49 protein-coding genes, 3 pseudogenes and 1 other annotated feature (2 of these 53 cut by a window edge) are annotated in these 57671 nt (G+C 38.7%); of the genes and pseudogenes, 37 read left to right on the top strand and 15 right to left on the bottom strand.

Annotated elements, in window-relative coordinates; genetic code table 11:
• From M3226_RS07100 to M3226_RS07080, 5 genes are all read left to right on the top strand, one after another.
• Positions 1–1206, top strand: the 3' portion of a protein-coding gene (locus M3226_RS07100; protein WP_251563885.1) for a putative polysaccharide biosynthesis protein. It extends 426 nt beyond the left edge of the window; the window shows 1206 of its 1632 coding nt (coding positions 427–1632); the start codon falls outside the window, past its left edge; the stop codon is at positions 1204–1206.
• On the top strand, positions 1196–1915 hold the full coding sequence (locus M3226_RS07095; protein WP_251563883.1) for a pseudouridine synthase: 720 nt from the start codon (positions 1196–1198) through the stop codon (positions 1913–1915). Before M3226_RS07100 ends, M3226_RS07095 begins: the two co-directional genes overlap by 11 nt.
• A 152-nt stretch (positions 1916–2067) precedes the next feature.
• Positions 2068–2877, top strand: coding sequence for an adenosylmethionine decarboxylase (speD, locus tag M3226_RS07090; protein ID WP_251563881.1), 810 nt, complete (start codon positions 2068–2070; stop codon positions 2875–2877).
• Positions 2878–2991: 114 nt separating this feature from the next.
• On the top strand, positions 2992–3417 hold the full coding sequence (locus tag M3226_RS07085; protein ID WP_251563879.1) for an SRPBCC family protein: 426 nt from the start codon (positions 2992–2994) through the stop codon (positions 3415–3417).
• On the top strand, positions 3418–3765 hold the full coding sequence (locus tag M3226_RS07080) for an ArsR/SmtB family transcription factor (protein WP_251563877.1): 348 nt from the start codon (positions 3418–3420) through the stop codon (positions 3763–3765).
• Between the two features lie 56 nt (positions 3766–3821).
• Here M3226_RS07080 and M3226_RS07075 read toward each other — a convergent pair whose 3' ends face one another.
• The gene (locus M3226_RS07075) at positions 3822–5816 is read right to left on the bottom strand and encodes a YhgE/Pip domain-containing protein (protein WP_251563875.1); all 1995 of its coding nucleotides are present in this window, start codon (positions 5814–5816) and stop codon (positions 3822–3824) included.
• Positions 5817–5945: 129 nt separating this feature from the next.
• Here M3226_RS07075 and M3226_RS07070 point away from each other — a divergent pair, with 129 nt between their 5' ends.
• The gene (locus tag M3226_RS07070) at positions 5946–6830 is read left to right on the top strand and encodes a LysR family transcriptional regulator (protein ID WP_251563874.1); all 885 of its coding nucleotides are present in this window, start codon (positions 5946–5948) and stop codon (positions 6828–6830) included.
• Between the two features lie 52 nt (positions 6831–6882).
• Here the strand turns inward: M3226_RS07070 and M3226_RS07065 are convergent, their stop codons facing one another.
• The 4 genes from M3226_RS07065 to M3226_RS07050 all read right to left on the bottom strand — a co-directional run bounded on the left by M3226_RS07065 (position 6883) and on the right by M3226_RS07050 (position 11821).
• Positions 6883–8220 carry an amino acid permease gene (locus M3226_RS07065; protein WP_251563872.1) on the bottom strand — a complete coding sequence of 446 codons (1338 nt, stop codon included), beginning with the start codon at positions 8218–8220 and terminating at the stop codon, positions 6883–6885.
• A gap of 398 nt (positions 8221–8618) precedes the next feature.
• A complete protein-coding gene (locus M3226_RS07060; protein ID WP_007086548.1) occupies positions 8619–8840 on the bottom strand; it encodes a DeoR family transcriptional regulator in 222 nt (73 codons plus the stop codon).
• Positions 8841–9561: 721 nt separating this feature from the next.
• Complete coding sequence (locus tag M3226_RS07055) at positions 9562–10497, bottom strand: response regulator (RefSeq protein ID WP_251563870.1); 936 nt, start codon at positions 10495–10497, stop codon at positions 9562–9564.
• 4 nt (positions 10498–10501) lie between these two features.
• On the bottom strand, positions 10502–11821 hold the full coding sequence (locus M3226_RS07050; protein WP_308211933.1) for a sensor histidine kinase: 1320 nt from the start codon (positions 11819–11821) through the stop codon (positions 10502–10504).
• Positions 11822–12080: 259 nt separating this feature from the next.
• Between M3226_RS07050 and M3226_RS07045 the strand changes: the two genes are divergently transcribed.
• From M3226_RS07045 to M3226_RS07035, 3 genes and pseudogenes are all read left to right on the top strand, one after another.
• Positions 12081–13061: a glutaminase gene (locus tag M3226_RS07045; RefSeq protein ID WP_308211934.1), complete on the top strand. Its 981-nt coding sequence runs from the start codon at positions 12081–12083 to the stop codon at positions 13059–13061.
• 119 nt (positions 13062–13180) lie between these two features.
• Positions 13181–14473 (top strand): annotated as a pseudogene (locus tag M3226_RS07040) (Glu/Leu/Phe/Val family dehydrogenase).
• Between the two features lie 451 nt (positions 14474–14924).
• Entirely contained in the window at positions 14925–16358 is a 1434-nt protein-coding gene (locus M3226_RS07035) for an alanine/glycine:cation symporter family protein (RefSeq protein WP_251563868.1), read from the top strand.
• Between the two features lie 264 nt (positions 16359–16622).
• Here the strand turns inward: M3226_RS07035 and cysK are convergent, their stop codons facing one another.
• The gene (gene cysK / locus M3226_RS07030; RefSeq protein WP_251563866.1) at positions 16623–17552 is read right to left on the bottom strand and encodes a cysteine synthase A; all 930 of its coding nucleotides are present in this window, start codon (positions 17550–17552) and stop codon (positions 16623–16625) included.
• A gap of 148 nt (positions 17553–17700) precedes the next feature.
• On the opposite strand from cysK, the gene thpR reads away from it, so the two are divergent.
• From thpR to M3226_RS07010, 4 genes are all read left to right on the top strand, one after another.
• A complete protein-coding gene (thpR, locus tag M3226_RS07025) occupies positions 17701–18270 on the top strand; it encodes an RNA 2',3'-cyclic phosphodiesterase (RefSeq protein WP_251563864.1) in 570 nt (189 codons plus the stop codon).
• Positions 18271–18292: 22 nt separating this feature from the next.
• Positions 18293–19276, top strand: coding sequence for a diacylglycerol/lipid kinase family protein (locus M3226_RS07020; RefSeq protein WP_251563862.1), 984 nt, complete (start codon positions 18293–18295; stop codon positions 19274–19276).
• A complete protein-coding gene (gene pulA, locus M3226_RS07015; protein WP_251563860.1) occupies positions 19263–21398 on the top strand; it encodes a type I pullulanase in 2136 nt (711 codons plus the stop codon). Before M3226_RS07020 ends, pulA begins: the two co-directional genes overlap by 14 nt.
• A gap of 215 nt (positions 21399–21613) precedes the next feature.
• Positions 21614–22387, top strand: a complete 774-nt coding sequence (locus M3226_RS07010) for a phosphotransferase family protein (protein ID WP_251563858.1) — start codon at positions 21614–21616, stop codon at positions 22385–22387.
• Here M3226_RS07010 and M3226_RS07005 read toward each other — a convergent pair whose 3' ends face one another.
• Positions 22388–22666: a YtzH-like family protein gene (locus M3226_RS07005; RefSeq protein WP_251563856.1), complete on the bottom strand. Its 279-nt coding sequence runs from the start codon at positions 22664–22666 to the stop codon at positions 22388–22390.
• A gap of 160 nt (positions 22667–22826) precedes the next feature.
• Between M3226_RS07005 and trmB the strand changes: the two genes are divergently transcribed.
• Entirely contained in the window at positions 22827–23474 is a 648-nt protein-coding gene (gene trmB / locus M3226_RS07000) for a tRNA (guanosine(46)-N7)-methyltransferase TrmB (protein ID WP_251563854.1), read from the top strand.
• Between the two features lie 299 nt (positions 23475–23773).
• Positions 23774–24616 (top strand): YtnP family quorum-quenching lactonase, encoded by an 843-nt coding sequence (locus tag M3226_RS06995; RefSeq protein ID WP_251563852.1) that lies wholly within the window; start codon positions 23774–23776, stop codon positions 24614–24616.
• A 43-nt stretch (positions 24617–24659) separates the two neighbouring features.
• Here the strand turns inward: M3226_RS06995 and M3226_RS06990 are convergent, their stop codons facing one another.
• On the bottom strand, positions 24660–24977 hold the full coding sequence (locus tag M3226_RS06990; RefSeq protein ID WP_251563850.1) for a hypothetical protein: 318 nt from the start codon (positions 24975–24977) through the stop codon (positions 24660–24662).
• Between the two features lie 210 nt (positions 24978–25187).
• Between M3226_RS06990 and M3226_RS06985 the strand changes: the two genes are divergently transcribed.
• The 8 genes and pseudogenes from M3226_RS06985 (at position 25188) to murC (ending at position 35043) form a co-directional block, all read left to right on the top strand.
• Positions 25188–26261 carry a M42 family metallopeptidase gene (locus M3226_RS06985; protein ID WP_251563849.1) on the top strand — a complete coding sequence of 358 codons (1074 nt, stop codon included), beginning with the start codon at positions 25188–25190 and terminating at the stop codon, positions 26259–26261.
• 108 nt (positions 26262–26369) lie between these two features.
• Positions 26370–26905, top strand: a pseudogene (locus M3226_RS06980) (IS607 family transposase).
• Positions 26902–28042: pseudogene (locus tag M3226_RS06975) on the top strand (RNA-guided endonuclease InsQ/TnpB family protein). The pseudogenes M3226_RS06980 and M3226_RS06975 overlap by 4 nt, the downstream one beginning before the upstream one ends.
• Before the next feature lie 165 nt (positions 28043–28207).
• Complete coding sequence (locus tag M3226_RS06970; RefSeq protein WP_251563847.1) at positions 28208–28735, top strand: DUF84 family protein; 528 nt, start codon at positions 28208–28210, stop codon at positions 28733–28735.
• 104 nt (positions 28736–28839) lie between these two features.
• Positions 28840–29154, top strand: coding sequence for a thioredoxin family protein (locus tag M3226_RS06965; RefSeq protein WP_251563845.1), 315 nt, complete (start codon positions 28840–28842; stop codon positions 29152–29154).
• A gap of 869 nt (positions 29155–30023) precedes the next feature.
• Positions 30024–30812: a DUF1444 domain-containing protein gene (locus M3226_RS06960; RefSeq protein ID WP_251563970.1), complete on the top strand. Its 789-nt coding sequence runs from the start codon at positions 30024–30026 to the stop codon at positions 30810–30812.
• Between the two features lie 736 nt (positions 30813–31548).
• A complete protein-coding gene (locus M3226_RS06955) occupies positions 31549–33516 on the top strand; it encodes a DNA translocase FtsK (protein WP_445165000.1) in 1968 nt (655 codons plus the stop codon).
• Positions 33517–33744: 228 nt separating this feature from the next.
• Positions 33745–35043, top strand: a complete 1299-nt coding sequence (gene murC / locus M3226_RS06950) for a UDP-N-acetylmuramate--L-alanine ligase (RefSeq protein ID WP_251563841.1) — start codon at positions 33745–33747, stop codon at positions 35041–35043.
• A 146-nt stretch (positions 35044–35189) separates the two neighbouring features.
• On the opposite strand, the gene M3226_RS06945 is transcribed toward murC, so the two are convergent.
• Entirely contained in the window at positions 35190–36305 is a 1116-nt protein-coding gene (locus tag M3226_RS06945; RefSeq protein WP_251563838.1) for an aminopeptidase, read from the bottom strand.
• 210 nt (positions 36306–36515) lie between these two features.
• Between M3226_RS06945 and M3226_RS06940 the strand changes: the two genes are divergently transcribed.
• The 5 genes from M3226_RS06940 to ccpA all read left to right on the top strand — a co-directional run bounded on the left by M3226_RS06940 (position 36516) and on the right by ccpA (position 40546).
• Positions 36516–36977, top strand: coding sequence for a DUF948 domain-containing protein (locus M3226_RS06940; RefSeq protein WP_251563836.1), 462 nt, complete (start codon positions 36516–36518; stop codon positions 36975–36977).
• Positions 36978–36997: 20 nt separating this feature from the next.
• Positions 36998–37489 carry a YtxH domain-containing protein gene (locus tag M3226_RS06935; protein ID WP_251563834.1) on the top strand — a complete coding sequence of 164 codons (492 nt, stop codon included), beginning with the start codon at positions 36998–37000 and terminating at the stop codon, positions 37487–37489.
• A 90-nt stretch (positions 37490–37579) separates the two neighbouring features.
• Positions 37580–37909: a bacillithiol system redox-active protein YtxJ gene (gene ytxJ, locus M3226_RS06930; RefSeq protein ID WP_251563832.1), complete on the top strand. Its 330-nt coding sequence runs from the start codon at positions 37580–37582 to the stop codon at positions 37907–37909.
• Positions 37910–38181: 272 nt separating this feature from the next.
• Complete coding sequence (locus tag M3226_RS06925; protein ID WP_251563830.1) at positions 38182–39258, top strand: bifunctional 3-deoxy-7-phosphoheptulonate synthase/chorismate mutase; 1077 nt, start codon at positions 38182–38184, stop codon at positions 39256–39258.
• A gap of 289 nt (positions 39259–39547) precedes the next feature.
• Positions 39548–40546: a catabolite control protein A gene (gene ccpA, locus M3226_RS06920; protein ID WP_251563828.1), complete on the top strand. Its 999-nt coding sequence runs from the start codon at positions 39548–39550 to the stop codon at positions 40544–40546.
• Between the two features lie 566 nt (positions 40547–41112).
• Here ccpA and M3226_RS06915 read toward each other — a convergent pair.
• From M3226_RS06915 to M3226_RS06905, 3 genes are all read right to left on the bottom strand, one after another.
• Entirely contained in the window at positions 41113–42285 is a 1173-nt protein-coding gene (locus tag M3226_RS06915) for an acetoin utilization protein AcuC (protein ID WP_251563826.1), read from the bottom strand.
• On the bottom strand, positions 42282–42929 hold the full coding sequence (locus M3226_RS06910; protein WP_251563824.1) for an acetoin utilization AcuB family protein: 648 nt from the start codon (positions 42927–42929) through the stop codon (positions 42282–42284). Before M3226_RS06910 ends, M3226_RS06915 begins: the two co-directional genes overlap by 4 nt.
• Before the next feature lie 85 nt (positions 42930–43014).
• Positions 43015–43647 (bottom strand): GNAT family N-acetyltransferase, encoded by a 633-nt coding sequence (locus M3226_RS06905; RefSeq protein ID WP_251563822.1) that lies wholly within the window; start codon positions 43645–43647, stop codon positions 43015–43017.
• 200 nt (positions 43648–43847) lie between these two features.
• Between M3226_RS06905 and acsA the strand changes: the two genes are divergently transcribed.
• Positions 43848–45566: an acetate--CoA ligase gene (gene acsA, locus M3226_RS06900; RefSeq protein WP_251563820.1), complete on the top strand. Its 1719-nt coding sequence runs from the start codon at positions 43848–43850 to the stop codon at positions 45564–45566.
• A 17-nt stretch (positions 45567–45583) separates the two neighbouring features.
• Here the strand turns inward: acsA and M3226_RS06895 are convergent, their stop codons facing one another.
• Positions 45584–48406, bottom strand: a complete 2823-nt coding sequence (locus tag M3226_RS06895; protein WP_251563818.1) for a transglycosylase domain-containing protein — start codon at positions 48404–48406, stop codon at positions 45584–45586.
• Positions 48407–48554: 148 nt separating this feature from the next.
• Positions 48555–48774: a binding site (T-box leader), on the top strand.
• 58 nt (positions 48775–48832) lie between these two features.
• Here M3226_RS06895 and tyrS point away from each other — a divergent pair.
• The 5 genes from tyrS (at position 48833) to M3226_RS06870 (ending at position 52551) form a co-directional block, all read left to right on the top strand.
• Positions 48833–50089 carry a tyrosine--tRNA ligase gene (tyrS, locus tag M3226_RS06890; RefSeq protein ID WP_251563816.1) on the top strand — a complete coding sequence of 419 codons (1257 nt, stop codon included), beginning with the start codon at positions 48833–48835 and terminating at the stop codon, positions 50087–50089.
• Positions 50090–50191: 102 nt separating this feature from the next.
• Positions 50192–50380: a DUF6954 family protein gene (locus tag M3226_RS06885; protein WP_251563814.1), complete on the top strand. Its 189-nt coding sequence runs from the start codon at positions 50192–50194 to the stop codon at positions 50378–50380.
• 34 nt (positions 50381–50414) lie between these two features.
• Positions 50415–50555 (top strand): hypothetical protein, encoded by a 141-nt coding sequence (locus tag M3226_RS06880; protein WP_251563813.1) that lies wholly within the window; start codon positions 50415–50417, stop codon positions 50553–50555.
• Positions 50556–50983: 428 nt separating this feature from the next.
• Positions 50984–51316, top strand: a complete 333-nt coding sequence (locus M3226_RS06875; RefSeq protein WP_251563811.1) for a hypothetical protein — start codon at positions 50984–50986, stop codon at positions 51314–51316.
• Between the two features lie 146 nt (positions 51317–51462).
• Entirely contained in the window at positions 51463–52551 is a 1089-nt protein-coding gene (locus tag M3226_RS06870; RefSeq protein WP_251563968.1) for a CotH kinase family protein, read from the top strand.
• A gap of 429 nt (positions 52552–52980) precedes the next feature.
• On the opposite strand, the gene rpsD is transcribed toward M3226_RS06870, so the two are convergent.
• Positions 52981–53583: a 30S ribosomal protein S4 gene (gene rpsD / locus M3226_RS06865; protein ID WP_251563809.1), complete on the bottom strand. Its 603-nt coding sequence runs from the start codon at positions 53581–53583 to the stop codon at positions 52981–52983.
• 357 nt (positions 53584–53940) lie between these two features.
• On the opposite strand from rpsD, the gene M3226_RS06860 reads away from it, so the two are divergent.
• The gene (locus tag M3226_RS06860) at positions 53941–55377 is read left to right on the top strand and encodes a sensor domain-containing diguanylate cyclase (RefSeq protein ID WP_251563807.1); all 1437 of its coding nucleotides are present in this window, start codon (positions 53941–53943) and stop codon (positions 55375–55377) included.
• 79 nt (positions 55378–55456) lie between these two features.
• On the opposite strand, the gene M3226_RS06855 is transcribed toward M3226_RS06860, so the two are convergent.
• Entirely contained in the window at positions 55457–55939 is a 483-nt protein-coding gene (locus M3226_RS06855; RefSeq protein WP_285857750.1) for a GAF domain-containing protein, read from the bottom strand.
• A 146-nt stretch (positions 55940–56085) separates the two neighbouring features.
• Between M3226_RS06855 and refZ the strand changes: the two genes are divergently transcribed.
• Both refZ and ezrA read left to right on the top strand, forming a co-directional pair.
• On the top strand, positions 56086–56718 hold the full coding sequence (gene refZ / locus M3226_RS06850) for a forespore capture DNA-binding protein RefZ (RefSeq protein WP_251563806.1): 633 nt from the start codon (positions 56086–56088) through the stop codon (positions 56716–56718).
• 162 nt (positions 56719–56880) lie between these two features.
• Positions 56881–57671, top strand: partial view of a septation ring formation regulator EzrA gene (ezrA, locus tag M3226_RS06845; protein ID WP_251563804.1) — the beginning only. The gene runs 898 nt beyond the window's last position; the window shows 791 of its 1689 coding nt (coding positions 1–791); it begins with the start codon at positions 56881–56883; its stop codon lies beyond the right edge, outside the window.

Raw genomic sequence — 57671 nt, 5'->3', positions numbered from 1 at the left:
ATCAGAGGATATTTTCAGGGGCATCAATCGATGGGGCCATCTGCAGCATCACAGGTTGTCGAACAAATTGTTAGGATACTATTCACGCTGGTAGGTGCTTATGTAGTCTTAAAATTTTTAAGCGGGTCGATGGTAACCGCTGTAAGTGTCGCCACTTTTGCCGCTTTTGTAGGGGCGATTGGAGGCCTTGCTGTCCTATTTTGGTATTGGTATAAACGGAAGCCATATTTAGATGAGCTTTTGGAGCAAGATAAAGGTACGGTCAATATTTCGCTGAAAGAGATTTATAAAGAAATTTTTATCTATGCGGCCCCCTTTGTATTTGTAGGGATTGCTAATCCATTATTCCAACTTATCGATCAATTCACCCTCACCAAGGCCTTAGTAGATATGGGAACGACAAAAAAATTGGCCGAGACGGCTTTTGGGATTCTGAACTTCGAGTCGCATAAAATTGTGATTATTCCTGTTTCTTTAGCGACTGCCTTTTCGTTAACCCTTGTCCCGAGCATTACGAAGGCATATGTTGAGAATGACCGTAAAAACTTGACTAATCAATTGAATCAAACCTTTCAGGTGTTATTATTTTTAACACTGCCTGCGGCGATTGGGCTATCGTTATTAGCAGAACCAGTTTATACGGCTTTTTATGAGCATGATGCCCTTGGGACACAGGTTTTAGGTGCCTATGCGCCAGTAGCCATCCTTTTTTCTCTTTATTCGGTGACGGCTGCAATTATGCAAGGGATTAATGAACAGCGGTATACGATTTTAAGCTTACTAGTTGGACTATTGGTTAAACTATCTCTTAATATTCCATTAGTAAAGATGTTTGAAACAAGAGGGGCTGTATTGGCAACAGCGATTGGCTACTCGGCCTCGATTATTATTAATTTAATTGTCATCAAATATTTCTCCCGCTATCAATATCGATTTGTTTGGCGGAGAAGCTTATTGATTATTATTTTTGCGGGCTGTATGTGGGCTGGAACGGAGTTTATGTATAAATTTTTAACGTTGTTTTTATCTCCGGCATCTAAAATGCAATCTGTCTTAATTATTTTAATAAGTGCCTTTGCAGGAGCAGCCATCTATTTTTATCTAGGATTAAAATCCGGACTTGCAACCCGATTATTCGGGAATAGAATTGAGCGTGTCCTCACTAAATTTAAGCTGCCAAGAAGGAGGCAAAGCGTTGAGAATTGATAAGATGTTAGCAAACCTTGGCTACGGCAGCCGGAAAGAAGTTAAGCAGCTTTTAAAAAGCGGTGCCGTTAGAATAGATGATGTAATCGTTAAGGATCCAAAACAGCATGTTGATGAAAAAATGCAAACTGTGACCTTAAATGGTGAAGTGATTGAATACAAAGAGTTTATTTATTTAATGATGAACAAGCCTCCTGGGGTACTGTCGGCAACGGAGGATAGTGCTGAGGAAACGGTAATTGACCTATTGGAGATTGGGGATCAAGTCTATGAGCCTTTTCCAGTTGGTAGGTTGGACAAGGATACAGAAGGCCTATTACTGATAACCAATGATGGTCAATTAGCGCATCGCTTACTTTCACCGAAGAAGCATGTGCCGAAAACCTACTTTGCTGTCATTGATAGAGAAGTGAATGAAGAGGATATAAAAGCCTTTGCTAAAGGGGTAACTCTTGATGACGGGTATGAAACAAAGCCAGGTGAATTGAAAATTTTAAAATCTGGACTTCGCTCTGATATTGAACTGACCATTACCGAAGGAAAGTTTCATCAGGTAAAAAGAATGTTTGAGGCTGTTGGGAAAAGGGTAGTCTATTTGAAGCGGATCTCCATGGGGCCTCTTCCATTAGATGAAACTTTAGAGCTCGGAGAATATCGGGAATTAACGGATGAAGAAGTTGAGTTATTGCGGGAGTATCAAGTCAAATAATCAGAAAGCAGCTAATTTTTTAGCTGCTTTTTGTGTTTTACCTGGATGGTCGATAAATTTGGAATTCGGTTGAAATATTAGTAACGAAGCTTAAAAATGGGTAATATACAGGTAAATACGCATTAAAGAAGTGTTGCTAAGGGGGTACTGTTATGAAACTGACACACGATCAGGCCATTGAGTTACACGGTTTCAATAACTTAACCAAGTCTTTAAGTTTTAATATGTATGATATTTGTTTTACCAGAACGAGAGAAGAACGGGAAGCCTACTTAAAATATATTGACGAACAATACAGTGCGGAAAGATTGCAAAAAATTTTAAAGCATGTTGCTGAAATTATAGGTGCCCATGTATTAAATGTGGCCTATCAGGATTTTGAACCGGCTGGGGCAAGCGTGACTCTATTAGTATCTGAGGGACCTGTGACACATGATGTTCCTTCAGAATCCTTTGAAGAATCACCAGGGCCGCTTCCCGAATCATTGGTCATGCAGCTAGATAAAAGTCATATCACGGTCCATACATACCCAGAATTTCATCCGGATGAAGGGATCAGTACCTTTAGAGCTGATATTGACGTTTCAACATGTGGGGAGATTTCCCCGCTAAAAGCCCTTCATTATTTAATCAGGTCATTTGAAACCGATGTAATGACGATAGATTACCGAGTTCGTGGTTTTACAAGGGACAAGAGCGGACATAAGCTTTTTATTGATCATGAAATCAACTCAATCCAGAACTATATCCCTGAAGATGTTGGCGAATTATTTGATATGATTGATGTTAATGTTTATCAGGAAAACATCTTTCATACCAAATGTAAACTCCGTAATTTTGATTTGAATAATTATTTATTTGGTTATACAAAGGATAAGTTAACGCCGGATGAACATATTGAAATAACTGAGCGATTAACAATTGAAATGGATGAAATCTTCTATGGGAAAAATATAGTTTAAGTGCTCAAAAACATGAGCTCATAAAAGTGCTTGACGTGAAACCATATGGTGTTATATAGTTTTAATATGAAACCAAATGGTTTCATATTTGAGCTCAATTGAGGAGGATTTTTAGTGGAAAAACAATCACAAGCTACATTAGAGGATATTAAATATACAATTGTTTATAATGCACCAATTGCAAAAGTATGGGATGCGGTCGCAACAGCAGATGGGCTTAGTGCGTGGTTTATGCCAAATGATCTTAAGCCAGTAGAAGGTCATGAGTTTCATATAAATGCAGGTCAATTTGGCATGTCACCATGCAGGGTTACAAAGGTAGACCCGCCAAACCGTCTTTCTTTTAATTGGGGAAAAGACTGGACCTTAACCTTTGAATTAAAGGATTTAGGAGAGAAAACAGAGTTAACGTTAATCCATGGCGGGTGGGATGTTAATAAAATGACGGAATTTGGTGCACCGCATACACCGATTCGTGATAACATGAACAAAGGCTGGGCAGGCCTTGTGAAAAAGCTTCAAGCATATGTTGAGGCGTAAATGGCTGCTGCCTCAGCAAAACATGATGTTTTTCAAGCCATTGCTGACCCAACCCGCCGAAGGCTATTAAAACTTCTTAGTACCCAAGAGATGCCTGTTACAGCGATTACTGAACATTTTCCAATTAGCCGGACTGCCGTTTCTAAACATTTACGAGTTTTATCTGAAGCAGGTTTAGTGAAGGAACGGAAGGTTGGACGAGAAACACGGTACAAGCTGCATCCAGGTCCTTTAGTTGAACTAAAAGACTGGCTCCAATATTTTGAGCTGTTTTGGGAAAACAAACTGGGCACATTGGGACGTTTGTTAGAAGCGAATGATTCAGATTCAGAAAACGATGAATCATAGTAGTAAATCTTAAAATGACAAAAAGTGATACCACAAAGGATATCACTTTTTGTTTTTTAATTAACATGTTGTGTTTTTGAGTGCTGCAAATGACTTGTAATCCAGCCAATCAGGGCCGCGCCTAGTAAATAAATCAATAAAATTACTATTTGCTGCTGCAGCTGTGCCCAATCTCCAAGTGTAATAACATCCTGGAATCCTTGTAACGAGTGAGCCATAGGAAGAACTTTACCAATCTCACTTAGAAAAGGGTTACTCAATTCACCAGGGAATGTCCCGCCGCAGGTAGCTAATTGTAGGACTAATAGAGTAACAGCCATAAACTTCCCAGTTACTCCAAATACCGTTACTAACATGAGAATAAACGTCATAAAGGTTAAGGATACAATAATACTAGATAGGATAAACAAAGGGACACTGGCTACATGGACTTTAAAGCCAAAAAGAACGACTAAATCAACGAATAGTACTTGAATTAAGGCAATTGCATATTTAAGAGCAAGTTTGTTAATAAAATGCTCCGTTCCATTGACGTTCATATCCTGTCTCCGCCCTAAAGGAAGGATATTCGCTGCCATAATCCCGCCAACATAAAATGCTAGAGATAAGAAGTAGGGCATAATTCCTGTTCCATAGTTCGGTACATTAGATAAATCCGATTCAACTAACTGCACCGGTTCTGAAAACATCGATGTTAATTGGTCGGTATTATGGACTTTCGATGTTTTCGCTGCTGCCTCATTCAATTTAACAGCAAGCTCATTGGACCCCGTTGATAATTGCCCCAAACCATCTACCAACTGATTTGTACCTTGATCAAGTTTGTTTCCTCCGCTTGCTAGATCAATGATACCGGTATGAAGTGAATTAAACCCTTGTATCCATTGTGTGAATCCGTGCGATAATTCTATTGTTCCATCAGCAAGTTTTGAAGCACCACTCTCAGCATCCTTCATTTTTGTTCCAAATTGCTTCATGCCGCCTTGAAGCTTTGTCTCACCTTGTACTAAAAGGGAAGTGCCTTGGGCTAGTTGGTTCTGGCCATTATTCATAGAATCTGCCGCCGTTGATAGTCCAGCAGCCTTTGCGGCCATTTGTTGAATTGCAGCATCATCTTGCAGCTCAGGATGACTTTGTAAATATTGTTCAATTGAATTCTTTAGGTCATCCGCAGTACGTTTCAGATTTGCTTGGCCCTGTGCCAATCTTTGTTGGCCCGACGCTAAATCCTTTGTACTTTGAGTCAACTTGTCCATACCTGTTTCAAGACCAGTGTGACCTTCTGCGAGTTTGGATATGCCATCAGAGAGTGATGACGAGCCGTTTTTAATCGTGTCAAGCCCCTTGGCTAACTGATCCTGACCGATCGAGAGCTGCTGACTTCCATCCTTAAGCTTTGCTGCACCATCATTTAAGCTGTGAACACCATCTGAGAGCTGTATCACCCCATTTTTTGCAGCGGTTGTTCCTTGATTGATTTTGGCTGCTCCATCACCGGCATCACGTAATCCGCTTGCTAGTACTTGGAACTTTGAAAATACACCATCTGCATATGACTTGGTAATACGATTCGCGATTTTCGTTTTCATTTTTTCGGTTGCAGTTGTGCTTATTTGTGAGGCAACGAAGTTTTTACCGGGATTTATTTTATATATGAGCTTGGCCGGCTGTGGATGCTCATCCATTAATGTACTTACCTTTTGTGAGAAATCTTTAGGAATTGTTAGTACCATGTAATATGTTCCATTTTTTATTCCTTCATTAGCCTTCTTTTCTGAAATGAAATGGAAATTTAAATCCTTATTACTTTTCAAGTTCTTAACAAAATCTCGGCCTGCGTTAATGGATTTATGATCCATCATAGAGCCTTTATCTAAATTAACCACAGCTACTGGAAGGTGATCTAATCTTCCATATGGATTCCAATATCCGGCGAGGAAGAAGCCTGAATAGATTAATGGAACCATTAAAAGAAAGATTAAGGCAATTCTTCCATGTTTATGATGCCACATCATTTTTAAATCTCGAAATACTAACTTTAGTCCCTTCATAAATACCCCTTTATATTTTTGATTTAATAACATAACCACTATGTTAAATGGAATTTTATATATTGTATAATATATAATTTGTTATGGAATTATAGCTTTAAATCTATTTAATATGAGGGTGTATAAACAATGGAACTTTTACAACTGCAATATTTCCAAACAGTTGCGAGACTAGAACATATGACGAGAGCGGCAGAAGAGCTGCAAATTGCTCAGCCATCACTTAGTAAAACCATAGCCAGATTAGAAGAAGATCTAGGTGTCTCCTTATTTGATCGTAAGAATCGGCAGCTCCAGCTAAATCATTATGGAAGATTATTCTTAGAGCGTGTTAACCGGGTATTTTTAGAATTAAATGAAGGGAAGAGAGAAATTGAGGATGAACTTGAACGTGGTCAAACACAAATTACCTTAGCGGTCAGCATTCCAAAAGTACTTCCTGATTTATTGAGTTCGTTTTTGAAGGAATTCCCTGATATTAAATTTCAACAGGTGCTAGAGTCTACTTCATCAATGAAGAGTCTTCTTGAAAAGGCCGAGATTGACTTCTGTATTTCATCAGTGGAGATTGAGGGCAGTGATATTGTGTGGGAACCACTTATGACAGAACAAATTTACTTAGTCGTTCCCCCAGAGCATCCTTTGGCAAAGAGAGAAAAAATATATCTTAATGAAGTAAAAGACGAGCCGTTTATTAGTATGAATACGGGATTCGGGTTTCGAAATCTAACCGATGAATTTTGTCATAAAGCAGGTTTTGTTCCAAATATTGCTTTTGAAGGAGATGAGCCTGGTGTGATTGGGGATTTGGTCCGGCAAGGATTGGGAGTGGCCTTTATTCCGGAAATATCTTGGATGGGAAATTCAAAGCCTTTTCCTAATAAACTAGAAATCATTGATCCCCATTGCCAAAGGACCATAGGATTAGGCTGGTCAAAAAGGAGATACCTGTCTAATCCGGGTGAGCACTTTCGTCAATTTGTGTTAGATTACTTTTCAAAAATTAATGGCTGATAAAAAATAAAAGGCCAGCAAGTGTGCTGGCCTAATGTTACATGTTATGCATTTATTTTTTTTTATAAATAAAGGAAAGAATGATAAGTATGCCAATTGTTACAAGACTAACAGATGTCCCAATCAGATTATTGGAATTAAATAAAAAGCCAATGAAAATGATGCTTAACGATAAGAGTGCAAAAATCGTTGTATACGGGAACCATGTAACTTTAAAAGCAGGATTAATTTTGTAAAGCGGTCTTAATTTTAACTGGGCCGCACAAATGCTCATCCAAATAATCATAACTGTAAAACCAGGAATCGTCATGAGGTAGCCAATGACTTGGCTTGGTGTCAAATACGCTAAATATACACCAGCCAAAATACAAATACTCGTAATCATAATCCCAATAAACGGTATTCCCTTAGATGAAACCTTTGCGAGAACTTTAGGGGCCACATTACTTTGGGCCATCGAATACAATGTTCTCGATGTGGCATAAATGCCCGAATTTGCTGCTGAAAGGACAGCCGTTAAAAGGACAAAGTTCATAATGTGGGCAGCCCCAGGTAAGCCTGTACTACTGAAAACCTGAACAAATGGACTGTCTTGACCTGTCACTTTATTCCAAGGCATCATCCCGCAAATAATAAGAATCGGTAAAACATAAAAAATAATGACGCGCCAGACAGCGCCTTTAATAATTTTTGGCAAGACACGATCAGCATCTTTTGTTTCAGTAACTGCAACTCCAATTAATTCAGCCCCGCCATAAGAAAACATGACAACTAAGAAGGCACTAAATGTTCCACCCAGCCCGTGCGGAAAAAAGCCGCCGTGCTCAGTATAGTTTGAAAGTGGGTCGTGAAGTCTGCTTGGAATTAAGCCTAAAAGAAGTAAAAATCCTAATATAATAAAGGCAATTAGGGCAATAATTTTAATGCCAGCAAACCAAAATTCCAGCTCGCCATAGTATTTTACTTGGAATAAATTGATGCCAACAATGACAATCGCACATAGAAAGCTGAGCAGCCACAATGGGACATTCGGAAACCAAAATTGAAGAAAACTTCCCGCCGCTAATAATTCAACAACGGTAACTAAAATCCAATTAATCCAGTAAAGCCATCCAACAAGAAAGGAAACTTGAAATCCAAACGCCTTATTAACTAAATGCTGAACATTTAAATTAGGATAAGCGAGCGCCATTTCGCCTAAGGCTGCCATAATAATGAATAACAATAAACCGCCGATTAAATAGGCTATAATTACACTGGGTCCAGCTATATTTAAGGTATCGGAGCTGCCTTTAAAGATTCCTGTTCCAATCATCCCGGCCAGGGCAATAAACTGGACATGCCTCGGCAGAAGCCCCTTTTTTAGATCCTGCTGCTGATTTTTCTTCATATACGTACCTACTTTTCTTTTTTACTTAAACGCTTTTAAGTACTAAAGCATTTTTCTATATTAATATATCATAATTATTATTGCTGTCAAATAGAATTCAAGAATTAGAGGAGACGAAATTGAGTAAAATATTTTGCCTTAAGGAAACTTTATTGGTATTGGTGAATATTATATAGTAATTAGGAGATGATAATATGGTGCTTACCCCTCGTTTACAACGGAGAATTCTAATGTATTCATATGTATTTAAAAAGCTTGGTATTTTATCCGAGCAAGAATTTAACCAAATTACAAATTTTACCTCTCTTCCTGAAAAACGATAATATAATAAACAGTAAAAAGCACGCGATTGACATCGCATGCTTTTTTATGCGGATTGTTTAATTTTATTTTTGAATTTAAGATGACATCTTCACTTTCTTTTGTGTTGTTGTCCATTTTCCGCGGCTTGGGCTAATCACCAAGTCATTATAGGCTAAGACATTTAAATCTCGTTGTATGGTGCGAGGAGTGATACCAAATTCCTCTACAAGTTCTTGAGTCGTAACAGTGCCGTTATTTCTGATAAACATGTAGATACATTTGATGCGGTTTAACATCCGGTTAGTTGAAGGTTTCAAAGAACCACTCCCTATCCTAAATTTCAAACCTATGGCTTAATCCAGCTACCGACGCCTATTTGAAGATTACTCTTCAAGAAATATGTAGTTTCTTTTCCGCGCAGACATCTCCTTTAATGGAATGTGACTGAGGATACTTAGATGTCATACATCTAACTTTATTGTACCCATAATTTCAGAAAATTTCTACCAATATAGTAAAGAAAACAAGATATTCTTCGGTAATTAATGGTAATGGTCTGTTTTTACCTCCTCCTAAATTATTTTATACTATAGAGTATGGGGGAAAGTACTTGGATTATGTTAAAATTATTTGAATTTTTTAACATCGCCTTTACATATGATGGAGCTGTCCTAAACGTTTATTTAAAAGGAACCTTAATGGCGACATAAAGTCAGGCTAAAACTTTATATAATTCCACCATGCCTTTCTCTTTTGGTGCAGAACCTAATACAGCCAATGGTTATATTGACAGTTTAAGGGTGAAATTAGTGACTCAAACTGAGCTTCAAGACTGCTTTTATAAAACGCTTTATCATTTTATTGTAGGAAAAAAGTGTGCTGTTGAAGTTATGTGAGGAATATTCATTTGGTACCAGAGGATATAAGGCAGTACAATAAATGCCTAAATGTATTTTATATGAAAATCTCTTAACAGATAAACTTCACTAAATTGCGGTTCAGTGAAGTTTATATCTGTCTTATTAAAACTTAAATTAATTATTGAGACTCTGAAATGACTCGCTGCGCTTCAAAATAAAGAACTTGAATGAATTTTTTCGTATTGATCCTTGTAAGGGAGGTCGACGGTGTTGAACTATACTTTAATTCTGTCATCTTCTTCCTTACGGATGTAAAATCAAAAAACTTCGAAGCGTAGTTTTCGAACTTCCAATTGGAAAAATCAGCAAGACCTAGGGAAGCAAGATGAGTCATTGATTGTGAAATAGCCCGTCGAACTCGTTGTTCAGAAGCCTTTATTTCTTTTTTTAACTCAGACTCTGATGCGGATGATCCCAGTCTTTTTTTAGCCAGATCAACGAAAATTTCTTTAAGGATGGGAACCCCTTTATTTAACGAATACTCATGTTCATTCTGATATAAGTACTCCAATATATCCAGTAAATCTTTACTTCCGTTTTCGCCAGCGATTCCTAATTCAGATAATAGAACATGACCTGATGTTCTTATATTTTTTTCGTCGAACCATTTTTGTTGTTTATCTAGCGGGTGATACGATTTAAGAACGACATTGAGGGATTTTTGAATCTCGTGTATCGATTTTTCCAATCGAATTCGTTCTATGACTTTCTGAATAATCGTCAGTATTTCTATCCTATTGATTGGTTTGGTTATATAGTATTCACTGCCAAGGGAATAGGCTTCAGCAATCATCTCTTTCGATTCTACTTGAGAGATCATGATGATTTTCCCTTTGAATAATGGTTTAATTTGCCGAATGGTTTCTAATCCGTCTTGAACCGGCATTAAAAAATCGATCAATAGAATATCTATGTTTAACATGTTTAATCTGTTTCCATCCAACAAAGAGCCATCTTCTGCCTCCCCGGCGACTACTCCTAAACCCTCATCTTCAATGATTTGGGCCAGCATCGAACGAACCGCTTCATCATCATCTGTTATATAAAAAAGCATCGAATCACCCTTTCTCCATTAAATGGTTTGCCGGTAATTGAATAATGAAACTAGAACCTGTTCCGCTTAATCGATTGTCGACGAAAATTTCACCTTTAAGCTGTTCAACCATCTCGTTTACAAATGATAATCCCATCCCCGTTGAAGGGTTTCCGGAATGATCGTACTTAGTAGTAAAACCGGGCTTAAAAATTAAATTTTTATGTTTTTTGGCAACACCGGGGCCGGTATCTTCAATTCGGAATTTAACCCAATGCTGGTCTTTTTCTATATTAATAGTAATGGATCCAATATTAACGATGGCTTCTACAGAATTTGTGACTATATTATTGATAATCGACAGAAGGGTAAAAACATGGTATGGAGGATGAACTCCCTCAATGGAATATTCAATTTGAATACTTTTTCCTAGTAAACTTGCATAATTTTCGTTTGTTTTTTTGATAATGGAAACTAGTTCGTCAAGTTTCATATAATCTGTAAAACTTTCACCAGAAATCAGTTTAGAAAGCCCTGCAAAAATACGGTGGTTATCTTTTTTTATCTCATGAACTTCACCGGCAATTATTAATGCCTGCCTGCGGAGTTCCTCGATCGTATCCTCAGCAGTCCCTTCATTTTTCATAACGTTTAAGCTTTTGTATAGATCATATGATTTTTTTGTAATGTTTTCAGCATCCTGCAATGTTTTTTTTAAATGAATGGATTCCTCATATAAATTGGAAATGAGCATGAGCATGTGTTCATTTTGCTTTCTAATTTGCTTTTCTCTTGCCTGTGCTTCATATAGCTGCATCATAGTGAAGAAGCTGATAACTAGAAAGCTGTGTGATACCGCCATAATCAGGATTTCACTTATCGCTGTTAACTTAATCGTTGTCCCCAATACCAAATATTGCATGGTCAATTCTGCGATATTAGATAATAGTTCGATGATGATGCCAATCAATCCCATTAATATGGGCCGGTTATAGAAACGATTGACTTTAGCAACATAAAAGAAGCTAGCATAGGCGAAATAAAAGAAAAAACTGGGAAAATTGGATTCAAAGGAGGAAATCCAATTCAAATTACCTTGGTTGATAAATTCCAGCAGAATGCGAAAACTCACTACTTGAATGGCAGTTAAGAAACCTGGAAAAACTGCTGGAATTTTTCGAAACAACAGCAAAAAGAATAAAAATGTCGGCACCCCAAAACTGATCCGAAACGTTTCATTAATTGGATAAAAATTTAATTCACCTGCTAATGGGACTGTTATCATCATCAAAACAAGGATGAATAGGTCTTTTTTCAATAATAGGCTAATATTCAAAAAGGTCACTTCCTCATTTTTCTGAAAATTAGTATACAGATAGATTCGTTTTAATACAATGCAAACTTTTCTTTTTAACCAATCCAAACTATTTTAAATAAAAAATAAAAAATAAAAAATGTTCTGTAGTTTTTCGTTTTCTTCTGTAGTTCAGATTATAGAATCAATTATATCTTTCTATTAGAAAATAGAAAGCGTTTTCCTTTTGCTGAATTTTTTCCTTAAAAACGTTTAAGAAAGAGAGGATTCGAAGAATTTGATTCAAGAAATTAATAAAGATGCTAAAGATCAGACCCGGAATCAAAAGATGGGTAGCTTGGATGAATGGGTGATGCATTATCGTTCCTATGGAGCTGAAGGGCAATGTGCAAGCTATATTCCTGCTTTGGGAAAAGTCAACCCATCTCAGTTAGGTATTTGTATTGTAGGATCAAATGGAATGGTAATGAAGGCAGGGGATTGGCAAGTCCCTTTCACTCTGCAAAGTATCTCAAAAGTAATCAGCTTTATAGCTGCTTGTGTAAGCCGCGGTATACTCTATGTGCTAGATCGGGTCGACGTGGAACCAACTGGGGATGCCTTTAACTCCATTATTCGTCTGGAAATGCATAAACCGGGTAAGCCGTTTAACCCCATGATCAATGCAGGAGCGATTACCATCGCGTCACTTCTTCCAGGAGAATCATCAAAACATAAATTGGAGTTCCTTTACGAATTTATTGAAAAAATGATAGGGAAACGTCCGAACATCAACGAGGAAGTTTTCCAATCAGAGTGGCTGACAGCGAATCGAAATAGAGCTTTAGCCTACTATTTGAAAGAGACAGGTTTTTTGGAATCTGAGGTGGAAGAAGCCTTAGAGGTTTACTTAAAGCAGTGTGCCATTGAAGTAAATACCGAAGATATAGCCATGATTGGACTGATCCTGGCAAACGATGGATATCATCCGATGCAAAAAGAACAGGTACTGCCCAAAGAAGTGGCCCGACTTACCAAAGCCTTAATGCTTACATGTGGAATGTACAATGCCTCAGGTAAGTTTGCCGCCTTTGTCGGTATGCCAGCCAAAAGTGGGGTATCCGGCGGGATTTTAGCAACCGTTCCTGAAAGCATGAAAAGAGAACTGCCTTTTCATGATGGATGTGGCATTGGCATTTATGGTCCAGCTATTGATGAGTATGGAAATAGTCTGACGGGTGTTAAGTTATTGAAACATCTATCGCAGGAATGGGATTTGTGTATTTTCTAACAACATCTTATAAATACGAGTTTCCAGGGGAAATTTCATTGGACATTTGAAAAATTCATACGAAATTAAGAAAACGATGCAATACCAACTTTTATTCTTCAAAATAAGGAGTGATTTTAATGGCGTTAATAAATACTGTAGAAAGCCTTGCCGAAGAACAGAAAAAAGAAAAGGAATCTCTAGATTTGTTTCTTTCTACACAAACGGTCATAAAAGAGGCGTTGGATAAATTAGGTTATTCAAATAATGAATTTGAATTATTCAAAGAACCCATCCGAATGCTCACTGTCCGCATACCTGTAAGAATGGACGATGGTTCGATCAAAGTGTTTACCGGTTTTCGTTCCCAACATAATGATGCAGTAGGACCGACAAAAGGAGGCGTACGATTTCACCCAGAAGTGAACGAAGAAGAGGTAAAAGCCTTGTCTATTTGGATGAGTTTAAAGTGCGGCATTGCGAACCTTCCTTTCGGTGGTGGAAAAGGAGGCATTAGGTGTGAACCGAGAAATATGTCGTTTGCAGAACTGGAAAGATTGAGTCGTGGTTATGTTCGTGCTATCAGCCAAATTGTCGGGCCTACAAAAGATATACCAGCTCCCGATGTATATACAAACTCTCAAATCATGGCTTGGATGATGGATGAGTAGAGTCGCCTTCGTGAATTCGATTCTCCTGGATTCATTACGGGCAAGCCCCTTGTTTTAGGAGGGTCACAAGGACGTGAAACGGCAACAGCCCGCGGTGTAACCATATGTATTGAAGAAGCGGTAAAGAAAAAAAACATTGACTTGCAAGGTGCTCGAATAGTGATTCAAGGTTTTGGGAATGCAGGAAGTTTTTTGGCCAAATTCATGCATGATGCTGGAGCAAAAGTGATTGGTATTTCGGATGCATATGGTGCTCTTCATGATCCAGAAGGCCTTAATATTGATTACCTGCTCGATCGACGCGATAGTTTTGGTACAGTAACACCTTTATTTAACAATGCAATCACGAATCAAGAATTACTTGAAAAAGAATGTGATATTCTTGTGCCGGCTGCCATTTCCAATCAAATTACAGCACAAAACGCCGATCGTATTAAGGCTTCAATCATAGTGGAGGCAGCTAATGGGCCAACAACCCTTGAAGCAACTAAAATTTTGGATGAAAGAGGAATTCTCCTTGTTCCGGATATATTGGCAAGTGCTGGTGGTGTCACCGTATCTTACTTTGAATGGGTTCAAAACAATCAAGGATTTTATTGGTCACAGGAAGAGGTGGCTGAAAAATTACGAAAAGTAATGGTGGATTCTTTTGAAAATATTTATCAAACAGCACATGTCCATCAAGTAACTATGCGCTTAGCAGCGTATATGGTTGGAATAAGAAAACTGGTTGAAGCCTCAAGCTTCCGGGGCTGGATCTAAAATGCGAGATTTTTCTCTATCTATGGAAGGGAGGAAATTTATTTGTGGATCATCACTGTCCATTCAAAAAACACTCTAAAAATGTTTGAGTATGACACTGAAAAGGAAGCAAAAGAGGCATTCGGAAAAATTAAGGGTTGTAAAATCCTTACTGAGATACTTTACCTTTCGATGTATTCATAGAATCTGTTTAATCAAAATGGGACCTGACCACATAATCCATTTTTATCCTCTGTGTGCAGTGCCGATCTTTACGCTGCATGTATGGTTAACGGGCACTGGTCAAACGATGCTGATGCAATTAAACCGTATTAATAAATGATCTTATCTTAAGATTCTAGCAGCAGGCGGCCACATCGCCGGCACTAACTCTACTTCGATTCAAACCATCGTTTATCAAACTGAGTGCCTAATTGCTTCAATATATACTACATTAATAAGGGGTGGTAAGATGCAACAATTACTACAAAGTATGGTTGGTGTAACAAATGATTTTCTATGGTCAAAATTACTAATTATTATGCTTGTTTCTTGTGGGATTTATTTCACACTTAAAACGAAATTTGTACAGTTTCGAATGTTAAAGGAAATGGTCCGTGTATTAATGGAAGGGAGAACTGCTTCTAAAGACAACATTTCCCCATTTCAAGCGTTCTGTATTGGTATGGCCGCTCGTGTTGGGACAGGTAATATCACAGGAATCGCGATTGCGATTGCATTAGGCGGTCCTGGAGCAGTATTCTGGATGTGGATTATTGCTATTATTAGCTCAGCATCCAGCTTTATTGAAAGTACGTTAGCGCAAGTATATAAAGTAAAAGATAAAAATGGTTTCCGCGGCGGCCCATCGTATTATATGGAAAAAGGATTAAACCAACGTTGGATGGGAGTATTATTCTCCATTTTAATTACGCTTTCTTTCGGTCTTGTATTTAATTCTGTACAATCTAATACCGTTTCAATTGCTTTTGAGAACTCTTTTGGTACAGATCGTTTAACTTTAGGGATTATCATGGCACTTGCTTTCGCTGTGATTATCTTTGGCGGTGTGAAGCGTATTGCAAAACTGGCTGAATACAAGGTTATGATTCTAGCTGTGTTATACATTGGTATAGCATTATTTATCATAGCTACGAACATAACAAAAATGCCGGAAATTCTTTCTCTTATTGTAAAAAACGCGTTTGGCTTTGAACAAATAGCAGGCGGTTCAATCGGTGCTGCGCTCATGAATGGAGTAAAACGTGGTTTATTCTCAAATGAAGCGGGTATGGGGAGTGCGCCAAACGTTGCCGCAACGGCAACAACAAGTCATCCGGTTAAACAAGGACTTATTCAAGCATTTGGCGTATTAACGGATACTCTGATCATCTGTACAAGCACAGCATGTATTATTTTACTTTCTGATGCTTACAAACAACCTGGGCTAAATGGTATTTCACTTACACAAGCAGCATTAAGTGAACACATCGGTTCCTGGGCATCAGGCTGTCTTGCTATCTTTATTTTCCTATTTGGATTCGGTGCGTTAATCGGTAACTATTATTATGGGGAAACAAATATTCGATTTTTACACACAAGTAAAGTATGGTTGATGCTATACCGAATAAGTGTGTTAGCCATGATTGTATTCGGTTCCATTGCTAAGGTCCAGCTTGTATGGGATTTAGCGGATTTATTTATGGGCTTTATGGTTATCATAAACTTGATTGCTATTACATTACTAGGAAAAATAGCCTTTACTGCTTTAACAGATTACATGAAACAGAAAAAAGCTGGTAAAGATCCTGTCTTTTATAAAGATTGTATTAAAAATCATGAAGGCATTGAATGTTGGGAGCTCTCCCCAGCTATTTCAACTTCAAAAAAGGAAAAAGCTATGTAAATAATACAAAAAGATGTTCAGATAGTACGCGATCTGAACATCTTTTTGTTGGTTCTGCCATAAAAAACATCTATTTTTAATCCTCAATAGATTAGGTGGGCCTCGCGATTTAGGTTTCATTAATTATGCGGATTTTTGATGTACCTATAGAATCTCCTCTAACTTCAAAACTGCTTGAGACCTGCGTGCCAAGTCTGGTGGGTTCGATTCCCCGCAGTCCCGCCAATCTTGATATTTAAGGGTTTTAGGTATAGGTAGGTGCAATTAATAATCGAATAAATCACTTGAAAGATATCTTTCCCCTGTATCACAGGCAATACAAACCACAACATCAGCCGGTGATAATCGTTTTGCAACTTCTATCGCCGCAAAACAAGCCCCCCCTGATGATGGACCAACTAGAATACCTTCCTCTTTGGCCAATCTTCTGGTAATCGCATAAGCATCCTCATCGGTAATTTGATGAATCTCATCATATACTTCCTCATTAAGTATTTCTGGAATAAAACCAGGGCTTGTACCAACAAGCTTATGTTTACCTGGTTTCCCGCCTGATAAAACAGGAGAACCCTTAGGTTCAACCACATGTACGGATAAACCTTGATAATAGGCTTTTAGTGTTTCACCCGTTCCTGTGATAGTTCCGCCAGTCCCAGCTGTCGCAACGAAAGCTGAAAGTGGTTTACCGATTTCTTTTAGGCCTTCAATAATCTCTACAGCAGTAGTCTGTCTGTGAGCATCGGGGTTTGCTTTATTTTCAAATTGCATCGGAATAAAACTATTAGGGATTTCGTTTGCTAATTCTAAAGCCTTCCTAATTGCCCCTGGCATTTTTTCATCCCCGGGGGTCAGGATTACCTTCGCTCCATATGCCACGAGTAAGCTAATACGTTCCTTTGTCATTGTGTCAGGCATTACAATTATCGCTTGATAACCCCTTGCAGCAGCATTCATCGCAATGCCAATCCCTGTATTGCCGCTCGTCGGTTCAATAATGGTGGAGCCTTTTTTCAAATGTCCACTTTTTTCTGCTTCGATAATCATATTATAGGCGGCCCGGTCCTTTACACTTTTGCTAGGATTAAAATATTCCAGCTTTAAATAAACCGAGGCTCCATCTTTAGGTGATAAGCGATTTAGTTTAACAAGCGGTGTATCTCCAATCAGTTCAGCGATATTATTAACTATTTTCATTGGGTTTCCCTTTCTAAACTAAATTTATTTCTCTTTTTATCATAAAGAAAATTATACTGATTGTAAAAAATATCGCCTAATAAACGGTTTGACAGTAGATACAATTGGGAGAAAATAGACTAAAATTATAAAAAGGACTGATATGAATATGAATCAACGACCACACTTTTTTTTCGCTGTAAGAATCCCTGAGGCAACAAAACTAATCATGATGGATCATATCGAAAGATTAAAGGAAGATATCCCTTTTAGCCGTTGGGTTCATTATATGGACTTACATATTACTTTAGCTTTCTTAGGATCAGCAGAACCTGAAAAACTTAAAGCAGCCGAAAATTATGTGAAAGAGGCCCTACTTAACGAGGGGGCATTTACATTAAAAATAAACAAACTAGGCTTTTTCGGGAAGGAAGAATCACCGCGTGTCTTTTGGGCCGATACAGAAAGCAGCGAGGAGCTTTTCGATATTAGAAGAAAGGTATTTTCGGCATGTGAACAAGCGGGTTTTCAACTGGAAAAACGCGCTTTTAAGCCTCATATTACCTTAGCGAGAAAGTGGATGGGACCAGTCGGGTTCCAAAAGGAGCTGTTAAACATTTGGTATCAATTGCAGCCGGAACCATTGGAATTTCAGGCTGAAGATGTTGTTGTTTATCAAACACATCTGGACCAAACACCAAAATATGAAGCCGTAACCATATTCCCATTGAAATCATAGAAATCTGAAGAAGGTGGGTTTTATGAAGCAAATTTATTTTATTATTAATCCCAAAGCTGGAAATGGATACTGCCTCAAGGTATGGAAAAAAGTTGAATCTAAGTTAGTGGCTGAACAGATTCACTTTTTAGCTTTTTTTAGCGAATTTCCTGGTCATGCTAAATGCCTTGCAGAACAAATTGCGGAGAAAAATCAACAGGAAAAGGTGATTATTGCAGTCGGGGGAGACGGAACGATCCATGAAGTGCTTAATGGGATTGCTAAACACGATTATATAACACTAGGTTTTATTCCTGGCGGTTCAGGAAATGACTTTTCAAGAGGCTTTCATATTCCAACCAATCCCGAAGAGGCTTTACAAGCTATTCTCCACCTTCGGCAGCGGACGGGAAGGCAAATCGATATCGGGAAGGTTTGCCTGACTGGAAGAGAGGAGCACTATTTTATCAATAATATAGGTGCTGGATTTGATGCGATTATCTCTTATCAGGTCAATCAGTCCCGTATAAAGGCATTGTTAAATAAATTATCATTAGGCAGGCTGGTTTATGTCTATTTTCTATTAAAAAATGTATTTACCTATAAAACTGCAAGAATTGATTTATCAATTGACGGGAAAAAGCATATATTTGAACAAACATGGTTTGTAACCGTTTCTAACCAGCCTTTTTATGGAGGCGGGATGGAAATTGCCCCTGCTGCCGAACCTGATGATGGTCTTCTTGATATTACAGTTGTCCATCAATTGTCAAGGCTAAAGCTGTTACTCGTATTTATAAGTGTTTTTTGGGGCAGACACATCCATTTTAAAGAAGTGAAAACATATAAGGGGAAAAATATTACAATCCATTCAACAAAATCACAGTATGTTCATGCTGACGGGGAGCATATCGGATACACCCCACTTTCGATTCACCTTCAAACGAAAGCCGTAGAGGTGTTATCTAGAAGTCGCGGGAAGGAAGAAGTTGATCTGAAGGAGAGGGATTCGAATGAGTTCTGCTGACAGGAATTTTTTTGCTTACTTAGATGAAATGAACATCGTTACTATTCTTCTTCCCCATTCATATCATCACGGATTATCATCTGCATTTTACATGGCAGCAGATGCAGTAAAGACGCCTCTGGCCATTTTGGAGAAGACGGAAATTGAGCATCATTTTAAATATATTTGCCAGTTTGAAGGGGAAATTTCCTTTGGCAGGCCCTATTGGATTTTTGATGAGCATGGAGGGAAAACAGATTTACAAATAGGCGCTGTGATTCGAACAGATCGATTTGATGAAAAATTTTATTATGAAGGGAATGACCTCGGTGTCACCTTTCATGCTGACCAAATCTGTTTTAAACTGTGGGCACCAACCGCCACGGGTGTCAAATTGAAATTACGTCCATCAGCTAATGATTATTCAGAAATCATAAAGATGAGGCGGGAAGATTGTGGCGTTTGGTCTGTTTGTCTTCACCGTAATTTGGAATTTTACCAATATAGCTTTTTGGTCCTCGTTAATCAAGAATGGCGTGAGGCAGTAGACCCTTATGTTAAGGCAGTAACAGCAAATGGGGAGCAGGGTGTTATTGTAAAGCTCGAGAAGACAGCTGGACCTAGACACTGTATACCTCCATTAGAAAACCCTGTGGATGCGATTATTTATGAAACACATATTAGGGATTTTACGATTGATGCCAATAGCGGAGTCAAAAATAAAGGACTGTATTTAGGTGCTGGCGAATTGAACACAAATGGTACGGATGGTGAAGTGACTGGTCTATCATATGTCAAAGATTTAGGGATCACTCATATCGAATTTCTTCCGTTTAATGATTTCGCGGGTGTAGACGAATTAAACCCAGCTAAACAGTATAACTGGGGATATAATCCTACCCACTTCAATACCCCTGAGGGAAGCTATGCAACTGATCCAAATAATCCTTATTCCCGAATCGTTGAGTTGAAAAAATTAATCGACCAAATTCACAGTGTTGGACTCGGTGTCATCATGGATGTAGTTTTTAATCATGTCTATATTCGTGAACAATCTTCCTTTGAAAAAATAGTCCCAGGCTATTATTTTCGTCATAACGAAATTGGTTTGCCTTCAAACGGCACTGGTGTTGGAAATGATGTTGCTTCAGAGCGGAAAATGGTCCGGAAATTTATTGTTGACTCGGTCCGTTATTGGTTGGAAGAATATCATATCGATGGATTCCGATTTGATTTAATGGGGATTCTGGATGTAACCACGATGAATGAGGTACGAAAGACTTGTGACAGTCTTTCAAAGGGGATTTTAATTATTGGGGAAGGCTGGAACCTTAATACCCCTCTGCCGCCCTCTCAAAAGGCAACGATAGCCAATCAAGCAAAAATGACGGAAATAGGACAGTTTAATGATAAATTCAGAGACACGATCAAAGGAAGTACGTTTAATTTGTTTGATAAAGGCTTTGCCTTAGGGAATGAGCATTTGGTGGATGCCGCGATGGAGGTCATCACCGGCAGTATCGGTTTTACCAAAAAAAGTGCTCGTCTCTTTAATAATCCTTATCAATCCGTCAATTATGTAGAATGTCATGATAACCATACACTCTGGGATAAACTTGAAGGCTGTTATTCTGAAGCGGATCCTGCGGTTCGGCAAAAATATCATCGCCTTGCAACAGGAATTGTTTTATTATCACAGGGTATTCCGTTTCTTCATAGTGGGCAGGAGTTTTTCCGTACAAAGCAAGGAGATGGAAATAGCTATCGTTCTCCAGATAGGGTCAATCTGCTCGATTGGGAACGAAAAAGCAAATATAAAGACAATGTCGAATACATTAAAGGACTTATTAGCATTCGCCAGAAGTTTTCATGTTTTAGGATGAGAACTACTGAGGAAATTCATGCCCACATACAAGCGCTGTCATTTTCTGCTCCTGTTTTAGGATGTTTATATCACTTACCTATGGAGGAGGTCATTCTTGTAATTAATCCATCCTCAAAAGTTCAAAGGATTGTCCTTCCTGAGGGGGAATGGGGAATATTGGCTAATCACGAGACTGCTGGAATTTCCGCCAAAGATTATATAAATTTGGAAAAACATTTTCTAGAACCCATTTCTCTGAATGTTTTGCTGAAAAAATAGTTTTTCAAGATTACTTGACGAAAAAAGGGCATAGGAATAAAATTTACTAAGATGGCTATTGTGTGCAATGGTTTCAATAGCTTTTTTTTATTTATTTGTAAAAAAGAGCTATTGTTATAATTGTGGTTACTAAACCTTCCTACAGCACAGGTTTTACCTCACATAATAAAGAGGAATAAGCCCATTAGAACGGCATAAATTGAAGGTGAGCAATTTTGGAACATTTACTAGGACAAGAGTGGGAAATTACCCCAGCTGGAGGCAAAACAGGAGAAGCCTTTTATGCAAAATATAAGGATCAAAGCCTTTTCTTAAAGCGGAATTCCTCTCCATTCCTTGCAGTACTATCAGCAGAAGGCATTGTCCCGAAACTTGTGTGGACAAAACGATTGGAAAACGGAGATGTAATAACAGCACAGCAATGGCTTCCCGGTCGGGAGTTAAAGCCCTCTGAAATGAACCAAGAGAGTGTTGCCAGATTGCTTAAGAAAATACATTGTTCTGAACCAATGCTTGGAATGTTGGGCCGGTTAGAAAATTCACCGGTAAATCCTGAGCCGATTTTACAGTCAGTTGTAAATGAATTGGATGAACAAGTTCTTTCTTTACCTGAATCACAAAAGGCGATCAATTTCCTTAAAGTGGAAGCCTTAAACGTTTGTTGTGATGAGAAAGTAGTTTGCCATGGTGATGTCAACCATAACAACTGGCTGCTTGCAGAAGACAACCAGTTGTATTTGATTGATTGGGATGGAGCGATGATTGCTGACCCTGCTATTGATTTAGGATTACTGCTTTACTGGTACATACCTGAAGAAAACTGGAAGGACTGGTTAAAGCTTTACGATAAAGAGCTTACTGACCATCTGAAACTCAGAATGAAATGGTATGTAACCATTCAAACTCTGTCTTCCATTCAATGGTATAAAGATAAGAATCGATTTGAAGAAATGAGTAAATGGATTGATTTTTTGCAAGAGATCCTCTAATTACGAAAATTGGTCAATATCATTGACCCATTGTGATAAGTTTTCTTGATTAGATGAGATATGCTGATCTAAATCAGCGGATTGAGCACCATGTTGACTGTATTGATATACTTCCTGCAGAATATTTTTGACATTCGAATCAATTTGATTGTTGACCATCAAAGATTTTACTAAACGCTCTAATTGCTCGCATTCGGAAACCGAACCGCAGCAATCTGTTTGGTGATTGTTTAAAATATCTTTTAGCAGTGTAACTTGGTCACCATGACTTAATGGCATAAAAGCACATCCTTTCAAGTGGAAATAGAAAAAGGAATTCACAATTAGGTTGTGGATTCTTTTGCTGTTTATGCGTAAACCTTTTTTCCATATAGTTTGACTTGCATCAAAAGATACTGCGTGGTATGTTTTGAAGGATAACGTTTTTTAGGAGTGTAAAATGAGACTAAGACATAAACCTTGGGCAAAGGAAAAAATAGAGCAGCATCCACAGTACGTAGTAGCAAACCCGGAAAATTTCAAAGGTAAGTGGCATGAGGCTTTTGAAAAAGACCAGCCGCTCCATATTGAAGTCGGTACAGGTAAAGGTCAATTTATCACTGGAATGGCAAAGGCCAATCCGGATATTAACTATATCGGCATTGAGCTGTACGACAGTGTAATCGTTGCTGCTTTGGACCGCCTGATTGAAGCGAATTTACCCAATCTCAAGCTGTTAAACGTAAACGCTGCGGAGCTAGAAAAATACTTTACAAAAAATGACGTTGATCGGGTTTATTTGAATTTTTCCGATCCATGGCCAAAGTTCCGTCATGAGAAAAGAAGATTAACGTACAAGGATTTCTTGAAGCTTTATGAAGATATTTTGGTCAATGGCGGAGAAATTCATTTTAAAACGGATAATCAAGGATTATTCGAGTATTCTCTCATGAGCTTTTCGGCTTATGGTTTATTATTGAAATATGTAAGCCTTGATTTTCATAAAAGTGGGTATGAAGGCAATATTATGACAGAATATGAGCAGAAGTTTTCTGAACAAGGAAACCGGATTTACCGTTGTGAAGTTAAATATCAAAACGAAAGATAAGACAGTCTTTATAGGGCTGTCTTTTTGCTGTTTTTGAACGATGCTGATTGGAGCGGAAGGTGCGAAGACTCCTCGAAAATGCTATCGCATTTCCTTTTGCGTGGGCGGATTCAAATTCAAGGATGCAGTTCAATGTCCTGCGGGAGAACGGGGCTGGGGAGACCCCACAGGCGCATAGCGTCAAGGAGGCTCCCCGGACCGCTCGCGCATGGAGCGGAAATCAACACTCATGTTTAACATTGTTTTTTTATTAATGTATCCAGATAATGTTAATATATATATAAGGGGGGAGTTGAAAAATGGACACATTAAAGATTGGCAATGTTTCGCTTACTTGGTTATCAGGCGGTGTGACATACCTTGATGGCGGTGCCATGTTTGGAGTTGTTCCCAAAGGGTTATGGTCAAAAAAATATCCGGCTAATGATAAAAATCAAATTGAACTTCCGACAGACCCAATTTTAATTCAAATGAATGGGAAATATATTTTAGTTGAATCAGGATTGGGAAAGGGAAAATTAACGGAGAAACAATTAAGGAATTATGGGGTTACAAAAGAATCCGAGGTTGAGGAGTCTCTACAACAATTAGGGGTAGCTCCTGAAAGTATCGACTTTGTTTTAATGACCCATATGCATTTTGACCATGCTTGTGGACTAACAAAGCTAGTGAATGGGCAGTATACCTCGATCTTTCCTAATGCCAAAATTATTACTTCCCAGGTAGAATGGGATGAAATGAGAAATCCGAATATTCGCTCAAAGAATACATATTGGCGGGAAAATTGGGAGGCGGTTGAAACACAGGTTATCCCTTTTGAAGAAAAATGGGAATACGGAGCCATAACGATGATCCATTCGGGCGGGCATAGTGATGGGCATTCGATTCTTCTTATTGAAGATGGAGGTGAAACCTGCATTCACATGGCCGACCTAATGGCCACCCACGCTCATCAAAATGTTTTATGGGTCATGGCCTACGACGACTACCCTATGACTTCCATTACCGGAAAACAAAAGTGGCTTACTCTCGGGCTTGAGAAAAATGCATGGTTTACCTTCTATCATGATGCTTTTTACCGGGCTGTAAAATGGGATAAAGACGGTAAACAGCTTGTTGCAAGCATCAAAAGGGAACAATAAAGAAAAATAGCCGTATCACCAATTGATGCGGCTATTATATGATTTATGTTGAAAAGGGTATTAGATCTAGAAGTGTACCGGTTTGTGCATCGGCAATAAACTCATATTGCTGGATGTTCCCGTCCGTATTTTGGGATATACCGCCTTTATAAACAATATACGTCATTTGGTTTTTATCGTAAGGCTCTGCTTCCATATGAATCCATGAGCCTAGAATCGAACCTTTTGGTTGAAGATGTTTTTTTACCGCCCCTAACACTCTTTCTGGTGAAACATTTGTTTTTTGAGTGAGGATTTCCTTGGTTACATATCCACCAACTATTCCGACTGCCGCACCTAAGAAGAAAGACTTCCAGTTCATTTATCCACCTCCAAAATAGGAAAAGATTGCAAAAATATTCTCTTTTCAGTATACCTTATTTAAAGTTAAGAGGATAATATTACTACACGAAATGAATTATTGGTAACCGTGAAGATGATTCAGTAAAATATAATTGAAAAGCCTTAATCCGTATCTTATTGGAAGGGCTAAGTTAACAGGATGAAAGTAAATACATAAAGGAGTTATATCATGAACGAACAAACACTAAAGCTTTTTCAAACATTAACAGAGCTGCCTGGCGCACCTGGGAATGAGCACTTAGTCAGAAATTTCATGAGAGAACAGCTCGCATTATACTCAGATGAAATAGTTCAAGATAAATTGGGCAGTATTTTTGGTGTAAAAAAAGGGAATCAACAAGGGCCAACCGTAATGGTAGCAGGGCATATGGATGAAGTAGGGTTCATGGTTACAGCCATTACGGAAAATGGAATGATTCGCTTTCAGACACTTGGAGGCTGGTGGAGTCAAGTACTTTTAGCTCAGCGTGTTCAAGTTATAACCAAAAATGGGCCGGTAATAGGTGTGATAGGTTCCATTCCGCCGCATTTATTAGATGAATCAAAGAAAAACAAACCGATGGAAATAAAGAATATGTTAATTGATATTGGGGCTGATAATCGAGCCGATGCAGAGCGGATTGGTATTAAACCGGGTCAGGCCATCCTGCCGATTTGCCCATTTACGCCAATGGCCAATGAAAAGAAAATTTTAGCTAAGGCTTGGGATAATCGCTATGGCTGTGGATTGGCAATTGAATTGCTTCAAGAACTTAAAGACGTGTCATTACCAAATATTCTTTATTCTGGAGCAACCGTTCAAGAAGAAGTAGGTTTACGCGGAGCTCAAACGGCGGGGAATATGATTAAGCCTGACATCTTTTTTGCCCTTGATGCGAGCCCTGCCAATGATATGACAGGGGATAAACAAGAATTTGGCCAGCTTGGGAAGGGAACATTGCTTCGTATTCTTGACCGTTCTATGGTTACCCATCGGGGCTTGCGGGAATTTGTGCTTGATACGGCGGAAACTCATCAAATTCCTTATCAGTATTTTGTGTCACAAGGTGGGACAGACGCAGGCCGTGTCCATTTATCAAATGAGGGTGTTCCAAGTGCAGTAGTTGGCATTTGTTCTCGTTATATTCATACACATGCTTCCATCATCCATATTGATGATTATGCGGCTGCCAAAGAATTATTGGTGAAACTCGTTAGAGCATGCGACCAAACTACAGTAGATACCATCAAATCAAATAGCTAATAAATAGGAGGCATACATCGTGCCTCCTCTTCAATGTGGAAAGAGGAGGTATTTAACTGTGACGCTAAAAACACATGCAAATGTCTTCAAAAGTAATAAAATTATAATATGAAAAAAATATGTAAACCAAAAGAATTTGCGTCCATGTTGGGCGTAAGCGTCATAACCCTCCAGCGATGGGATAACGAAGGTAAATTGATTGCTTATCGAAACCCTAAAGGAAGAAGGTACTATACAGAAACGCAGTATCGTGAATACAGGGGGATTCCAAAGGAAGATAAAGTAGGTAAGACGGTCATTTATGCGAGAGTATCCAACCAAAATCAAAAAAAGATTTAGAAAATCACATTGAGTTTTTGAGGAATTTTGCCAATGTCAAAGGATGGATTGTGGATGATATCCTGAAAGATATTGGAAGTGAACTAAATTATAAACGAAAGAACTGGAATGAATTACTAGAATTGGCTCAAAAGAGAGAAATCAAAACTGTTCTTATCTCTCATAAAGATCGATTTGTACGCGAAACCCTCTCTCCACAAGAAGAACTCGTTCAGGATTTAATTTCAATTATTCATGTTTTTTCTTGTCGTATTTATGGTTTAAGAAGATACAAAAAGAAATTGAAAGAAGATAATGAGTTATGAAAAGGGCCTATAAAACCGAAATTGAATTGACTTCCAATCAAGCAGAGAAAGTGAACCAAACGATAGGGGTTTGCCGCTATGTTTACAACTTATATCTGAAAAGAAATCAAGATCTTTACGAAAAAGAAAAGAAATTTATAAGTGGATTTGATTTTTCTAAATGGCTTAATAATGTCTATACCAAAGAAAACGACCCTTGGATTAAGAAAGTGTCTAGTAAAGCAGTAAAGCAAGCGATTATGAATGGCGATAGAGCATTTAGAAATTTTTTGAGGGAAAGCAAAATTTCCTCGATTCAAAAAGAAGAAAGATCAAGATGTGAAAGCTTATTTTCCAAAGAACAATAAAACAGATTGGACAGTCGAACGCCATCGGGTTAAGATTCCTACCTTAGGATGGATCAAGTTGAAGGAATTCGGATATATTCCAACAAACGCCAAGTTAGAAGCGGAACCGTTTCGCAAAAAACAGGCCGATATTATGTTTCGGTTTTATGTGAAGTGCCACCTAAAGAAAAAACAGTCAACAACCTGATGGATTAGGAATCGATGTTGGAATAATGAATTTTGCAGTTTGCAGTAATACGGATGTTTATGGGAATATAAACCATTCACCTAGAATTAAGAAGCTAGAAAAAAGCTTAAAACGTCAGCAGCGAAAGCTTAGTCGGAAGTATGAATATAAAAAGAAAGGTGGTGAAACCTGCTACAAAAACATCCAAAAACAAGTAAAGATCATTCAAAAACTACATGCTAGATTAACTCATATTCGAAAAGAATATGTCCGGGATGTCGTAACCCGAGTGGTGAAAGCCAAACCCTCTTTTATTACGATTGAAGATTTGAACATCAAAGGCATGTTAAAAAACAAACATCTTTCCAATAGCGTTAGAAAACAAAATTTCTATTATTTCCGCACATGCTTGGAACAAAAATGCAAGCAAGAAGGATTGAATTGCGAATCGTAGGTCGATTCTTCCCATCTTCTAAACTTTGTTCATGCTGTGGCCACAAGAAAGTACGTTTATCCTTACCTGAGAGAACCTTCTTATGTGATCAATGTGGAATCGAGATAGAAAGAGATTTTAATGCGAGTTTAAATCTGAAATATGCCATGAACTATACCATTTTCACTTAACGGTAATGTAAATAAATAGGGTGGGCTACATCCGAATGAACGCCTGTGGAGAGCCGAACAGACGATAGTAGCGGGCAAGTAGCGAGATCGGGTTCAAAGAAGCAGGAAATAATCTAGCATAAATAAATGATTATATTTGTTTATGTTTTTAGTAGCAGACTCAACATGAGAATTGTTATCGGATCAAAGAATCCAGCCAAGATTACAGCTGTCCAAAATAGCTTTTCCAAAGAAGAAAATGAATTTATTTCTTTAGATATCCCATCTGGAGTGAACGACCAGCCGTTTTCTGATGAAGAAACGATTCGAGGCGCCATCAATCGGGCACTTGGGGCACTAAAACAAGGAAATGGTGATATTGGGATTGGCCTCGAGGGCGGCGTACAGGAGACAAGTCACGGATTATTACTGTGTAATTGGGGAGCCCTCGCTGCAAACGGGAGGGAACCGCTAATAGCCGGAGGAGCTAGATTCCTTTTACCGGAAGAAGTGGCTTCAAGGCTCAGAGCAGGTGAGGAATTAGGACCTGTAATGGATGACTATGCTAAAAAGAAAAATGTTAGAAAACATGAAGGGGCAGTTGGCATTTTTACGAATGGCTTAGTGAATCGAGTTGATATGTTTACACATCTAACCACCTTACTAGTCGGACAATTTACATATTACTCCAATGAAAAAGTCATGCGGAAGTGACTTTAGGACAACTGTGCATAAGATTGGACTCTACAAAGCGTATACTGTTATGATTTAGAAGGAAAGTTAATGTATAGGTAAATAAATAAACGGAGGCGTTCAATTTGAAAAATTTAGAATCACTTGAGCAATTTGAGCAGCTGCGTAATCAAGGAAAGACTATTTTTATGTTTTCAGCACAATGGTGTGGGGATTGCCGTTTTATTGAGCCGGTGCTGCCAGAGATTGAAGAGAAGTTTAACGAATTTACATTTATTCATGTAGACCGCGATCAATTTATTGATCTATGCCAGCAAGTAGATGTATATGGGATTCCTAGCTTTATTGCCTACGAGAATGGAAAAGAACTTGGCCGATTTGTCAGTAAGGACCGAAAAACACAAGAAGAAATCGAGGCATTTATTTCTGGTCTGAAGTAATAGAAAATTAAAACCCTGTCTCTCTTTTGGTATCCGGTTAACTATGGGGTGTGAAAAGGAAAAAACTAGGCAAGGCTATTGACGACCGTCATCCGGTAAAACGAACAGTATGGGTAGTTAATCAAGGCTATTGACGACCGTCATTCGTTTAAACGAGTAGTTTGGGTAATCAATCAAGGCTATTGACGACCGCAATCTGTTTAAACAGGTAGTTTGGGTAATCAATCAAGGCTATTGACGACCGCAATCTGTTTAAACAGGTAGTTTGGGTAGTTAATCGAGGCTATTGACGACCGTCATCTGTTTAAACAAGTAGTTTGGGTAGTCAATAAAGGCTATTGACGACCGTCATCTGTTTAAACGAGTAGTTTGGGTAGTCAATAAATGCTATTGACGACCGTCATCTGTTTAAACAAGTAGTTTGGGTAGTCAATCGAGGCTATTGACGACCGTCATCTGTTTAAACAAGTAGTTTGGGTAGTCAATCGAGGCCATTGACGACCGTTATCTGTTTAAACCAGCAGTTTGGGTAATCAATTGGGGGTATTGGCGGCCAAATACGAGTAGAAAGAATATCAGTCGCCAACATGAAAATCCTCTATTTATTTCACATTTAAAATCACACCAAAAATATTATTTCATCGTTAAAATGACTAGATGATTTTGAATGTGTAAAGGTAGCAACAGCTGTACAAATCATTGATATAACAATAAAAAACACACTATCATTTCATAATTGAAATACAGTGAGTTTTTCTTTGAGATTTGATTGTTTGCACCTCTAAAGTAACCCCGTTACTCTTTTGGAGTAGGGGTTTTTTATTGTAAAATAGATGAAAGCTTCTTACCACGGAGGTAAAAAAATGAAAATGGACAGTAGACTGATGCGCCAGAAATTAGAGGCGCGTTTGGCATCGGATGATCGACAGATTACTTATGACAGAGAAAAAGATCAGCTTCGTATCGAAAGTAAATCGACGGGAAAAGGAATCAGCATTGCCTTACCAGGAGTAATCGCCAAATGGCATGTTGAGAAAGAAACGGCCATTGATGAAATTGTTTATTATGTTCAAGAAGGCTTGCATGCCATGGAGAACACTGCCGATCTAAAAGATCAGCTCAAACAGATCTTTCCTGTCATACGGTCTGCTTCCTTTCCAGCAGAAGCTGAAGAAGGCGTGCCATTTCTGACGGAAGAGCATACCGCAGAAACAAAAATTTATTATGCGATTGATATGGGGAATACATATCGTTTGATTGATACACGCATGATGAAAAAAGAGGGATGGAGTGCGAATAATATTAAGGAGATGGCCTTATTTAATGTTAGGTCCCTATCCACCCCCATAAAGGAAGACCAAGTGGCCGGAAATGTCTTTTATTTTCTTAATACCAATGACGGCTACGATGCCAGCAGGATCTTAAATAAGGGTTTCCTTAATGAAATGGAGAAACAAATCACAGGAACCATGGTTTTAGCCGTACCGCATCAAGATGTATTAATAATTGCGGATATCCGCAATGACAGGGGCTATGATGTAATCGCTCAAATGGCGATGAGCTTTTTTGCGAATGGAAGGGTGCCAATTACGGCCTTATCATTTTTATATGAGAACGGTGAATTAGAGCCAATCTTTATCTTAGGGAAAAATAAATGAGGCCTTGAAAGGGATCACTTCAAGTGGTCTTTTTTCATGGTAACTTTCCTATTGTATCCAATTCCAACATATTTCGACTCATTCTCAAGATTTGTGTCGATAAAATAGGAAAAACTGATAAAATAGAATGATAGATGAACAAGAAAGAGTGATAGTTTTGAGTTGGATCCAAAACTTTTTTCAAAAGTTAAGGAAAGAAGAGGAAGATGAGGGGAAAATTACTGATTATTTTCTGAAAAGGGAGTCAGATAATCACCTTACCATCAGTCAATATGATAGCTTAAAGGATTTAGATGCCAGAATAGCTTATCAATATCCAAAGGGAGATAGTCCCCCTCCAGGAATGAAAAGATCGAACCAGAGGCAAATAACAAGCCGTTCGAAGCGACTAGCAGATTTATCGAAAAAAAGTAAATTGGTAGAAAGTACTACAATTGTACCTGAAACTCCAAAGGTAAAGTCGGTCATAAAAGAGCAAAAATCACGCCCAAGCGGCCCATTTCATCCAACCGAGATCCCTTCACCTGTTTTCGGATTTAACAGACCGCAAAAGACAACTAGTGTCGTTGAGCATGAATTAAGTGATTTTTTAAATGATGAACTTGATGAACAGTTGAACAAAACCATTGGAATCAGCCCTAGTCTAAACAAAGTTCTACTTGAAAGCGATCCGTATGACATTGGAAAACAAAGTCATCACAATCAAATTCATCACAATCAAATTCATCAGACCCCTATGATAAAGAAAAGGTCCGCTTCATCTGAAAAGAAGGAATATGAGCAAGCGGTACCTATTGAATTTAGATTTGAAGAAACTATTCAAGCAGAAACTAAGGGGATTTTATTCGAGGAAATGGTTCAACCCAAAGGTGTTGAACCAGCATTTAAAGAAGATATTCAAACCGAAGCTGTTGAGCCTTCTGCATTTGTAGAAGATGTTCAAACCGAAGCGCTTGAGCTTATATTAGGGGCAAGAGTTCAGGCTGAAGCAGTTAAACATGAATTAAAAGAAAATGTCCAGACTGGCACAATTGAATCCGCTGAGAAAGCGGACCATCAACTGGACCAACCAGGAGAAGTAGAGGCAGATATTGAAACGGAAACTCCTCTAGCTGCACGGTCCCGCTTGCCTTTTAATGTGATGATGCTTAAGCAAGATAAACAAAAATGGGAAGAAAGAAAGCGGAAAAAGGAGTTTTCACAAGAGCAGCATCTTCCAAAGGAGAAGACTTTGGTCGAAGAAGTCCCAGATAGCGAAATGCCATCACTCCTTGAGAAAGTACAGAATGAAGGATTTTATGTTCTTCCAAAATCCAATTTATTAAGTCCTCCTGTTACAGAAGTTCTTGATACAGAATGGATTGAAGGGCAAAAGGAACTGTTGAATCTAACACTAAAGAACTTTAACGTAGGGGCAAGTGTGGTCAATGTGACCCAGGGGCCGTCTGTTACCCGCTTTGAAGTACAGCCAGAACCAGGAGTAAAAGTAAATAAAATCACTAATTTAAGTGATGATATTAAATTAAGTCTTGCAGCCCGGGATATCCGAATTGAGGCACCAATCCCCGGGAAACATACGATTGGAATTGAAGTGCCAAACCAAAAGTCAAGACCAGTACTGATAAACGAAATTATTGGGAGCAGTGTTTTTAAAGAGTCTGCCTCTCCATTAACAGCCGTACTTGGACTTGATATTGCCGGTAAGCCAATTGTTACCGATTTGAAAAAAATGCCGCATGGGCTCATTGCGGGGGCAACAGGGTCGGGAAAGAGTGTATGTATTAACTCGATTTTGATTAGTCTGTTATATAAAGCCCGTCCGGAAGAATTAAAACTCTTACTTATTGACCCGAAAATGGTGGAGCTTGCGCCTTATAACCGGGTTCCACACCTGGTGAGCCCAGTTATTACTGATGTGAAGGCAGCAACGGCGGCCTTAAAATGGGCTGTTGATGAAATGGAACGGCGCTATGAACTTTTTGCTCATACTGGCGTCCGTGATATCAACCGTTTTAACGAATTAGCCGTTCAACATAAGCGTTATTCTGACAAATTGCCGTTTATTCTTATTGTTATTGATGAGCTGGCCGATTTAATGATGATGTCGCCAGCCGATGTTGAGGAGGCTATTTGCCGTATTGCTCAAAAAGCAAGGGCTTGCGGTATACATCTGATTGTGGCTACGCAAAGACCATCGGTTGATGTAATTACAGGGTTAATTAAGGCAAATATCCCAACAAGAATCGCTTTTTCTGTTTCTTCTCAGGTTGATTCTCGGACGATTATCGATATAGGTGGAGCAGAAAGACTACTTGGCCGTGGAGATATGCTATTCTTAGAGAATGGTTCATCAAAACCTGTCCGCCTGCAAGGAACGTTTGTTTCGGATGAAGAAATCGATCTTGTTGTTGCACACGTAAGAGAACAGCAAGAGCCAGATTACTTATTTGAGCAGGAAGAACTGTTAAAAAAGGCACAGGTTGTCGAGGACGAGGATGAATTGTTTTATGATGCCTGTGAATTTATTGTCCATAATGGCGGTGCATCTACATCCAGCCTGCAGCGGCGCTTCAAAATTGGCTATAACCGGGCTGCTAGATTAATGGATATGCTCGAACAAAACGGATATATTACCAGTGCGAATGGAAGTAAACCGCGAGAAGTTTTAATCACGGAAGCTGATTTAGAATCGATGCAAGACTAGTATTATTTGTTAATCTTCTGTATTCTATATTAATGTGGATAGTTAAGTTAATAAAGAATACGTTGATTATGCCAAAAAGTAACAAATAGTTTTTATGACTAAACAGTGCTATAATATTGAATTGATTTCTTAATAATAATAAAACAACGTGTGCTTACATACTGATTAGCAATTACAGACAGATTTCATATACTGTTTAACAGTATTACGTTGGTTGGAGGTTCTTCTATGACTATTTACCATTTTGTAGGTATTAAGGGGTCTGGAATGAGTGCGCTCGCACAAGTTCTACATGATATGAAATTTCAGGTGCAAGGCTCCGATGTCGAAAAGCGCTTTTTTACACAACTGGCTCTTGAACAATCCGGAATCAGGATTCTCCCTTTTCAAAAGGAGAATATTAAGCCAGGCATGACCATCATTGCGGGAAATGCTTTTCCCGATTCCCATGAGGAAATACAAGAGGCGATGAGACTTGGACTTCCTATCATACGCTACCATCGTTTTTTAGGCGATTTTATGCAAAACTTTACAAGCATAGCCGTAACAGGTGCTCACGGAAAAACATCCACAACTGGATTGCTTTCTCATGTTATCGCTGGGGCAAAACCAACATCATATTTAATTGGTGATGGAACAGGCAAGGGCGAGGAAGGGGCAGAGTATTTTGTCTTTGAAGCATGTGAATACAGAAGACATTTCTTATCGTACTTCCCTGACTATGCGATCATGACAAACATCGATTTTGACCATCCGGATTATTTTGCCAATATTGATGACGTTTTTTCTGCCTTTCAAGAAATGGCCGTACAGGTTAAAAAGGGTATCTTTGCTTATGGTGATGATGAGCAGCTACAAAAAATACAGGCAAAGGTGCCGGTTCTTTTCTATGGCTTTGGTGAAGAAAACGATTATCAAGCCAAAAACATCGTAAAGACAACTAATGGAACAAGCTTTGATGTATTTATTCGCAATACTTTTTATGACAATTTTTCGATTCCTACCTTCGGTGATCACAGTGTGCTCAATGCACTGGCAGTAATTGGGTTATGTCATTACGAGGAAATTGATTTGGAGATCGTAAAGGAACACTTGCAATCATTCCAAGGTGTTAAAAGAAGATTCTCCGAAAAAAGAGTAGGTTCGCAAATTTTAATTGATGATTATGCTCATCATCCAACCGAGATTAAGGCAACGATTGATGCAGCGAAACAAAAATATCCAGATAAACAGATTATTGCTGTTTTCCAGCCGCATACCTTTACACGCACCCAAGCCTTTTTGGAGGATTTTGCTGAAAGTTTACGCCAGGCAGATAAAGCCTATCTCTGTGAAATTTTTGGGTCTGCCAGGGAAAATCACGGCAAGCTCTCGATTAAAGACTTACAGGATAAAATCGAGGGAGCTGAAATTTTTTCAGAAGAAAATACTTCTGTATTAAACAAGTATGAGGATAGCGTGATTATTTTCATGGGGGCTGGAGATATTCAGAAGTTTCAAGAGTCCTATGAAAAACAACTTTCTTAAGAAAAGCGGAAGCGCCTTGACCAGGGGCTTATGACCCCAAGCCCTTAGGCGCTGTAGCTAGACAATTCTCAAAGTCGATAATTATACTTTTTTATCCTATATAACAAAAAAAGGATGCCAGCGTTTATTGGCATCCTTTCCTATTTTTATTTTAAATTGTTAGGGTTTAAGACATCTAATTCTGGAAGAACAAACAAGCCATCTTTGCGGATTAAGACATCATCAAAATAGATTTCTCCGCCGCCATATTCCCCGCGCTGGATATTAACCATATCCCAATGGATATTGGAATGGTTGCCATTGAATGCATCATCATAGCATTGACCCGGAGTAAAATGGAAGCTGCCGGCGATTTTTTCATCAAATAAGATATCCTGCATCGGAGTCAGGATAAATGGATTCACACCAATGGCAAATTCCCCAACATAACGTGCCCCTTCATCAGTATCAAAGATTTTATTAATGCGGTCTGAATCATTGGATACCGCTTCAACAATTTTCCCATTTTTAAACGTTAATTCCACATTTTCAAACGTAAAACCTTGATAGGGTGATGGGGTATTATAAGTAATAACACCGTTAACTGAATCCTTTACAGGGGCTGTGTAAACTTCCCCGTCAGGAATATTTAGTCTACCGGCACATTTGATAGCAGGGATATCTTTGATAGAAAAACGAAGGTCGGTTCCGGGACCCGTGATGTGAACTTTATCCGTACGGTTCATCAATTCTACCAAGCTATCCATTGCTTGATCCATCTTCGCATAGTCGAGATTACATACATTGAAGTAAAAGTCCTCAAAAGCTTCTGTGCTCATTTTAGCTAATTGAGCCATGGAAGAAGTAGGGTATCTAAGGACAACCCATTTTGTTTTTGGAACACGAATGTCGCGATGCACCTTTTTGCCGATCGTATTGCCATGTATTTTCATTTTTTCATCCGGGACATCCGATTGTTCACTAATGTTATCACCTGAGCGCAGTCCTATGTATGCATCCATCTTGCGCATGACGTTTGCTTCAAATTCAGCCATCATGTTAAATTGTTCTTCTTGTGCTCCCATTAATAGGGAACGGTCCACTTGATGGTCTTTTAGTAGGACAAACGGATAACCGCCTGCCGCATAGGCTTCTTTCACAAGTGCGGTAACGAGTTCCCGCTGGAGCCCAAAATTTTCAATCAGTACCTTTTCACCTTTTTGAAGCTGGACAGAATAATTAATTAAATTTTTAGCAAGTTTCTCGATACGAGGATCCTTCACACTAACGCCTCCAACACGAAATGATATTTCAGTTCTATTGTACCCGAACAACGTCAGAAAGTTGAAATAACAGTAAACTTATGGATAATTTTTTGAACAAATAGCAGGAAAACAAGACAAATTTATGGAAGTAGTATAAGATTATTTGCGAGGTTTATATCTAAAAAAATAGGATATACATATGGATAAGATTTAAGTCGGAGGTGCACGATGCAAATTATTTTATACTTAAGCGTGGCCTTGATAGCGATCGCGTTTTTTATATTGGTTATCTATTTATCAAAGACGCTTAAATCACTACAGGTTACACTTACCAGCGTTTCAAACACATTGAGTGGACTAGAAAAACAATTGGACGGTGTGACAACAGAAACAACCTTACTTCTACAAAAAACAAACGCACTAGCAGAAGATATTCAGCAAAAATCTGAAAATCTAAATAGTGTAGTAGCGGCTGTAAAGGATGTAGGAGCAACAGTGTCCCAATTTAATGGGACACTGCAGAATATTACCCATACGGTTGATCAGCAGGTAGAGGATAGTAAAGAAAAGATTTCGCAAATTGTTCAATGGGGGAATATTCTCCTTGAATTAAAAGAAAAGTGGCAAACAAGGAAGCAGTCTAAACAAGAAGTAACTGTAAGTGAGAGACAAAGGGTAAGGTCACACTAACAAAGCAAAGGAGGAAGAACATGACAAGTCGAGATTATGAATCAAGAGAAACGAATCAAATCCGTAATGAGGGATCATCAAGCCCCTTCCTATGGGGTGCACTAATTGGAGGAGTAGTAGGAGCCGCGGCAGCCTTGCTTTTTGCTCCTAAAGCAGGGAGAGAGCTTCGTTCCACACTTGGCAGTCAAGCAGATTCTCTTATGGATAAAACCGCAAATTTAAAGGAAAACGTAGTCGCTAAAAGTAATGAATTGGTTTCTAAAACATCATCTATTTCTCAGGGAATTGTCCTGCAATCCTCAGAACTAGTTAATAAAGTTATAGGTAAGACCCCTCAACAGGAGGTAGGAAGTCACGATTCCGAAGCAGCCTATATACCAATTCATGGACCGAATCAATCCTCAGAAGCGAAAAAATCAGAATTAAAATCACTTGATAGCTCGGATATTAGGAAAAAGTTAGAAGAAACGCAAAAGGCATTTGACGAAGAAGAAAGTAAAGTGAAACTTTAAAAGAGTTACTAATATTTGTGATAAAAATGGTGAAGTGTTAAAATTACTTCACCATTTATTTATTTTTAATCCTTTGGAGGTATACAGAAAATGCTTGAAAAAATTGATACGATTCAACAATTCGATGAATTAATGAAAACGGAAGGTACATTCTATCTTTTAAAACATAGTTTAACCTGTCCCATCAGCCACGCTGCATATAAGGAATATGAAAAGTTTGCCGGATCCAATCAAGAGATCCCGACTTATTACTTAGCCGTTCAAGATTCACGTCCGTTATCAAACGAAATTGCCGAAAGATTCGAAGTAAAGCATGAATCACCACAGGCTATTCTTTTTTCTGAAGGGAAGGCTCGCTGGAATGCCTCTCATTGGAAAATTACCAACCGTTCCCTTGCAGATGCGGCTACTGAAAAATAAACTTTATGTAAATTTAAAATTTTAAGAAACATTAATGACTAATGGGCATATATTACTCTATTATAAGTTAATTTACTTTAGTGCTTAAAAGCGTTTAATTGTTAAAGAAAAAACAAGTGACAAAAGATTATTTTTCAGCTATAATAAGCCTAATTATTCAAATATTATAAAATTTTAAAACTTTAAGCTTGTAAGTCATTATCTTTAAAAGAGAATAGCATCTATACATTCGAAAAGAAAATGATTTGCAAAAAGGAAGGACGGGGCGAATAATGAGCAATACTGAATTGGATCAACTGAGGAATCGTGTTGATGAAGTTAACTTGGAATTATTGAAACTAATTAACGAAAGAGCACAACTTGTTCAAGAGATTGGACGAGTTAAAGGGAATCAGGGGGTTTATCGCTACGATCCAGTCCGCGAAAGAAAAATGCTTGAAGTAATTAAAGAACATAATGATGGACCATTTGAGGATTCAACCATTGATCATCTTTTTAAGGAAATTTTTAAAGCGGGGCTTGACTTACAGAAGGATGATCATGAAAAGGCCTTACTTGTATCCAGAAAGAAAAAACCTGAAGATACGATTGTTACATTGAAGGGTGAAAGTATCGGGGATGGAAAACAGCATTTTGTTTTTGGTCCTTGTTCTGTTGAGTCCTATGAGCAGGTAGCCACTGTTGCTAAGGCTATGAAAGAAAAAGGCTTAAAGCTTCTTCGAGGCGGTGCCTATAAACCAAGAACTTCTCCATATGATTTCCAAGGTCTAGGAGTAGAGGGGTTAAAAATCTTAAAACGTGTGGCTGACGAATATGATATGGCAGTCATTAGTGAAATCGTCAATCCGGCAGATATTGAAATGGCTTGTGATTACATCGATGTCATTCAAATTGGTGCCAGAAATATGCAGAACTTTGAGTTATTAAAAGCTGCTGGTGCGGTTAACAAGCCTATACTTTTAAAAAGAGGTCTTGCTGCTACAATTGAAGAGTTTATTAATGCAGCAGAATACATTATGGCTCAAGGAAATGGCCAGATCATCCTTTGTGAACGTGGTATCAGAACATATGAACGTGCAACAAGAAATACATTAGATATTTCTGCTGTTCCAATTCTGAAAAAAGAAACACATTTACCAGTTATGGTGGACGTAACCCATTCAACTGGAAGAAGAGATTTATTACTCCCATGCGCGAAAGCTGCTATTGCGATCGGTGCAGACGGAGTTATGGCGGAAGTTCACCCAGATCCAGCCGTAGCCCTTTCAGATTCTCAGCAGCAGATGGATCTTAAGCAATTTGATGAATTCTATAATCAATTATTAGCATCAAATTTTGTTAATATCTAAAGTTCACAAACGAGCAAACCAGTAATCGAAGGCCTTCTGCAATGAATTGCGGAAGGTTTTTTCATATTTTCGAACGTTTTTAATAAAATATTGACTTTTTCAATTGCGGCTTTAATCTAGTTGTCGTATCATTAAGTACATATGAAGATTGTTTATTATATCACAAAGAAGTAATCCCGGACGGTACTTAGGAAAGTGAAAATAGACAGGCAAATAATTATGACTAGTTTTTTGCAAACAGATGTAAAATAAAGAAAAACAATGTTCGTTCTAGGAGAGTGTATAAAAGGTGAATATCACAATTTATGATGTGGCAAGGGAAGCTAACGTATCAATGGCAACTGTTTCCCGTGTAGTCAATGGAAACCCAAATGTAAAACCAGTAACCCGTAAAAAAGTATTAGAAGTAATCGAAAGATTAGGCTACCGTCCAAATGCCGTGGCAAGAGGATTGGCTAGTAAGAAAACCACTACGGTTGGAGTTATTATTCCTGACATTTCCAACATCTTTTTTGCAGAGTTGGCCCGTGGTATTGAGGATATTGCGACAATGTATAAGTACAATATCATTTTAAGTAATTCAGACCAAAATAAAGACAAAGAACTTCATTTACTTAATACCATGCTTGGAAAACAGGTAGATGGGATTGTTTTCATGGGTGGTAATATTACTGCTGACCATGTAGAAGAGTTCGGTAAATCTCCAGTACCGATTGTCCTTGCTGGTTCTATTGAAGAATCTAATCAAATCCCTTCAGTTAATATTGATTATGAAGCAGCAGTCTATGATTGTGTGAAAGAGTTTGTGGAAAAGGGTCATAAACATATTGCTTTTGTGGTTGGACCTCTTCATGAGCCAAAAAATGCTCAGAAAAAATTAAAGGGCTATCAAAGAGCACTTCAAGATGCAGGTCTTCCATACAATGAAGAACTAATCGTTGAAGGTGACTACACGTATGATTCTGGAATCGAAGCCTTCGAAAAGTTATTGGAAGCAGCAGACAGGCCTACGGCCATTTTAGTTGGCTCTGATGAAATGGCACTTGGCGTTGTTCATGGGGCAGAGGACAAAGGTTTCCATATCCCTGAAGACTTTGAGGTTATTACCTCAGACAATACCCGGTTGTCACTAATGGTGCGCCCGCAGCTGACAACGATTGTTCAGCCGTTATATGATATTGGTGCAGTTTCCATGCGTCTTCTAACTAAATTGATGAATAAAGATAAGACTAGTGATCCAATCGTTGTATTACCACACCGAATTGAACATCGTAAATCGACAAAATAAAAAAGTGGGTTGGCATCTAACTGCCAACCCCTTTCTTATGAGATAAAAAAGTATAAAAGTTTTTAACTTTTGAGAATTGTGTAGCTCCAGCGCCTAGCCCCTCGATGGTCTACAGCTTATCCAGTTGCGGCTTCTTGGCACGCAAGTCTAGCCATCCCCTGAAGAAGGCAAAAAGTGCCTTCTTTCAGGGTACGTCTTAGCCTAGAGTCCCAGGACAGTCGCCTCCACATTTAGGACAATCCGTCCAAAGGTTAAAAAGCAACCTTTCGGCCGGCTCGTCTTATGCTTGGCTACAGAAAGCTATCGCTTTCTGTACGCATTAAGGCGACTAGTCTTTGACCCTGCTTTCGCCGGCCAGTCGACAAGTCGCCCTATATCGGGGCTGACCAAGGCGTTTGCGCTTTTCTTAAGAGATAAGAAAGTATAAATTTTGACTTCGAGAATTGTCCAGCTCCAGGCGCCATCGGCTCGAGGTCACAAGCCAATCCGGCCAAAAGGTTAAAGAACAACCTTTCGGCCGGCTCGTCTTGTGCTTGTCGCCGATAGGCGGGCGCCTTGCGCTTTTCTTATTTGTATCCAGTTTTTTGCTGATCCCGAATAGGGAAAAGAGCTTTTTCAAGTGTTAGTAAATTCTTTTCGGTAATTTCTGCTTTTCTTGGGATCGGAGTATAGATCCCTTCAGGGTCATCCCATTCCATTGGCAGCGGAATAGGGGATACCTTTTGCCATTGATTTATCCACCCTTCTGGCAATCGGCCATAACCTATCATATTCTCTGTCATTTCAAGCCAAATCAGTGCCCATGCCCTTGGCACCACACGCCAGATGTCATACCCGCCTCCACCGACAGCGATCCACCTGCCATTACAGTATTGATGGGCAATCTCATGTGCAAGCCGGGGTATTTCCCGATATATTTTCATCGTTGCAGATAAATGTGTTAAGGGGTCATAATAATGGGAGTCAGCGCCGTTCTGGGTAAGGATGACATCTGGTTTAAAAAATTCAGCCACTTCTTTGATAGATTCTGTGTAAACATGCAGCCACGATTCATCTTCGGTAAAGGCATCGACAGGAATATTAAACGAATAACCGTATCCGAGACCTTGTCCACGTTCATTGATGCTGCCTGTACCAGGAAACAGGTATCTCCCTGTCTCATGAATAGAGAGTGTACAAACATTAGGGTCATCATAAAACGACCATTGAACACCATCACCGTGGTGGGCATCTGTATCGACATATAATACTCGGGCATGATACTTTTCCTGCAAGTATTTAATGGCAACAGAGCTATCATTATAGACACAGAATCCTGAGGCTTTACCGCGGAAACCGTGATGTAACCCTCCGCCAAGGTGAAGGGCATGCAGAGCTTTTCCTGTCATGACTTGGTCCACAGCCATTAAAGTCCCGCCAACAAGTAAGGAACTGGCTTCATGCATATGAGGGAATATGGGGGTATCCTCTGTACCTAACCCATAGTTTTCAGCAACTTCTTTCGGAAGAGTTCCCTCTCCTGCCTTTTTCACAGCCTCTATATAACATCGGTCATGGACTAGCGCTAATTCCTCTTCAGATGCCATCTTTGGTGGTATAATCTGTTCAGGTGATAAAGCATGTATTTGATGTAAGAGGTCAACGGTCAATTGCAGCCGGAATTGATTAAAAGGATGATTATCATTAAATTTATACTTTAGCAGTTCTTCTGAAAAAATAAAGGAGCATTGATCACTCATGATGATATCCCCGGAAGGTTGGGCCATAAGACCTGATGGCCTGCTTGTTTTAGATCTTGAATGAGTGCTGTCGGGTTCATGGTTTGCACCCTTAAGACAAGTATTTTATAATGATCATCCTTTTTATCTGGGTAAACGAGGACACTTAGGATATTCGCGTTTTTCTTTTTTATCACAGCCGTAATATCACTCAGTACTCCGGTGAGATTAGGAACCTTGATTTCGATTTGCGAACCTGGCTGGTGTGCGCCTGTTAACTCAACCATTGTCCGAAGTAAATCGGTTTCTGTTACGATTCCGACTAGCTTTCCGTCATGAATAATCGGGATACAGCTAATTTTGTGTTCATAAAACAGACCGGCAGCTTCTTCGACAAAATCTAGTGGATGCCCTGTGATGACATTTTTCTCCATAATCGTTTCTAATGGTTTTTTTAAATCTTCTGGATGTTCATTTGCGTGAAAGATGGAGGGGGTTGCTTCACTTATATTTGCTACGGTTATCAGGCCTTGTAAATGCCGATCTTGATCTACAATTGGAATGTGACGAATCTTTCGTGTATCCATTAATTGGATAGCATCTGCGATCGTATCTGCGGGAAAAAGGACGGCAACATCTGTTTTCATGATTTCTTCTATTATCATTCAAATCACCCTCAAACAAAAAGTTTAAGCTGTCTGGATCATGCAGCCAACAGCAAGTGCACAGCGCTAATAGACGCTTTCGCTTTTAGTACATAAATCGATTCATAAACCTAAGCCGGTCAAATTGTTGAATAGAATCAGCACCTATTCTTTTGCCTATCCGTGCCATTAGACAGTTGGCTGGATGAGAGCAAATCTCAGGGTCATCTGTTGCATACCACTCCAGGCCGCCAGCGTTCATCATTTTCTCCATGACCTTTCGATAATCCCAGACATTTAATCCTGTACCTTTTAAATCCCAATGCCAATAATATTCAGTTGTAATGGTAATATAATCGTCCATGGCATCATCCATCATGGAGACGACTAGGAGATTTTTTCCGACCGAACAGCCTCTGAATTTAGGAATTACTTCGATGGCCCCTAGTTCAATCAAATTATCCATTTTCCCCTCAGACCATCGCTCCAGAGGATCAGGATAAAGATAAGTTGCATATCCAACAATGGTATGCAAATCCCTAGCAATAATGATTCTTCCCTCTGGAAGGTCAGCAATTCCAATTAACGCCTCGTGTTGTTGCTCAGGCTGTCGAAATGCCACGAGGTCTTGATGAAATTCATATCCTGCCAGTTGATCCGATGGTATTGGGCCCTCAATAATTATGTTTCCATGAGGGGTTTTTAGTTCTTTGGCATTGTATGTTTTTTTGTGTTCCATACTGTCACCTACTCGAGAGATGGTTGTGTATCAATTCTATTATACATAAAAACTATTAGAAAAAAGAAATTTCAAAAAGTTTTTATGTAAGTAAATAGGAGGTAATCCATAAAATTCAAGAAAAAAGTATTTTTAAAATTGTGAATAGTTCTCTTTTGTACTATAATTATCTCATACTAGCAAATGAGGAGGAGAATCAGATGAAAGTGGAAGCGCTACCAGCTGTGAAAGGTGAGTTTAATCTTGGCAGTTATGAGGAAATGTACGAACGGTTTGACTGGAAGGAAGCAGAAAAGGAATTTTCCTGGAGTGAAACAGGGCTTGTGAATTTGGCGTATGAGGCAATTGATCGCCATGCGGAAACCTTCCGGAAGAATAAGATAGCTCTATACTACCGTGACGGTTCTAGAGATGAAAAGTACACTTTTAAGGAAATGAAGGATCTCTCCAATAAGGCAGCAAATGTTTTGAAATCCTATGGAGATGTGGAAAAGGGAGACCGTGTTTTCATTTTTATGCCGCGTTCACCGGAACTTTACTTTACTGTTTTAGGTGCGATTAAGCTGGGAGCTATTGTTGGCCCATTATTTGAGGCATTTATGGAGGGAGCGGTACGAGACAGGCTGCAAGACAGTGAAGCAAAAGTCTTAGTCACAACCCCCGATTTGTTAGAACGTGTCCCTGTTCAAGATTTACCGGCCTTAAAGCATATCTTTGTGATAGGGAATCAGGTAGAAGAGCAAGGATTAACAATTGACTTTTTAGATAAATTTAAGACAGCAAGCAAAGAACTTACGATAGAGTGGGTTGATCGGAGAGATGGTCTGATCCTGCACTATACATCTGGATCAACTGGGAAGCCTAAAGGAGTATTGCATGTACATAATGCCATGATTCAACATTACCAAACTGCAAAATGGGTTTTAGATTTAAAAGAAGATGATGTATACTGGTGCACCGCCGATCCTGGCTGGGTGACAGGTACATCCTATGGTATCTTTGGACCTTGGTTAACAGGCACTTCAAACGTCATCGTCGGCGGCCGTTTTAGCCCTGAGTCCTGGTATCAAATGATTGAAGACTTTGGAGTTACCGTATGGTATAGTGCACCAACTGCATTTAGAATGCTAATGGGAGCAGGAGATGAACTAGTTAAGAAATTTGATTTAAGCAGTCTGCGTCATATCCTAAGTGTAGGTGAACCGTTGAATCCAGAAGTGGTGAAGTGGGGAGTTAAGGTCTTTAATAAGCGGATCCATGATAACTGGTGGATGACGGAAACGGGTGCACAGCTAATTAGTAATTATCCTTGTATGGCCATTAAGCCTGGTTCAATGGGGAAACCAATTCCTGGAGTGCAAGCGGCGATTGTTGATAATCAAGGAAATGAACTGCCTCCATATCGAATGGGCAATCTAGCTATTAAAAAGGGCTGGCCATCGATGATGCAAACCATTTGGAATAATCAAGAAAAGTATGAATCCTACTTTATGCCTGGTGACTGGTATGTTTCAGGGGACTCTGCTTATATGGATGAAGATGGATACTTTTGGTTTCAAGGCAGGGTTGATGATGTTATTATGACATCCGGAGAGCGTGTAGGTCCGTTTGAAGTAGAAAGTAAACTCGTTGAGCACCCGGCTGTTGCAGAAGCAGGGGTTATTGGTAAACCGGATCCTGTCCGCGGTGAAATTATTAAGGCTTTTGTCGCTTTACGGGACGGTTTTGAAGCGTCTGAAGAACTAAAAGAAGAGATTAGACAATTTGTTAAGAGGGGTCTCGCCGCCCACGCAGCTCCTAGAGAAATTGACTTCCGTGATAAATTACCGAAAACTAGAAGCGGTAAGATTATGAGACGGGTATTAAAGGCATGGGAGTTGAACCTGCCGACAGGCGATCTTTCAACAATGGAAGATTAAAAAAACAACCGCACCAATCATGGTGCGGTTGTTTTACTTTTCTGATTTTGTGGTACGTTTGTTTTATCTTTCTGTGCCGGTGGTGTAGTCGGAGGTATAGACGGTGGTGGTGGTGCAGCTCCAACTTCAACCGTATTGGAAGCTGCAGATACATTGCCGGCAATATCCACAGCAATTACGTGATAGGTTCCACTTCCAGCCGTATAGGACAGCTTTGAGCCGCTGTTTATGCTAGCAACCTTTGAACCTCCTTGATATACTCGGTAACCGACTACGTCATTGTCCCCTGACTTGGACCAGGACAATGTATTTCCGGAAACTGAAAGAGTAACTCCATCCGGATTTTTGCCGTTATCGACCATTTTGGCAGTAGGAACAAGTACCTTTCCCCAACGGTCTCTATTTGGTATCAACTGACTGTAATTATTAAAATTACTTCCAACCATTCTAGTGATGAAGTCCGGGTTCAGAACCAAACCAAACTGAGCAAACTCATTCGGTGTGGAATCCAAGGCTAAATATTTTTTACCACCTACAGTGACAAATTTTCCTTCCACTAAACTATCATCTACTTTTGTTGGTACATTATTAACATTAAAATAATCACTTTCAATTAATCCGGCTTTTGAACAGGCTGCAGATGGCAGCATACCGGAAACAGCACAATAAGAGCGTTTTACGATTCCATTTGGCATCTGGAAAGAGTCCTTTGGATCCACCAGATCCGGCTTGATGTCATAAGCGGCATTGATTAGTTCTGCCCATAAATTATTTGTACGCTGACTATAGGACATTCCGGATGTCTTTAACGATTTAGGTGTATCGTAACCTGTCCAAATCCCAAAGGTTACATTAGGGTTGGTGGCAACAAACCAAGAATCGATATACTCATTACCAGTTCCGGTTTTACCAGCCCAATCTGCACTAAACTTTAATTTACTTTTCACACCAGAAGCAGTCCCCATCTTAATAACATCCCGCATCATATCAAGCGTTAAATAAGCAGTTTGAGGTTTAAAGACATCAACGGGTTTTACTTCATGCTGATAAACGATCTTGCCGTCTTTATCGACAATCTTATCAATCATATAGGCATCAATAAATTTTCCATCGTTTGCAAATGTACTAAAGGCATTTGTATTTTCTTCAATCGTTACCCCTGTTTCCATTGAACCAATTGAAGTTGCAAGATTCGTATAGTCCGGCTTTTTAAGCGAAGTAAAGCCCATCTTTTCAAGATATTTTGCCGGTTGTTGATTCACAATTTCTTTATAAAGTTTAACGGCAGGTACGTTATATGATTTAGCTAATGCATAACGGGCAGAAACAATCCCGCTATACCTTAAATCATAGTTACGCGGCCAAGGTGTGCTTCGTCCATAGGCAAGACTTAGTGCCACATCAGGCAGCGGCGTTCCTGGTGATGCCTTACCTAACTCAATGGCCGGACCATAAACTAGAAGCGGTTTCATGGTTGAACCATTCTGTCTGACAGCACTTGTTGCGTGATTAAGCTGCTGTTTATCATAATTTCTTCCGGCAACAAAACTGATGATTTTACCTGTTTTGTTTTCAATCAGCTCAGCACCGACCTCGACCGGCTCCATTACTGTTATTTCATCTCCGGTCTCTGGATCCTTCTTTACTTCGGCTTTATCAGGTCCGTAGTATTTATAATTATCCTTCACTGTCTGCATGGCATCATAAATATTTTTATCAATCGTGGTATAAATCTTATAGCCATTTTGGTGCAGGTCATGATTGGCTATTGTTTTATATTTATAAAAAAGAGTGTCGTCATTTTCTAAATCCTTCTCTGTGTACCCATCTTTTTTGGCCAGCACAGTGGTAAGGGTCTCGATAGAACGTTTTTCAATTTCAAATGTAAGCCATGGGTATTTTTCAAGCGGATTAGGTACAGGCTTGATAAAATCTTTTGTAATGTCGTAGGCAGAAGCTTCAGCATATTGCTGCTGAGTAATGTATCCACCATCAAACATTCTTTTTAAAACGGTTTTCATCCGCGTAAGTCCTGGCTCAAGATTGTTTTTGACTGTACCGTCTCTTGTAAATGGTGTATAACCAAACGGACTTTGCGGAAGACCGGCAATAAAGGCTGCTTGCGGCAGTGATAGATCACTTGCGCTTTTTCCGAAAATACCTTTTGCAGCTGCTTGAACACCGGCAATGTTTTGACCTGAAGAATTCCTTCCGAAGGTGGAAACATTGAGGTACGCTTCTAATATTTCTTTTTTGTTGAAGAATTTCTCTAAACGAAGCGCAAGTAAGATTTCATTGGCTTTTCTTTGAAAGGAGACTTCATTCGTTAAAATCTGGTTTTTAATCAATTGCTGTGTTAAGGTGCTTCCACCTGATTGAACAGAGGAATTTGTTACTTCTTGAAAAAGAGCTCGAAAAACCGCTTTCGGTACGACCCCTTTATGCTGATAAAAGTATTGATCTTCAGTCGCTATTACAGCATTGGTTAAATCCGTTGATACTTGGTCAAGTTCTACTTCTTCACGGACCAAATCAGACCTGAGCCTGCCAAGGTAGACATTATTAGCAAAATATAAATCTGACGTTTCGGTATAGTTATAAATATCCTTTTTCATACTGGCATACGAGCGGACGGGTTCATCTTTAACCAGTGAGGCAAAGTAGCCTGCACCAACACCTGTAGCAAAGGACCCGCCAAGAATGACAACAGTCAGTACAAGGAGAATTAAGTTCCAAACAACCTGATAGGTAATTCGTGCACCTTTTACCGTTTTTTTATGGGTAATCAAGTCTAATATGGATTTTGCCTTTTCCATCCATGCTTGCAATTTTTCATTCATTCGGGGCATCACCTCATTATAAAATCCCCTCCATTATAGCATATCGATGATACAAAAACTGACAACCTTCTACATTTTCTGAAATTTCCAGTTCGTTGTTTGACAGGGTGATTTAAATATGGTAAAAAAAGCTATAGCATATTTTATATTTAAAGCTGTGAAGGGAATCAACTGTAGTTCTTCTATCCCTGTTTTTAAGAGAGTCAGCGGTGGTGAAAGCTGATACATATAGAAGAATGAATTACGTCCTTGAGCTTTTTCTGTGAACACGATCGTTAGTAGCAGAGAACGGTTTAAACCGTTATTTTATTGAGTTGGAGGATTTTTTCCTCAAGCTGGGTGGTACCGCGTAAACTTACGTCCCTGCATTTTTTGCAGGGGCGTTTTTATTTTTTACGAAAGCTTTTATTAAATGGAGGGATTTTGGTGGATTTATTACAGGATTTGGCATGGAGAGGCATTATTTATCAGCAGACAGATGAAGAAGGTTTAAAAGATTTATTAAGCAAGGAAAGTATTTCGCTTTATTGCGGGGTAGACCCGACTGCGAATAGCTTGCATATTGGGCACTTAGTTGCGTTTTTAACACTGAGAAGATTTCAGCAGCATGGTCATCGACCTATCGTATTGGTTGGCGGTGCTACTGGATTAATTGGAGACCCAAGCGGTAAAAGTGAAGAGCGTAAATTGCTTACTTTGGAAACCGTTCAGGAGAATGTTGAAGGCATAAAAAAACAGCTTGCCTCTATTTTTGACTTTGATGGTGAAAATGGAGCTACTATGGTTAATAACTATGATTGGGCAGGCTCTATGGATATCGTGACGTTCTTGCGTGATATCGGTAAGCATATCGGTGTTAATTACATGCTTGCCAAGGATACCATTGCATCACGTCTGGAAACCGGGATCTCTTTTACCGAATTCACCTACACAATTTTACAGGCAATGGACTTTAATCATTTATATGACTACCATAATTGTAAATTGCAAATTGGCGGCAGTGACCAGTGGGGGAATATCACTTCAGGACTGGAATTAATCCGGAAAATGCATAATGAAGAATCAAAGGCATTTGGTCTTACGATTCCACTTGTTACAAAAGCCGATGGAACCAAATTCGGTAAGACAGAAGGCGGTGCGGTCTGGCTAGATCCGGAAAAGACCACTCCGTACGAATTCTACCAGTTCTGGATTAATACAGCCGATGCAGATGTAGTGAAATACTTAAAATACTTTACTTTCCTATCTCAGGAAGAAATTGAAAGCCTTGAACAAAGCGTCCAAGAAGAGCCGCATCTTCGTAAAGCACAAAAAGCATTGGCGGAAGAAGTGACCCGCTTAATTCACGGTGAAGAATCTTTACAGCAGGCGATTAAAATTTCTCAAGCGCTATTTAGCGGTGAAGTGAAAAATCTTTCAGCTGCAGAAATTAAGCAAGGTTTTAAAGATGTACCTTCCTATGATGCAAAAGAAGGTGAAGAGAATTTAGTTGATTTGCTTGTTGCGGCAAAGATTTCTCCTTCAAAGCGTCAGGCGCGTGAGGATATTACAAATGGAGCAGTTACTGTAAATGGGGAAAAGGTGACAGATACAGCGTATATCCTTCAGGATACAGATCGTATTGAAAGTCAATTTACGATTATCAGAAGAGGTAAAAAGAAGTACACGTTAATCAACTATTAAAGATGAGGGCTTTGGGTTTCCAAAGCCTGTTTTTTATTATTTGGTAACAAAGGTCATTGGAGTACGTCTATACATATATAACAGGAAAACGAGGTGGCAGAAGTGAAAATATTGTTACATACTTTCTTTATTATTCTCCTAATCGTTGTAACATTTTTAGGATTGGGTCCAGTTCTCATAGCGGATGGTTCCATCCAAGAAAGAATTTGGACGGCAGCTATTGTCATCGTCCTTTATCTAGTCATATCCTTTAGTTACCGAATAGCCTTGAAGAAGGTGAATAAAAGATAAAAAAACCCACTTACCAATTTGTGGCGGATCCGATTTGGTGTACCATTGTGGTGAAAATCTTGATATTGAGGAATTACCTTTAATAGATGAATTGAAGGAAGCGTTAATGGAATGGGTATCGGAATATGGTAAATGGATTGATTTTGAAACCGATTCATTAAAAGAAAATGGATGAAAGCTAGTGGAAATCACATTGAAAAAGGGTTGCAATTATTCCAAGAGGTGAAGAAACAGTTAGGAGAACAATATCCAATTGTATTTGCTCCATCCGAATTTTGAAAATAATTGACTCACAACAAAAGGACTGTTTCGGCAGTCCTTTTTTCATTATGGGTTATATATGTTTCGTGGTCAAACTGTGGTCACAAATCATAAGACTTCATAAATTAAAGATTTGTTGCCTTCATATGGCTTCAAAAATGTATGTCGAAACAATTTGTCCTCCCTTCCACTGTTTGCATGAGGTTTAACTAATGTACTCAAAAAATTAACCGTAAAAATTGGCCAAGCCAGAGAAAATGTGCCATTTCAATAGTACAAGCGCCGTCTCTGAAAGGTCGTTTTTTAATAAAATATACAAAGAAACGAAGGAGGTGATTATGAATGCCACATTCGAGTAGTTCTAGTAGTTCTAGTAGTTCCGACAGCCATAGCAAAGGCCACCACACATCTAGCCCTGACCACACATCTAGCCCTGACCACACATCTTGTACTCCATCAACTGTAAGCCTTACTGCTACAGGGACTGTTAGCGCAGTTTCAGATAACCTACTTCCTATCCTTGCAAACAATTGCGGTATTACCGTAGGTACTGGTACTGAACCAACATTCGAAGCTGTATTCACATGCTTAATTAATGCAGGTTTGCGTTTTGTAACTATTTTTCCAAGAACTGGTGTTGAAGGAGGAGTAGCTCTATTCGTCCACTGCGACTAGTTTGAACAACAGGGAAAGCCAAGGGGATGAACCCTTGGTTTTCCTTAGCATTTTTAAATATTATCATACCGAATGAAACATCTATGATTTAACGGCGAGCAATTATTTTGAAAAGTAAAAGGCTGAGGAAAGGAAGTATCGATTTGATGAACAATAAATCGAATTTACCAGTATACTCCTTGTTCATTCGTCGCTGGGATCTTAGAGAGCTGAATTACAAGTTAAGACCCTTCGATGATCCAGTTCCTGCTAAATTATTCATTGATGATATGAATTTTGTTATCTCCACAAAATTCCGGGGTAACTATACTAGAAAACTGCGTAAAAGATCCTACTTTATTAAGTTGAAAAGACTTCAAACCTTTAATGGCGCCCGAGAGTTTCATCTCAATGCTGAATATAAAGATCCATCTTCCATTCGCAATAAACTATCTCTTGATTTGTTTCAATCCTTTGGAGTTCTGTCTCCAGCCTCTCAGCACATTCAATTGTTTCTAAATGGTAGCTATGAGGGAGTCTATTTACAGCTGGAGTCGGTAGATGATTTATTTTTAGAAAATAGGCGTCTCCCATACGGACCAATTTACTATGCCGTAAAAACAGATGCCAACTTTTCACTAGATGGTCACAAAACGAAGGCTCCAAAAGAATCTTTGTTGGTGGGGTACCAGCGTAAAATCAGAACGGCTGAGGATGACAAATTTTTAATTGAACTCATCCAAAAAATTAACACGACTTCACTTGAAGAATTTGAGCAAGAGATTCCAAAATACCTTGCTGTGGACAAGTACCTTCGCTGGCTGGCTGTGGCGGTCTGCACCCAAAACCATGACGGTTTTCTAAAAAACTATGCGCTTTATCGCAATTCCGAAACGGGCTTATTTGAAATTATTCCTTGGGACTATGATGGGACATTTGGCCGGGAGTGGGATGGGGAGACCATTGAACCTGATTCACTCAGTATTAAGGGAAAAAATCATTTAACTAAAAGGCTTTTAGAAATTCCTGCATTCAGATGGCAGTACAGGGAACTGATGGAAGAGCTGCTTAATACCCTTTTCACCCCTGCTTACCTCGAACCAATCATTTCATCTCTCATGGAATCCATTCGCCCTCATCTTCTATTTAGTGACCCTAGTCAATTGGAAGCGTTTGATGGAGAAAAGGAAGTAATGATTACGTTTATAAAAGAAAGAAGTCAATACTTACGAGATAATTTAAACCTGTTAGATTAAAGGCCCCCAGCCAGATTGGTTGAGGCCTTTAAAATGCCTTCTGACTTTATGATTCAAAGGGTTTTTCCTTATACCTTAAAATACTTGTCTTAACGTTCCTTTTTTTGTAACCTTATTTAGGTTTGTTATTTTTTTACCATTAAAAACATAAAACGATTAAGTCGGCTTTATAAAACTACATACGTCTTTAATAATTTCAATCCCTTATGTATACCTTTTATTGATGCCAAACTTACTTAACAGGAGGGCCATCAAGGAGATATTAGTCAGGCGTGGGGATTCCCTTTGGTATTATAGCCAAGTTTTTAAGATAGGCTGAGGCTCATCATTGACCCCAAATTCTATAAAGTAGAGTTAAAAAAACCCTAGAAGCGTTGAAATAACGCAGTTTCTAGGGTTTTTGTGATTGCTATTCAATAAGCAAATCAATTAACGAGAGTAGAACTCAACGATAAGTGCTTCGTTAATTTCAGCTGGAAGTTCTGAACGCTCTGGTAAACGAGTGAAAGTTCCTTCTAACTTGTCAGCATCGAAAGTTAAGTAATCAGGTACAAAGTTATTAATTTCGATTGCTTCTTTGACAACATCAAGGTTACGTGATTTTTCACGAACGCTGATAGTTTGTCCTGGTGCTACACGGTATGACGGGATATCAACGCGAGAACCATTAACTTGGATATGACCGTGGTTTACTAATTGGCGAGCAGCACGACGAGTGCGAGCAAGACCTAAACGGTAAACAACGTTATCAAGACGTGATTCAAGTAGAACCATGAAGTTTTCACCATGGATACCAGATAATTTGCCAGCTCTTTCGAAAAGAGTACGGAATTGGCGCTCATTTACACCATACATATGACGAAGCTTTTGCTTCTCTTGTAATTGTAATCCGTATTCAGAAAGCTTTTTGCGTTGGTTTGGACCATGTTGTCCAGGAGCGTAAGGACGCTTTTCTAATTCTTTACCTGTGCCGCTTAGAGAGATTCCAAGACGACGGGATAGTTTCCAGCTTGGGCCGGTATAACGAGCCATGAATGACTCCTCCTTAGTGTTTTTATTTGGGTAAAATAAAAACCGTTATGAGACTCTTTACAAGACATTTTGTTTTCATGCACCTTCGCCCTAGCAGCTAAGGGTTACAAGATGCACCATCAAATATTGTTTGAGGAACAAAATGAGACCAATAAAGTAAACTCAATAGGCTGCATATATTTTACACAAAGAATATTATATGATTTTTATACCTGGTAAGTCAAGTATATTTTTAATATGACTGAATTCACTAGGAAAAGTTCTTAAAAATTTAATAATTGCTCTAAAAAAATATTCCAATATCATTCTTAAATTAACTATAATTAGGGTGCTATGTATTTATTTGGGAGTTCATAAATGATTAGTTCGTTTTCTCTAAAAGGGGATTTACTATTGGAAGTAGAAAAGTATAAAGAGTTATTTCAATTATCTGAAAAACTGCACTCAACCTTGAATGTGGACACAGTATTAGGAGAATTATTCGTCACGCTAAAAGAAGTATATCCTAATTATTCCTACCACTTACTTTTATCACAAGATACCTATCATCATAGTGACCTGCCAATTATTGACTTAGAATATGATAGTGAAAATATGACGGTCATTAATGCCTATGAGTCTGGTGAAATCCAATTTGAGAGCTCAGATGTGACCAAGCATGCCGCCCTCTATGCCCCATTAAAAGGTAAGTCGGGGATTTATGGTGTTATGCAAGTGATTGCACCGGAAGTGACGGAATTTCCAGCTGGTGAAGTCGAGTTTATCAGGTTATTATCCACAAGTGCTGGAAGTGCCTTGGAAAATGCTAAACTACATCAGCGATCGCAACGAGCTATTTCTGATCTGCAATTGATCAATAAGACTTCACATCAATTAAATTCAAATCAGCCTTTAGTAGATACCATGATCTATATGTCAGAACAAATTAAGAGTTCTTTTGAGGCAGAAGAGGTTGGCTTTTTCCTGTTTACCAAAGACCAACTAGATGTGAAAGTTCTGTCTGGTTCGACACCTTTCTTTTTCACACAGCAGTCTCAAATCTACATTGACTACATAAAGGGGAAATTTCAACAGAATAACGAACCATTATTTATTGGAGATTTGAATCTTCCCCTAAATTTCCATTTAACGTTTCATTCTGTAATGGCTGTTCCCGTTGTAGTTAATAAGAAGATGAAAGGCTTCTCCATTATTATGCATCAAGATCCCTACTTCTTCCCGTTTGAGGCGTTTAAGCTACTTCAATCATTGGTTCACCATTCTTCTTTAGCTTTAACCAATGCGCTTTTAAGAGATGAACTTGAAAAACTGGTGATCACGGACCATCTTACAAAGCTTCATTCCAGAAAGTTCTTGGATGACAAAATACAGCAATCCATGAATAAAGATGACGAAGGAACCTTCATTCTGATGGATATTGATAATTTTAAAGAAATAAATGATACCTACGGCCATCAAATTGGAGATATGATACTCATCCAAGTGGCGAATCTAATTAAAGGAAGTATTCGAGAAAGTGATATTGGTGCCCGCTGGGGCGGGGAAGAGCTAGCTATATATCTCCCAAGGGTTCCGTTAGAAACAGGCGTTGCCATTGCCCAAAGGATTCTAAATAAGGTATCAGAATGCACGGAACCGCATATTACCGTATCCTGTGGTGTTTCTTTCTGGAAAAAAGACCGGCAAGATACCTATCAATATTTGTTTAAAAGAGCAGATGAAGCCTTATATCGGGCAAAAGGAACTGGCAAGAACAAAGTTGTTATCGAAGGTAATCCCTGCATGGTAAGTTAGCCGTTTATTCGATAAAAAGAGCACAGAATGATATCTGTGCTCTCCTTAATTCAAACTAACGTTAAAGTTTGGGTTTTACTTAAATATACTCCATTAAGACAGCTGCCAACTCTTCAAGCTTTTGCTGATCAAGCTCATCAAAGCGATTCACTTCCGGAGAATCGATGTCCAATACACCAAATAATTCTCCATCTTTTAAGAGTGGTATTACAATTTCGGATCGTGAAGCGGCATCGCAGGCGATATGGCCTGGGAATTGGTGAACGTCTTCTACTCGGACCGTTTCCTTTTTCAAAGCGGAAGTTCCGCAAACTCCCTTGCCGACTTTAATCCTCACACAAGCAGGCAGACCTTGGAAAGGACCAAGGACAAGTTCTCCATTTGTATCCATTAAATAAAAACCAACCCAGTTAATGCGGTCGAGAAATTGGTTTAATAGCGCAGAGGTATTGCTGAGATTAGCGATTTGATTATTCTCATCATGAAGCAAGGCCTGCAATTGTTTTTTGACAAGCTCATAATTTTCTTCACGATTTCCTGTATACATTTCGACGTTAAACAAGTAATTTCACCTTTTTCTCTTATGAATTAATTATTATTTTATCAAAAATAAAAGAAATTGAGCAGACTTTGTCGATAATTTCATAAAGGATTCAGTCATGATTATACAGAAATCCTTATGTAAGGGATACCTAAGGAGGAGAATACATGAAGAAAAATGCAAAGGAAGCAATTGTTAATGCGGCCATATCGTTGTTCAATTCAAATGGGTATTCAGGAACGTCTGTAAGAGATATTGCAAACTTAGCAAAAGTAAACACGGCCACCATTGCCTACTATTTTAATAATAAACCAGGACTCTTAGAGTACTGCTTTCTGCATTTTTTTGAACAATATCTCAATAAGATAGAAGAAGCGTATCTATCCATCGATCGAGGTGCAAAAGAATGTTTAAAGAGTATCGTCGCAGATTTACTTCATTATCAATGTAAAAATAGTCAACTTGCCAGTTTTGTCTATCGAGAAATGTCTATGGATTCACAAGTGGTAAGAGAGATTATGTCCACCTATTCCTTAAAAGAAAAATATTATTTACAGAAGATATTTGAAAGAGGTTTTGAATGGCAGGAATTTCGTCCGCATTCGATACCATATTTAATTATCCAATTAAAGAGTTTGTTAATGATGCCATTTATGAATACACAATATATGAGGGAAGTTTTATACATTTTCCCTAATGAACCATTTTTTGAGCAAAAGTATTTAAAAGATCTACACGCTTGGATCGATAAAACCCTAAGTTTTGAAGGGCCCGTTGTGAAAGGGGTAGTTATAAAATAGCGGTTATCGCTATTTTTTTTATTCAATTTTACAAAAAAATTGAAATTAATAGTCAAAAAATGTCGTTTACATGGTATCATTATAGCATTGAACAGGAACATTACTAAATTTATTACTATAGATGAATTCGAATCAATGTTGTTTGAAATAGGAGGCTTACTTGTGAAGTATTTCATTGGATTTTTCATCCTCATACTAGCCTTGTTTGTATGGGGATATTTAATAAAGAAAAAGTACTTTAAAGAAATGGATCGACTTGAAGCATGGAAAATAGATTTATTTAATCGACCAATACTGGATGAAATGTCTAAAGTAAAGCGGTTAAATATGACAGGCCAAACAGAGGAGCTGTTTGAACGCTGGCGGAACCAGTGGGATGATGTTGTTACCGTAAGGCTCCCTGAATTAGAAGAAATGCTTTTTGATGCGGAAGAATATATTGACCGGTACCGCTTTAGAAAGGCGAAAGAGGTACAACGAGCAATTGATGCCAAATTGCAGGAAACTGAAACTGAAATAAAGAATATATTGGATGAATTACACGAGCTGGTTGGCAGTGAGGAAAAAAACCGAGTTGAAATAGAGGAATTAAAAGAGAAATACCGTGAAGCAAAAAAAATGCTTCTTGCTCACCGACATAGCTTTGGCAATGCAGAAAAACACTTAGAATTGCGCTTAAACGAAGTTGCGCAACATTTCCAAGTATTTGATGAGAAAACCAGTCTAGGAAATTATTTAGAAGCTCGCGAAGTCGTTTTACTTATACATAGTCAGCTTGGAACGATCAAACACCATATGAATATAATTCCGCAGATGTTAATTGAGTGCCAATCATTACTCCCAAATCTGTTATCTGATTGTTTAGAGGGACACCGAGAAATGATTGGCCAAGATTACTATTTAGATCACATTAATGTTGAGCAAGAAATTAAACGTTTAGAAGAAAAGCTGGC

The organism is Neobacillus cucumis, assembly GCF_023715505.1.
The sequence above is the reverse complement of the archived record's forward strand: the minus strand, read 5'-3'. Positions and strand labels throughout refer to the sequence as shown.

Excerpts from the sequence above, each read along its gene's own strand:
- murC (WP_251563841.1), top strand. The coding sequence starts at position 33,745 with ATGACTATTTACCATTTTGTAGGTATTAAGGGGTCTGGAATGAGTGCG.
- M3226_RS06960 (WP_251563970.1), top strand. The coding sequence starts at position 30,024 with ATGGACAGTAGACTGATGCGCCAGAAATTAGAGGCGCGTTTGGCATCG.
- M3226_RS06905 (WP_251563822.1), bottom strand. The coding sequence starts at position 43,647 with ATGGAACACAAAAAAACATACAATGCCAAAGAACTAAAAACCCCTCAT.
- acsA (WP_251563820.1), top strand. The coding sequence starts at position 43,848 with ATGAAAGTGGAAGCGCTACCAGCTGTGAAAGGTGAGTTTAATCTTGGC.
- M3226_RS06895 (WP_251563818.1), bottom strand. The coding sequence starts at position 48,406 with ATGAATGAAAAATTGCAAGCATGGATGGAAAAGGCAAAATCCATATTA.
- M3226_RS07070 (WP_251563874.1), top strand. The coding sequence starts at position 5,946 with ATGGAACTTTTACAACTGCAATATTTCCAAACAGTTGCGAGACTAGAA.
- thpR (WP_251563864.1), top strand. The coding sequence starts at position 17,701 with ATGAATCAACGACCACACTTTTTTTTCGCTGTAAGAATCCCTGAGGCA.
- M3226_RS06940 (WP_251563836.1), top strand. The coding sequence starts at position 36,516 with ATGCAAATTATTTTATACTTAAGCGTGGCCTTGATAGCGATCGCGTTT.
- M3226_RS06875 (WP_251563811.1), top strand. The coding sequence starts at position 50,984 with ATGCCACATTCGAGTAGTTCTAGTAGTTCTAGTAGTTCCGACAGCCAT.
- M3226_RS06995 (WP_251563852.1), top strand. The coding sequence starts at position 23,774 with ATGGACACATTAAAGATTGGCAATGTTTCGCTTACTTGGTTATCAGGC.
- ytxJ (WP_251563832.1), top strand. The coding sequence starts at position 37,580 with ATGCTTGAAAAAATTGATACGATTCAACAATTCGATGAATTAATGAAA.
- M3226_RS06985 (WP_251563849.1), top strand. The coding sequence starts at position 25,188 with ATGAACGAACAAACACTAAAGCTTTTTCAAACATTAACAGAGCTGCCT.
- pulA (WP_251563860.1), top strand. The coding sequence starts at position 19,263 with ATGAGTTCTGCTGACAGGAATTTTTTTGCTTACTTAGATGAAATGAAC.
- M3226_RS06955 (WP_445165000.1), top strand. The coding sequence starts at position 31,549 with ATGATAAAGAAAAGGTCCGCTTCATCTGAAAAGAAGGAATATGAGCAA.
- M3226_RS07005 (WP_251563856.1), bottom strand. The coding sequence starts at position 22,666 with ATGCCATTAAGTCATGGTGACCAAGTTACACTGCTAAAAGATATTTTA.
- M3226_RS07080 (WP_251563877.1), top strand. The coding sequence starts at position 3,418 with ATGGCTGCTGCCTCAGCAAAACATGATGTTTTTCAAGCCATTGCTGAC.
- M3226_RS06935 (WP_251563834.1), top strand. The coding sequence starts at position 36,998 with ATGACAAGTCGAGATTATGAATCAAGAGAAACGAATCAAATCCGTAAT.
- M3226_RS06990 (WP_251563850.1), bottom strand. The coding sequence starts at position 24,977 with ATGAACTGGAAGTCTTTCTTCTTAGGTGCGGCAGTCGGAATAGTTGGT.
- cysK (WP_251563866.1), bottom strand. The coding sequence starts at position 17,552 with ATGAAAATAGTTAATAATATCGCTGAACTGATTGGAGATACACCGCTT.
- rpsD (WP_251563809.1), bottom strand. The coding sequence starts at position 53,583 with ATGGCTCGTTATACCGGCCCAAGCTGGAAACTATCCCGTCGTCTTGGA.
- M3226_RS07035 (WP_251563868.1), top strand. The coding sequence starts at position 14,925 with ATGCAACAATTACTACAAAGTATGGTTGGTGTAACAAATGATTTTCTA.
- M3226_RS07065 (WP_251563872.1), bottom strand. The coding sequence starts at position 8,220 with ATGAAGAAAAATCAGCAGCAGGATCTAAAAAAGGGGCTTCTGCCGAGG.
- M3226_RS06870 (WP_251563968.1), top strand. The coding sequence starts at position 51,463 with ATGAACAATAAATCGAATTTACCAGTATACTCCTTGTTCATTCGTCGC.
- M3226_RS06970 (WP_251563847.1), top strand. The coding sequence starts at position 28,208 with ATGAGAATTGTTATCGGATCAAAGAATCCAGCCAAGATTACAGCTGTC.
- M3226_RS06860 (WP_251563807.1), top strand. The coding sequence starts at position 53,941 with ATGATTAGTTCGTTTTCTCTAAAAGGGGATTTACTATTGGAAGTAGAA.
- M3226_RS06915 (WP_251563826.1), bottom strand. The coding sequence starts at position 42,285 with ATGAGTGATCAATGCTCCTTTATTTTTTCAGAAGAACTGCTAAAGTAT.
- trmB (WP_251563854.1), top strand. The coding sequence starts at position 22,827 with ATGAGACTAAGACATAAACCTTGGGCAAAGGAAAAAATAGAGCAGCAT.
- M3226_RS07020 (WP_251563862.1), top strand. The coding sequence starts at position 18,293 with ATGAAGCAAATTTATTTTATTATTAATCCCAAAGCTGGAAATGGATAC.
- M3226_RS06910 (WP_251563824.1), bottom strand. The coding sequence starts at position 42,929 with ATGATAATAGAAGAAATCATGAAAACAGATGTTGCCGTCCTTTTTCCC.
- M3226_RS07075 (WP_251563875.1), bottom strand. The coding sequence starts at position 5,816 with ATGAAGGGACTAAAGTTAGTATTTCGAGATTTAAAAATGATGTGGCAT.
- speD (WP_251563881.1), top strand. The coding sequence starts at position 2,068 with ATGAAACTGACACACGATCAGGCCATTGAGTTACACGGTTTCAATAAC.
- M3226_RS07055 (WP_251563870.1), bottom strand. The coding sequence starts at position 10,497 with ATGCTTTTTTATATAACAGATGATGATGAAGCGGTTCGTTCGATGCTG.
- refZ (WP_251563806.1), top strand. The coding sequence starts at position 56,086 with ATGAAGAAAAATGCAAAGGAAGCAATTGTTAATGCGGCCATATCGTTG.
- M3226_RS06925 (WP_251563830.1), top strand. The coding sequence starts at position 38,182 with ATGAGCAATACTGAATTGGATCAACTGAGGAATCGTGTTGATGAAGTT.